The organism is Neorhizobium lilium (assembly GCF_004053875.1).
Taxonomy (GTDB): domain Bacteria; phylum Pseudomonadota; class Alphaproteobacteria; order Rhizobiales; family Rhizobiaceae; genus Neorhizobium; species Neorhizobium lilii.
Genome location: NZ_SBIP01000006.1, coordinates 1 through 57,132 on the forward strand (window position 1 = coordinate 1; position 57,132 = coordinate 57,132).

A 57,132-nucleotide genomic window follows, 5' to 3' on the forward strand; every position below is an offset into this window, starting at 1 on the left:
TCATGGTCTCGACCAGGCTGAAGATCGTCATCCTTGCTCCCAACGTTGGCTTTGACCAGTGCGTCGAGAGGCGAGGCTGTCGCATCTCTAACTGGCCCAACTGTCGCATTACTAAATAGCCGCTACATATGACGTATCGCATAATCCTTTTTATGGAACTCTGTCTGCATTGGAGCGTGGAAAAAATGACAACGTCGTCGACATCCCGCCGCCCGACGCTTCAGTGTTCGCCGGCGCTCCGCAAGTAGCTCAATCGGAAATACTATTTCCGTCTTATCCCGAGCAGCCAGTTTTATCTGATACGAACCATCGGGTTGGCCGATACGAGGGCGTGGCGCCACGGTGGACCGGGAGATACGTCCCCGATATAAACTGCACAATGAAGGGGCTTCTTCCTGCCGCTAAAACGGACGCACTCCGCGGTTATGAAACCATGGGATGGCCACTGTAATATTTTGTGGGACACGGTTTCGCGGTCATAGCCGAAACCATGCCGTTCACACAGTCCCATGAGCCAAAAGCTATGCAAGGGGATCGGAGGGGTGTCGCCAGGGTTTACTGGTTTCAGAGCGTGCAATCGAGGCCGATTGAAGATTGAGAAATTGGCAGCATGCGTGGTGTTAGCAAGTATTACTTCTTTACACATTCACCAAAAATCAAACTCGCCCGCAGGTATGTCCAAGCATGGCGCACCATGTGCTTTAACTGCTCCCTTCGATTGCTTCGAATGCAAGTGCCACCCCCTGGCCACCGCCGATACACAGCGTCACGACGCCACGCCGGGCGCCGTCACGCCTCATCGCGTGGAGAAGACGGGTGGTCAGGATTGCGCCGGTAGCTCCGATGGCATGTCCATGCGCGATTGCTCCGCCATCGACATTGACGATATCTTCAGGCAATCCGAGCTCTTTCATAACAGCCAAGGGAACAGCTGCGAAGGCTTCGTTGATTTCGAACCGATCGACATCCGAGAGCGTCCATCCAGCCCGGATCAATGCAATTTGAATGGCAGGGACTGGTCCGAGGCCGAAGTAGCCTGGCTCGACAGCGGCCACGCCATAGCTCACCAAACGCGCCATCGGCTCAATTCCGCTATCCTCGGCGAATGCCCTGTCTGCAACCAACATGGCGGACGCAGCGCTGTTCAGCCCAGGCGAATTTCCTGCCGTGATCGAGCCATCTTTGCGAAAGGCGGGCCGCAGTTTGGAAAGCGTTGCCATAGACGTTTCCGGTCGTGGCGTTTCGTCCCGAGTGATCGTTTCATCGCCCTTGCGTCCCTTGATCGTGACAGCAACTATCTCACGGTCGAACAGGCCCGCCTCGCTTGCGGCAGCGAACCTTTTCTGCGATCGTTCTGCCCAGCGATCCTGGTCGTCGCGGCTGATTTGGCAACGTGTAACGAGATCCTCTGTGTGCCAGCCTGAATGCTCTCCAGAAAAGGCGTCATTCAGCCCGTCACGAAGCATGCTGTCCAGCATGGTGGCATTTCCCATGCGATAACCCCAGCGCCCGCCGTCCACCAGATAGGGGGCGCGGTCCATGTTCTCCATTCCACCGGCAATCGCCACGTGGTGAAGACCGAGTTGAACTTCCTGGGCCGCAGAGATGATTGCCTGCGCGCCAGAACCACAGACACGATTGACCGTCTGCGCCGGAACAGAAACAGGCAATCCACTGCCGATCGCCGCCTGTCGGGCAGGGTTCATCCCGTTTCCTGCCTGAATGACGTTACCCATCACGACGGAACCAATTGTGTTTGGGTCGATGGCTGATCGAAGAAGGCTATCTCTGATCGCCGCTGCGCCCAGATCCGTCGCGGGCGTCCCTTTAAAGACACCATTGTAGTTTCCAATTGCCGTGCGCACACAACCGGCCAAAATGATTTCACGCATGATAATAACTTCTTTCTACGCTACCGACGGCGTCTCGTGCTGTTGGCCTTTGGGGCCGCTGAACTCAGGCGACGGCCGCTTGCCGTTCCAGATCGATGTCGAAGTTCGTGCCGGTCTTGGCTTTGATCTCATCGACCGTGACACCGGTAGCAAGACCGGTCAGAGTCATGCGCACCGGGCCGCGTTTCTGGATTTCGAACACGCCAAGATCAGTGATGACCAGATCCGCCACGCGCTGCCCTGTCAGCGGCAATGTACACTCGGAAAGCAGCTTCGGCTGCCCCTTGGCTTGGTGTTCCATCACGACCACAACCCTCTTGACACCGGCGACCAGGTCCATAGCGCCGCCCATGCCTTTAACCATATGTCCAGGGATCATCCAGTTCGCGAGGTCACCATTTGAGGCAATTTGCATGGCGCCGAGGATTGACAGGTCGATATGACCACCGCGGATCATGGCGAAGCTGTCGGCGCTCGAGAAGTAGCTCGTCGTCGGCAGTTCGGTGATGGTTTGCTTGCCGGCATTGATCAGGTCGGCATCCTCCTCGCCCTCATAGGGAAAAGGGCCCATTCCGAGCATGCCGTTCTCGCTCTGCAGGCGAACGTCGATCCCCTTGGGAATGAAGTTTGCGACGAGCGTCGGGATCCCTATGCCGAGATTGACGTAGAAGCCGTCCTTGAGTTCCATTGCGGCGCGCGCCGCCATCTGCTCGCGTGTCCAGGCCATCAGATTGCTCCTTCCAGCGCGACATCCCGCTTGCGCGTCGTTCGTTGCTCGATATGCTTGACGGGTACTGGAGCGTGAACGATCCCGGAGACGAAGATGCCTGACGTATGGATACGGTCGGGTTCGATCTCGCCGGCGGTCACGAGGTGCTCGACCTCGGCAACGGTCACCTTTGCAGCCGTCGCCATCACCGGATTGAAATTGCGGGCGGTCTTGCGATAGACGAGGTTGCCTTCATCGTCGCCCATATAGGCGTGGACCAGCGCGATATCGGCGACAAGTCCGCGCTCCATAATGTAATGCTCGCCGTCGAATTCCTGCACGGGCTTGCCTTCGGCAATCAAGGTTCCATAACCGGTCTTCGTGAAGAAGGCCGGGATGCCGGCGCCACCGGCGCGGATACGCTCAGCCAGTGTGCCCTGCGGGTTGAATTCGAGCTCGAGTTCGCCGGACAAGAACTGCTGCGCGAACAGCTTGTTCTCACCGACATAGGACGAGATCATCTTGCGGATCTGGCGGGTTTCGAGCAACGTGCCGAGGCCTATGCCATCGACGCCCGCATTGTTGGAAATAACCGTCAGGTTGCGCACACCGGACAAACGAACGGCCTCGATCAGGGCCTCCGGAATACCGCAGAGGCCGAAGCCACCCGCCATAATCGTCATGTCGTCGTGAAGCAAACCTGCCAGCGCCTCAATGGTGCTCGCGCGAACTTTATCCATCCCATCCTCCCGAAAGGCGGGCGCAGTCTCACGCCCTGTGTCGCAACATTAGAGGGTGGTCGACAAAACGTGGGAGTGGTATAAATACTGCACTTGATCAAGAGAATGTTCCGGGGAGGTTTGATTGGAGACTGGATCCCTTCGCTTCACGATTTCGGACATGCCAGTGCCGATGGCCTACGCGACCCATCGCATCATCCGAGACTGCAATGTTGCGTTTGCCGATCTGTTTGAACGCCAACGCGATGAGATCATCGATCGAAGCTTTGCGCGCCTTTACCCCCGCGTTTCGGATTTCGTTCGCATTGGCGAGATGTGGGTCGTGCATCTGTCAGGATGCCGGAGATATTACGACGAGCGGATCATGAAAACCGCCGGTGGGCGTCGTTTCTGGTGTGCCGTGAACGGCCGGAGCCGTACGCCAGATAATCCATTTGCTGAAGCAGTCTATTGTTTTCAACCTATGGTCCGGCCAGTCGATGACAACCAATCCATTCTGAGTGATCGGCGGCGGCAAATCCTCACCATGGTGTCTCAAGGAAAAACCAATAGCGATATCGCCTTGGAACTGGCGCTTTCCAAGCGGACCATCGAGGCGCATCGCGCGCGAATTATGCAGAAGATCGGAGTACGGAACACCGCGGAACTCATCGCCTGGTTCTTGAGGCAGCCCCAGCATTCTTACGCGGCAAATCTTGAGAGCGGCTCAGCGTCTCCGGGACGAGTGCCGTTCCTCATTTGATAGCCAACGCCGGCTGGACACAGTCGAGGAGGATTTAAAAGAGCAGTTCAACTTCGGCTTGGCGAAAGAATGGTGCAATCAATTCATCAGTGACCTCTTCGATGAGGTCGGGCGACCACCGAGGATTTCGATCTTTGTCGATGACGGCCGCTCGAACTCCCTCGTAAAAATCCGGCTCCTTGATCACCTGCCGGCAGGCATTCAATTCCCGGCCAAGGCATTCGGCAAGGCTTTGGCTCCTGGCCCCTTCCCGAAGCAGCTTGAGTGTAACCTTCAGGCTTTTTGGCGACCGCGAGGACAAAGCGCGAACCGTATCATCCGCGAAGCTACTGTCTTCTTTTGCAAGTGCCCCCAAAATTTCTTCCACTTTGTCGAAGGAGAATGTGCGATCAATCAAAGCGTGGTTTTCTCGAACGGGGCCTAGCAATGGCTCAACGGCATACTCTCTCAACAATACGTCGCACGATCCAGACCCGCTACTGAGTGGAAGTTCTGCCAACCTAGCAAGGATCTCCGGTAGCCGGACAGACTCGACCTTAATATCGGCAAAGCCCGTGTAAAGCGCGTCGTCCGCGTTGATCTCGAGACCGGTCAAGCCAATCCAAGAGCCCGTCTCCCCGGGCATGCACGGTAGGAACCAGCTCGCGCCCACATCGGGAAAATAGCCGATCGCCGTCTCAGGCATAGCAAGGCGTGTCCGCTCCGTTACCAACCTGTGCCGCCCGTGCGCGGAAATTCCGACGCCGCCGCCCATGGTTATACCATCCATGAAGGCGATGTAGGGTTTGGGGTAACGCCCTATCCGGTAGGTCAGCGCGAATTCCTCGCGCCAGAATATTTCCGCGTCTGGTGTTCCCGCCCGTCCGCTCTCATAGAGAGCCCGTATATCGCCGCCCGCGCAAAAACCACGCTCGCCCTCCCCGAGAATAACGACCGTCGCGATTTCCATATCATGTTCGAACGCATCGAGTGCCGAACTGATCGCTCTTACCATCCCTATGGTTAGGCTATTGAGGGCGCGAGGGCGATTGAGCCGGATGATGCCGGCGGAACCGCGTCGTTCGATGTCGATATGGTCGTCGGGAGTGATCAGCATTTCCGCCTCTCCGTGGGTATTGTCTGGTAACGCGACGGAAGGAGCTAGCGCACCAGGATCGCTCTGAAGTCGTTTACATTTGTGCCAGTCGGGCCAGTCTCGAAGAGATCTCCGATCGCCGCAAATCCTAAGTAGCTGTCGTTGCCGTCAAGAAGACGGCGTGGATCCAGTCCCATAGCTCTGATCCGCTTCACTGTCCCACCATCTGCGAAAGCCCCTGCATTGTTTTCCGATCCATCGATGCCGTCCGTATCCGCCGCGAGAACATCGATCTCGTAGCCGTCGATTGCCATCGCCATGGCGAGTGCAAACTCACCGTTTCTGCCGCCCTTGCCGCCCTTGTTTCTGAGGGTGACAGTTGTTTCACCTCCCGAGAGAAGGACGACAGGTTTGCTGAAAGGGCGGTTGCGCGCCTCGATCTCCCGGGCGATGGCCGCAAGCACAAGAGCCACGTCGCGCGCTTCGCCTTCGATGGAATCCGATAAGATGACGGCTTCGACGCCCTGTCGCCGTGCCATTCTGGCTGCCGCCTCAAGGGATACGCCAGCAGACGCCACAATGTGATGGCGATTGTTCACGAACACCGGATCATCCACAAGGGGAGCGTCCGCTGCTTCGGAATGCAGGTGCTCAATGGCCGCCCGCGGCAGTTTCAATGCATATTGTGCGGCGATTTTAATGGCATCATGGCGCGTTGAACGGTCCGGTATCGTTGGGCCGGATGCCACATGAGCGGGGTTATCTCCAGGAATATCCGACACGATCAGGCTTAAGACGCGCGCTTGCGTGGACGCAGCGAGACGTCCTCCCTTAATTGTGGAGAGATGTTTGCGGACGACGTTCATTGCAGATATAGGGGCACCCGAGGCAAGCAAAGCCTCATTGACGGCAATCTCGTGGTCAAGGGTCATACCCGCCGGCGGCGCAGGAAGAAGCGCCGATCCTCCACCGCAGATCAGAGCTATCACGAGATCGTCCTTCGACAAATCACGAACCGTATCCAGAAGGCGACGGGACGCGACGAAGCCCGCGGCGTCGGGGACCGGATGCGACGCCTCGATGATATCGATGTTCCTCGTCTCGCACCCATAGCCGTAGCGCGTGACGACCACGCCTTCCAGCTTGCCATCCCAGACAGTCTCCAAAGCTTTGGCCATCTGGGCTGCGCCCTTTCCGGCGCCAATGACAATCGTCCGACCTTTCGGCTTTTCGGGGAGATTCGATCTGATGCCTGTTACCGGATCGGCCGCGCGCACCGCCTCGTCAAACAGAGAGGCAAGGAAGTCACGGGAGGTGGATATCGTCATGGACTACTCTTGTTTTTATAAGCAACCGTCAGATCGGTCTATATTCAGTCATGGTGTTCGCTGCGTCGGTATACCCGTCGCAGCGCAAACGCTTCGGCTTCCTCGCCGTCCGGAATTTTCCCTCGTGCCGACATTCGCACCGAAAGTGCCAGAATTTTCCATTCAGCTTCCGAACCTGGGCTCCTCGACGCCTCTCACGCCCAGTCCGTGGATTGCAAAGAGGCTGCCGCGAAGTTGGCCATCGTCCGGGAAGCGCGGAAGTGGTGGTTTTGACATCGATGTCACATAGAGAATATCGAGTTCAGGGCCGCCAAACATGACGCTCGTAACCTTCTTCACCGGCATATCGACGATGCGATCGACAGAGCCGTCCGGCGCGTATCGGACAAGTCGGCCGTCATAAACCAGCGCATTCCAGAGGAACCCTTCCGCATCGACAGTCGAGCCGTCGGCCGCCCCGCCCCTACTCGTATCGACCTTGGCGAACGTTCGTCTGTTGGCGATCGATCCCGTCTCGATATCGTAATCATAGGCCCAGATTTGACCCGACCATGTGTCGTTGAAGTAAAGCGTCAGATCGTCAGGGCTGAAACAGGGGCCGTTCGAGCAGATGATGCCGCTGTCGATCTTTGTGACGCTGAAATCCGGATCAAGACGATAGAGCCCGCCATTCGGACCCTCTTCCTTCGTATCCATCGAGCCCGCTATAAAACGGCCACGACGATCCACTTTTCCATCGTTCAGGCGGTTGGCCGGTGCATCCGGCTCAGGGTCATGGATCAGTTCGACGTCGCCGGTCTTGAAATCGAGCGTGTGAAAGCCGCGCTGCAGCGATACTATGGCCCCCTCGCCGTCCTTGCGGATCGCCATCGAACCGATCTTCTGTGTGACGTCCCACGCCCGTAACTCGCGACCGTCCATCGTCGAGCGGAACACCCGTCCGTCAAAGCTGTCGATCCAATAAAGACGTTCCTGGGTTACGTCCCAAAGCGGCCCCTCGCCCAGCGTCGTCTTAACATCGAGCACGACTTCGATTCTCATGTCTTTTCCTCCCAAAGTGTAATTTCAGTCGAAAGGGCGGCGAACCTCCGCGCTGCCCTTCGAGATAAACAGGCCGTAGCGATCAGAAATTGACCTCTGATCCGCCCTTCAAGGACAGGATTTCCCGCGCCTCGTCGGGGGTCGCGACGGACAGTCCCATGCCTTCAATGATTTTGCGAACCAAGGTGACCTGTTCGGCATTCGTTTCCGCAAGCTTGCCCTTGCCGGCCCAGATGCTGTCTTCGATGCCGACGCGAACATTCCCGCCGAGTGCGGCGGCTTGAGCCGCGATGCGGAGCTGACTGGAGCCGGCTCCCAGCACGGACCAACGATAATCGGATCCAAACAGCCTGTCGGCGGTCCGCTTCATGTGCTGGACGTCTTCGGGATGTGTTCCGGTTCCACCGAGCAGCCCGAAAACGGATTGCACGAAGAACGGCGCCTTCACCAATCCGCGATCGGCGAAGTGTGCGAGATTGTACAGGTGGGATGTGTCGTAGCACTCGAATTCGAAACGGGTACCGTTATCGTAGCAGGTCTCGAGGACATACTCGATATCTTTGAACGAATTGCGGAATACCAGATCTCTTGAAGCCTCGAGCTGCGGCTTTTCCCAATCAAACTTGAAGGTTTTGTATTTGTCGGCGAGGTGGAAAAGACCGAAATTCATCGAGCCCATGTTCAGCGAAGCGACCTCCGGCTTGAACTGCGCGGCCGGAAGGACGCGCTCCTCCACCTTCATGAACGGGCTGCCGCCGGTGGTAATGTTGAGTACCGCGTTGGTGTTTTGCTTGATGCGGGACAGGAATTTGGCGAAACCTTCGGGCGACTGATCCGGTTTTCCATTTTCAGGATTGCGGGCATGAAGGTGCAGGATAGATGCGCCGGCCTCAGCTGCGCCGAGCGCCGCCGCCGTGATCTCGTCGGGTGTGATCGGCAGATAGGGCGTCATGGTTGGCGTATGGATAGCGCCGGTGACAGCACAAGTGATGATGACTTTTCCGTTTGTTGCCATAGCAGGGCTTTTCCTTTTAGCGTGACAGCTCTTTGTCGACTTCGGATTTGTGGGCGCGCAGCCGCATCAGGCGGCGGTCGCGCCAGACCTGACGGTCGGCCAGATCGCTTTCGGGAAGTAGGCGGCGGCGGGATTGCAGAACGTCCCGCAAAACCGGGCCGTCCCAAGCGACGCGTTCGCGCATCTGTTCGAACAGTTCGCTGTACATCGGCTGATAACGCTGGATATAGTCGGCGATACCCCCCGGCGCATTCAGATCGATCGTCTCAAACGGGCCGATGAAAGACCATCGCAAGGCAAGGCCATCGGCGATCCCACGATCGACGTCTTCAGCGGACGCGTAGCCGTTGGCGACGAGGCGAAATGCTTCTTCGAGAAGGGCTCCCTGCAGGCGGTTCATGATGAAGCCGTCCACCTCTTTCTTCATTATGATGGGAACTTGACCGACGCTGGTGAGAAAGAGTTCCGCCGCCGTCATGATTTCCGGCGCCGTCCACGAGGCGGGAACAACCTCGACTGCTGGAATGAGATAGGGTGGATTGATGGGATGCGCGACCAGGCATCGGTGCTTGCCTTTCAAATCTTCCGAAATCGCTGACGGAAGAAGCGCCGAGCTCGAGCTTGCCAGAATGGCATCGGGATGACTGAGTTCGTCCAGGCGCGCAAATAGCGCGCGCTTGACATCGATTTTCTCTGGCCCGCATTCCTGCACCCAACCGCTGCCATTCAAAGCTTCCTCCAACGTCGTGCATGCGGTGATCAGCACGAGGACATCGGCTGGGAGCCGGCCATCGAGAAGGTCATTTTCCGCAAGATCATCGAGTATGGTCGCAATGAACTCCTTGGCGCGGCGGCAAGCCCCGGCATCCGGATCCCAAAGGTTCACATGTCGTCCGGTGCGTGCGAATGTGATTGCCCATGCCCGTCCAATCAATCCGACGCCTATGACGGCGATTTTGAGTTCCGCTGATGGTGTCATCACAGGGTCTCGACATTTCCATCGACGCCAATCGACTGACCGGAAATGTTGCGCCCGCCGTTGGATAGTAGAAACGCAACCGTCTCCGCCACATCTTCCGGCGTCACCATCCGACGCATCGAAACGCGCTCGAGATAGCGGGTTTCCATCTCGGCATATTCGATGCCAACCTGCGCCGCGCGATCCTTGATCACCCCTTCCATTCTCGCTCCAGCCACGATGCCGGGCAGGATCGCATTGACGCGGATGTTGTGGGGGCCTAGCTCTTTGGCAAGGCTCTGCGTGAAGCCTATGACGCCGAATTTGGCGGCTGAATACGGTGTGCGGTAAGCATAGCCGTGCCGCCCCGCAGCTGACGACATGTTAACGATCGCGCCGCCGCCAGCCGCCTTGATAGCGGGAACGGCGTAATGCGTGCAGAGAAATTGGCCAGTCAGGCCGATTTCCACGCAACGCCGCCAATCCGACGGAGAAATATCCTCGACGCCGCCCGTTGGCCCAGCAATGCCTGCATTGTTGATCAGTGCGTCCAAACCGCCGAAGTTGTGCCCGGCCGACGTAAAAAATGCTTCTACTTCCGCCTCACTCGAAACGTCAGCCTTGGCGACCAGCGCGTCTGGCATATCGTGCCGGGCAGTATCAAGGGCGCTGTCTGACACGTCGAACAGGGCGACACGGCAACCGTGGGCGTAAAGCAGCTTGGAAATCGCAAGCCCAATGCCTCCAGCACCTGCCGAAATTGCCACACGCTGGCCTTTAAGTCCTGGGAGAAGGTCGGGGAGAAGGGATGTCTGTGGAACGTTCATTTTAATTGGTCCTTTCGCGAAGAGCGACGACGGCGGCCAAAACGACGCAGCCGAAGATGATGGCCCGGAAGGCATAGGGAAGTGATGTTCCGGCCAGTAAGGTCTGTAGGGCCGTCAGGAGAAGCGCGCCGCCGACCATGCCGAGATAATGGCCTCTACCACCGGTGATCAATGCACCGCCGACAACAACGACGGCGATCGACGGAAGAAGATAGTCATCCCCCATGCCAAGGCTTGCCTGGCCTGAAAAGCCCGTCAGCAGGATGCCGACCACACCGGCGCAGACCGCCGACAGCATATAGACGAGGATGGTGACGCGGCCGGTGCGGACGCCTGACAGGCGGGCCGCATCGACGCTGTTACCAAGCGCGTAGACGCGGCGGCCGAAGGTCGTCCTCCCCAGAAGAAGGACGCCGCCAGCAACGAACAAAACCAGCGCGTAGATAACTGGTGTCACACCGAGCAGATGGCCGGTCATGAACCACCGCAAGCCTGAAGACGCAAAGCCCGAAGGCGTTCCGTTCGAATAGAGCAGGGCAATTCCCTGCAGGATACCGTTCATGGCAAGGGTCACAAGAATCGGCGAGAGCCCAAGGACGACGACACCGAACCCGTTCAGAAACCCGAACAGGGCCGCCATCGCGAGCACCATCGGCACGGCATATATGAGCGCTGCGTCTGAGCCCTGCACGACACCGGCCAGCATGACGCCCGACAGCCCGATCATCCAAGGAACCGACAAGTCCAACCCGCCCGTCAGGATCACTGATCCCTGCCCCAACGCCAGGATCGCAAGAAATGTCGAAAGCACCAGCAGGGAATTCCAATAGTTCCAATTCCCGAAGACGCTGCCCAACACAAGCTGGGTGGCTATCAGCACAAGCACGAGACATGCATAGGCCGGCACCGCGTAACGGAGTGTTTCGGCATGCTGCTTGAGGAAGGCAGGCCGCGCGGCAGGCTCCGCCACACTGGGGTTGCTCCGCGTGACGAAAGCCAGCCGCCGGTCGGTCTGTTCCCGCTGCGAGACGAGGTTCCCCGCCCGCCACGCGGAAATCGTTGCCGCAGCACCCTTGATTTGCTCGGTGAACACGGAATGACGCGACACGGAAGACAAGAGAACCGCGCAGATCAGTACGATGCCCTCGGCAATGGTGGAGAAATAGGCTGAGACGTTGAGCGCAAGCAGGATGTTGACGATGATCATCAGCACGAGGGCACCGAAGATCGTGCCGACCGGACCGCCCTTGCCGCCGCCGAGCCGGGTACCCCCGATGACGACCGCAGCAAAGATCGACAGCAGTAGAGGATTGCCGACTGTCGGATCGCCCGAACCGGTCTGCGCGCTGACGAAGACGCCCGCCATTCCGTAGAACCCACCGGCCAGAACATAGGTCGCGAACCGAACCAAAGGGACGCGCACGCCAACGGCGGCGGCCGATGCCCGGTCGCTGCCGACCGCGTAGAGCGCCACGCCGTAAGGCGTTCTCTTCAGCCAGCCCCAGCCGAGTGCCAAAGCGGCGAGCAGCAGAAGCGCCGACGGAAGGAATTCGGGAATGGCATCGCCCATATAGAAGGTGCCGAGCGACGGAGACACGAACCCGCCCGGCTGGTTCAACACCAGAAGCGTGATGCCCTGGATGATGAACATCGTGGAGAGGGTCACCACGATGGGCTGAAGGCGGAAGATCGCGATGAACAGTCCGTTGAAAGCGCCGACGCCCATTCCGGTGGCGATGCCAACGAGGGTCCACACAAGGACAGAAGCCTCCATGTCAGCGGGGTCCATGTTGGCTGCGAGCACAGCGTTGACCAGCGAGATGACCGCGCCAGCCGACAGATCGAAGCCGCCCGAGAGAATGACCAGCGTTTGGCCGAAGGCCGCCAGGGCCAGAGGCGTGGCGCCGCTGATCAGGAACGACATGTCGAAATAGCTGATCGGACCGGGACTGATGAAGGCCTGCAGCAGCATGAGGCCGAAGAACACGATAATGGCGACGACCATGCCGCGCGCCCGGCGAATGGAGCGACCGAATACGGCTGGCATGCGACTGTTGACACCGTTAGCCACCGTATCTGTTGATAGCGAAACGTTCATGCCCGCATCCTCCCGTGTGAACTGTCCTGGGTATCGGGGCCGTCTTGGACTGCATGTCTGCCACCCAGCGCCGCCTCCATGATGGCGGTCTCCGAAATGTCGTCGCCCTGCAGTTGAAGAGCAACACGGCCCTCGTAGAGAACCGAGACGCGGTCGCAGAGATGGACCAGTTCGGGGACTTCCGTCGAATGGAAGAGAATGGCACCGCCGGCGTCGGTGAATTTCCGCATCAGCACATAGAGCTGGTGCTTGGTGCCGACATCGATGCCGCGTGTCGGATCGAACAGCAGAAGAATGCGGCTCTGCGCCAGAAACCACTTGGAGATCGCGATCTTCTGCTGGTTGCCGCCGGAAAACGATCCGGCCGCCATGTAGAGCGCCCGATCGGCAACCTCGACCGCGTTGAACACCGCGCGGGTGGCCGCCCGTTCCGCCTTGAGGTTGAGCAGCCCGTAGTGCGAGAACTGGTCGACGACCGGTAGGCTTGCATTGGCGGTCCCGTTCAACTTCAGGAACAGGCCTTCCGTTTTGCGATCCTCAGGCACGAAGCCGATGCCGATCGACGGTGAGAGCGCGTCAGCCGGCGATCCGAGGTAGACGTCCTGGCCATCGATGAGAATAGCGCCTGCCTTGGCGGGAAGCGCGCCGAAACAGGCGGAAAACAGATCGAGCTGTCCCATGCCCTGCAGGGCGGCGACGCCGTGGATCTCTCCTGGCCGCAGGGTGAGATCGACACCGGCCAGTTTCTCGCCCGCCGCCAGTTGCCGGACTTCGAGCACCGGATCGCGTCCGTTCGAGCCGGCAACGGGTCGGGGAGGAAAGGCGTTTTCGATCGAGCGCCCGATGATCTTCTCGACGACTTCGTCGTCGGTGACGTCGGCGACATTGGCGGTGACGATGTGCTTGCCGTTGCGAAGGATCGTTAGCCGGTCGCAGAACTGCCGGACTTCGGGCAGCCGGTGGGAAATGAAGACGATGGTGATGCCGGCGCGCTTTGCATTGGCGATGATCTCGCCGAGCCACAGTACGTCCTTGCCCGAAAGCGCCGAGGTCGGCTCGTCGAGTAACAACACGTCTGGCTTTCGATAGAGTGCGCGTGCGATTTCGATCTTCTGCTTTACCGACAGGTCCAGTTCGCCAGCAATCGCATTCAGATCGACATCGAGGTCTATTGCCTTGAAATGTGCCGTCACGTCGCGCCTTGCTCCGGACCGGCGCAGCATGCCGAGCGGACCGACCGGGGCAGTTGGCAGGAGCATGTTCTCCAGAACCGTGAGGTCGTCGACCAGCGTCAATTCCTGAAACGCCGTCTGAATGCCGCAGCGATGCGCATCGCGCGGCGATTTTAGGGAAACCGGCTTGCCGTTGATATACAGTGAACCGTTATCCGGCGACAAAAGCCCGGAGAGTAGTTTCATCGTGGTTGATTTACCCGCGCCGTTCTCGCCGAGCAGCGCGTGCACCGTGCCGCGTTCGATGGAGAATGTGGCATTGTCGATCGCTTTGGTCGCGCCGAACGATTTCGACACGCCCTCGATCGCCACCACGGGTGACGTCACATGGTTTGTCATGAATGCAAAACTCCGTTCCGGGAAACAGCCGGCGGCGAAAGCCGCCGGCCTCTCGTTCCTTACTCGTCAGGCTGGCCAACAAGAGCAGCCTGGAGACCGAGACCAGGAAGTTCCGACGAGTAGATCGAAGCAAACCAGCCCGGATTGGAGACAAGAGCTGGCTGGAAAACGTTGCAGCCGTTCTTGAGTTCTTCCCACTCGCCTGTCTGGCAGAGCTTGATCGTTTCATTGGTCACAAGCGGCAGAGGCAAAGTCGTGTGCTGCGGAACATCCTTTCCCTCGATCAAATCGACGGCGAGTTTCAGAGCCAAGGCACCGGAATAGGGTGGCGACGCATAGGAAATTCTTGGTGCGCCCATCGGGACATAAGGGCTGGATGCACCGTCGATCTTCGTGTCGGCGGGCAGCATCTGGATCCGGCCACCGTTCGACCCTTCGCCTGCGCATGGCAAGAGCTGCTCAGGTGTCTTTCCTGCTTCGATCTGCATCGAGTTCGCCGTGAAGCAGCCAACCTGCATCCACATACCATTGATATCGTCCCACTTCCGGGTCGACAAAAGCTTGGATAACTCGGTGCGAGCGACGGCCTGGCTCCACATGCCGACGGCCTCCCCGACGATTTTGATGTCTGGATGCTTGGCAAAAACCTCCTTGGCGGCGGCAGTGCGTGCGGTATCGACGGATGTCCCCGGCACTCCTGTCACCATGACGACGTTACCTTTGCCGCCGAGCTTGTCCACCAACCACTCCGCCGTCTTTCGACCGGCTTCAGCCTGGTCGATCGTCACGTTGTAGGCGCAGGGTTCGGTAATTTCCGCATCATAGGCGATGATCTTTACGCCCTTGGCGCAGGCCGCCTTGACCACCTGGTTGAGCGCGGTTGGGGAGATCGGATAGACGACGATTGCCTTGGCGCCTGCCTGTACCATCGCATTGATCTGCTGAATCTGGCGTTGGGCGTTCGGCCCTGCGACCTGTACCTTCAGGTCGATTTTGTCAGCGTAGCCTTTGGACGCCGCGAGGGCTTTCACCATGTTGGCCGCTTCGGCCTGCCAGTCGTTGCCGATGTAACTCATCGACAGGTAAACCTGTTGCTTCTCTGCCGCGCGCGCACCGGTCGTAAGGGCGCAGGCGACGGATAGCGCGAGCAAAGATGCTTTCATAAACGGCTTCATTTTGATCCTCCTCTTGCTGTCGGTGGGACCTCCTCGCCCCAGTCAATCCGATCAGATTTCCAAAAGATCTTAGATAATTGATCAAAAGTCAATTGGACTTTATCAAATCGGGAATATTTGTTATGAGGTATTCGCCAGAGATCAGGGAGACGAAATGCACGGAATATCGGAGCAGGTTTTGCCGCTAAGACGCGAAACGCTCGAAGACGGCGTTTACAGGCAGCTTTGCGATTTGATCCTGAGAGGGGGGATCGTTCCGGGAGAGTCTATCACGGTCGCCAGTCTGGCGGAGGCATTCAATGTCAGTCCCATGCCTGTTCGCAACGCATTGACTCGCTTGTCAAGCGCGGGTGCTCTGACGGTTTTATCCGGGAGGACGATCGGCATTCCAAAACTGACACGCGAGCGTCTGGACGAACTTTTGCGTGTAAGACTTACGGTAGAGCCGACAACGGCAGCATGGGCCGCGCAACGCACTGGTCCCTTGCATCTCGAGGGTTTGAGCAAAAGTTTTCAAGCATTGTCCGAGGGCCAACAGGCTGGCGATACGAAGCTGTACCTGCAATCGAACTATGATTTTCATTTCGAGGTCTATCGCCTCGCGCAGTCATCAATCATGCTGTCGATCATTGAGAGTCTCTGGCTGCAAATCTCACCTTATTTCCACCTTCTCCGATCGTCAGGAAACTTCCGCATATCGAACCGTCATCACGAAGATATTTTTCGGGCCATTGAAAACAACCAACCTGACCGCGCCCGTCAGGCTATGCATGGCGATATCTCCGATGCCTATGGGGCGCTCATCGAATGCCTTTGAGGTTCGGACAGCATCCTGCCGCGGCCGAATTTCGCCGCCTGCATTCCTCATCTCGCCTCGACACGGTCAAACAGCCGGGTCCCGTCTGAATCCGACAAGCAATCGACAACGTGCCTGGTCCTGTGTCGAGCGATAGAGGGCCACATGTGGCGGTAATGTCAATGTTCCTGCCGTTTTTACTGTTGGCGTACAATGACTGCGCCATTTTACTTCGCTTGAAAGGCCAGCCGGCCGCAAATTCAGCCCTAGAACTTCCCGCCGTACTGGATCGTTTAACGGCTCTACGAATGGCTCTCTATAGTCTTTGGCCCGGGATCTACCGCCCATATCGTCATTGACGCGGGATAGTGGCAAGCTTCACCGATATGGTCAGTTAGAGCGCGAAACTGCACAATGGACTGGGTTTGGCATTGACGCTGGCCGACCGTCTGAGGGACGCAGGGTGCGTATCAATGAAGTGACGCAAACACCAATGATTGGCATCACGGCTCATAGCCTCATGCTTGGGCATTTGATCGACCAATTCGGCCACCAAGAGATTGAACACAAGGCAATACAATTTTGATGAATGATATTTGATAAATTAAGGTTTGATCAGTTTTTCTCATTTATTGTTAAGTGGTGTCAAGACCAAGGTCCGTTCGAACTGTCGGCAATATCTCCAGCCGTGCCAATCATCGCCAAAGTCCGCGTCATTATTTCGAAGGGTGCATCATGAAATTCTCTATCAAGTCGGTGAATGTAAAGCTGACGTTAATTGTCTGCCTGGGTGTTTTCACCGCTACTGTACCGGCAGCTACGTACATCTGGTCCACGTCACGATCCGCGACGCTCGAGATGACCAAACAGATCATGCTGGACGAGGCAAAGCAGTCTGCATCCTTCGTCAGTTCGATCATCGCACAATATGATGGCGCCAACCGCGTGACGGCCGCACTCCTCGCTGCCCGGTACGAAGACGGGACCCTGAGTCGCGCGGCTATCGTCGGCGCGTTGCGGGCAAAGCAGGAGGCCATGCCCGAGAGCTTGAGCACATGGTTTATGGAAGAGCCAAAGGCGTTGGACGGTTCGCAGGTTCCCAACGACTCCAACTTGGTCACGAACAATGAAGGTCTGTTTTCGCCATCGTACAGTCGCAGCGACGACGGCAAACTGGTGCTATCGACTTTCGAACGTCTCGTCGATGCCGAATGGTATCGCTTGCCAACTGAAAGCGGCAAGGGGGCGCTGACTAACCCCTTTGTTTATGGCGTCGCCGTCGCCAACCCACCGTTGATTGCCGCCATCGTCTACCCCGTCAAAGCCAAAGGAAAGCTCATCGGTCTAACGGGTACGGCGGTCAATCTTTCCGGTCTTTCGGACGTGCTGCAAAAAGTGGCGCCTATGGGAACAGGGCAAGTCATGATCTTGTCCAAAAAGGGCGAGTGGGTCGTAAACCCGGACAAGTCTCTGCTTGCAAAAGGATATGGCACTGGGGAAGGCAGTACACAATTGAAGGAGGCGGTCTCCGCCAATGAAGCCCGTGTGCTGCCGGCCATGTCATGGAGCGATGGGACGCGTGTTCAGCGGGTGTTTCTGCCATTCCGCGTAGCGACATTCGATACGACCTGGGTCGCTGTCGTGGACGTTCCGCTTGAGACGATAAATGCACCGCTTCAACAACAGTTGATTGCAATGCTGGCTGGACTTGCGGCAATGATCCTCGTCATTGCCGGGATTGCCTGGGCAATTCTCTATATGGTGGGCCGTCCTATCCAGCGTTTGGCCTCGAATATGGGCGTCCTGGCAAATGGGGACCTTTCTGCGGATGTCGCGGGTGTTGACCGCCAGGATGAAATAGGGGCGATGGCCAGAGCGGTGCAAGTGTTCAAGGTGAACGGATTGCGCGCAGTTGACGTTGAACGGGAGGCGGTGGCGATCCGTAGTCTTGCCGAAAAAGATAGGGCCGATGCGGCAACCTTGGAGAGAAACCGTAGCGAGGATATGGCAAAGGCGACGACAGGTCTGGCACAGGGTCTTCAGCGTCTTGCCAATGGCGATTTGACGTATCAGCTTCGCGAGCCATTTGCGCCTGATTTTGAAAGTCTGCGCACAGACTTCAATGCCTCGATCGTCCAGCTTCGGCAAACTATTCAAGCTGTCGCAAACGCAACCGGTTCGATCGACAGCGGTTCGCGAGAACTCAGCCAAGGCGCTTTAGACTTGTCGCGCCGCACCGAACAACAGGCGGCTTCTTTGGAGGAAACGGCTGCTGCATTGGAAGAGATCACAGCAAATCTCTCCAACTCGTCCAAACGCGCGGATGATGCCCGGACAGTCGCTCGACAGTCCAACGAGTCCGCACAGCGCTCGGGCATGGTCGTGGGGGACGCCATTGCGGCTATGCATCGAATTCAGCAGTCATCCAACCAGATCTCGAACATCATTAGCGTCATCGACGAGATAGCGTTCCAGACTAATCTTCTTGCACTGAACGCCGGTGTCGAAGCTGCGCGCGCTGGTGAAGCCGGGAAAGGCTTTGCGGTCGTGGCACAAGAAGTGCGCGAGTTGGCCCAGCGGTCGGCAAAAGCCGCCAAGGAGATCAAAGGTCTTATTCAAACGTCAGCTGGAGAGGTTGAAGGCGGAGTAAGATTGGTTGCGGCCACGGGCGAGACCCTGAAGGTCATCGAGCAACATGTCGTCACCATCAACACACAATTGGACGCGATAGCGACAGCAGCAAAGGAACAGTCCATCGGACTGTCGGAAGTCAACACGGCGGTCAACCACATGGACCAGGCGACACAGCAGAATGCCGCGATGGTCGAGCAGTCTACAGCTGCCAGTGAAACGCTTGCCGCAGAGGCTGAAAAATTGCGCCTGTTGGTCGACAGATTTGTCCTGGAACCGACTTCGCGTAACTTTGCCGTCATAAATGGCAGGTTGACAGCCTAAATGACCTCGATCTCAAGGGGCCCCTAAAATGGGGTCCCTCCTCGGAGGCAACGTCTCGTGAAGTTAGCGTGGCAGCGTCGACAACATTACAAGCGGCGACGGCAGTCGTCCGACTTTTTTTTGAAAACGGCCGGCTTGCTCAGATTCCTCTGTCCCGACGCGTTCTGGCGGTGTTGCGTCTAGCGAATCTCGCTACTTTTGCCGCGCACCGTACATTCATCATCGTCGCAGATAGACGTCGAAGAATGCCGCTGCGCGCTTGATCGCGGTTTTTGACTCGGGGGCATCGGGCAAGAGGCTCTGAAAGACGTGCGGCATGCCTTCGTAGAGGTCGAGCACTGCTTCATGCCCTCCTGTCCGGATTGCCTGATAGTGACGGACGAAGTTGCTGAGGAATATCTCGCGCGTCCCGCCCTGGATGAGAGTGGGCGGGAAAGGCTTTTCATAATCGCCATAGACTGCGCTCACATAAGGATGCTCATGATCGGCAGGATCGGCATAGGCCTCGGCACACCAGGCCAGCGATTCTGGCGTCAGGGTGGGGTCGGCCTGCTTCAAGGTGTCGTAAGTGTCACCCGCCCCGCTGATGTCCGACCAAGGTGATATCAGCCAGAGCGCGCCCGGCAGGGGGATCTGCTGGTCTCGCATCTTCAACACGCTGCCGGCCGCCAGCCCGCCGCCTGCGGAATCGCCGAGAAGACCGAGCGTGCCCGGATCGCGCCCCTCCGCCAGCAACGCTTTCCAGACCGCCAGAACCTGATCGGTAACCGTCTGCCAACGGGCTCGGGGAGCCAGCGTGTAGTCGATCGATATCACCTCATTGCCAGTGGCGGCAGCGATCAACGAGGGCAGGCCGACCAGTGTTCCGGCCGAGAAATAGACGTAGGCGCCGCCATGGACATAGACGAGGAGACGTTTACCCGGCGTGTGGTCTTGCCGCGCGATTCGCACCACCGGCACGCCAGCAATGTCCTCGCGCCGGATCGTGACGCTCAACCTCTCGGCTAACTGCGCATTCGAGGGTGCGAAAGCGGCTTCCATTTGCTGATTGGCATCGTCAAAATCCGCTTGTGAGAGGGGTTTGCCCAAGGCTGGCGCCTGCTGGCTGGCGGCGTACAGATTGACCAGCGCCTCTGCCGCTTCGGGCGAGACAGTTTTAGGCACTTGAAAGCGGAGGGGCACGGAAGAAATTCCGAGTGGCTTAAGCGGCATTGCGCAATCCCTACATTTATTCCGTGACGGTCAGGCTAAATCTTCGCCCCACCACTTCGCGGCGGGGCTCGTTGGGCCGGTCAGTTGCTCAGCGCCGGATAGTCCGTATAGCCGTGTTCCTCACCCTGATAAAAAGTCGCGGGGTCCGGCTGATTGAGCGGCGCACCACTGCGGAAGCGCTCGATAAGATCTGGATTGGCCAGGAATTTGGTGCCAAAGGCGATGAGGTCGGCCGCACCATTCGTGATCGCAATCTCGGCGCTGTCAGCGTCGAAGCCGCCATTGGCAATATACGTCCCGCCGAACCTGCGCTTGAGCGCGACGTAATCGAAGTCCGGATCACCGATCTGCACGACGTGGAGATAGGCAAGCCCGTAGCTGCCCAGGGTCTCGGCCGCATGGCCGAACGTCGCGGCCGGGTCGCTGTCGCTCATCGAGAACACCGGAATCGTCGGCGACAGACGAACGCCAATGCGCTCGCCGCCGAAGACTGGGATGATCGCTTCTACGATCTCCTTGAGGAGGCGGACTCGATTTTCGACCGAACCGCCGTATGCGTCAGTCCGCTTGTTGGTGCCGTCACGCAAGAACTGATCAATAAGGTAGCCGTTCGCGCCGTGCAATTCGACGCCGTCGAAACCCGCGCGCTTGGCGCTTTCCGCGGCATGGCGGAAATCATCCACGACGCCCGGAATGTCCTCCAGGCTTAGCGCCCGTGGCGTCTCATAAGGCTGGAGCCCCATGGCCGTGTATATTTCGCCCTCGGCGGCGATCGGTGAAGGCGCAACTGGCAGGCCGCCGTCCGCCTGGATCGTCGAATGCGACAGGCGGCCGACATGCCAGAGTTGCAGGAAAATGCGCCCGCCTTCTGCATGAACCGCCTGCGTCACCTGGCTCCAGCCGGCGACTTGCGCATCGCTGAAGATGCCGGGGGTGCGCGGATAGCCCTTTCCCTCAGCCGAGATCTGCGAGCCCTCGGTGACGATCAGGCCGGCCGTCGCGCGCTGACGATAATAATCCACCGCAAGCGATGTCGGTGCGTCGCCCTCGCCGGCACGGCTGCGGGTGAGCGGCGCCATGACAGCGCGGTTGCGCAGCGTGTAGGGGCCCAATTCGATCGGCGAAAGCAGTGTCTCAGGTAGGGGCATCGGTCAGTGTCCTTTTACAGGGTGTTTCAGCATTCGGAGCCGGTCTTGCTCTCGGCTTATAAAGCGACGAAGATCAACCGGCTCACAAGAGCCGTTGGCTTTGGGCGTCAAAGAGCGTTTCACGTCACGCCGGTATTGGCAGCATTGGCTTGCAGTCAGGCCGTCATGGGATCGAGAAAGACGTAAAGCTTGGCGATCTTGCCATCCACGATTTCGACGACGTCGAGACCACTGACAACAGGCGGAGCGCCCTCGGGGCCGAAGTGCCAGCGCATGCGGCCGATACCGTGATGGCCGACGGCCGGTCCGAACGTTCCGAAGACAAAGCTCGGCGGCGCCTTCGACAGGATCGCTTCGACCGTGTGGTCGAGACCGTCATGGCCCGTCGCCTCGGCGTCCGGTTCAAAGACCGTGACCGTTTCGGCATAGAGTTCGCGGATCGCCGCGCGGCGCTTGTCTGCATCGCGCTCGGCAAAGACGCGATAAAGATGCGCTTGCATGAGACCATCGTAATCGACGATCGAACCTGTCTGTAGATTGCTCATGTTTCACCTTTTGAGATTGAATATAGATGGAAGCGGCGTTCAAGCCGCTCCCGAACAGTTTACAGGGTTTGTATTAGATGTTGATCACTGGTCGAGCTGGACCAGATTGATGATCGACAGCGGGCCGCCGGGGAACTGAACGAGGCGGCTCTGTTCCAAGCCTCCCAAGTCGATGGCGGCATATCCCACTTTGACAGCCAGTTCGCCGATCGCCTTTCTGGCATCCGCATCCTCACCGGCAACGAAGAGCACACGACGACCGCCATCGACTTTCGGATCGGCCTCGAGAACGGGCGCAACCAGATGATTGAATGCTTTCACAACGCGCGCACCGGGAGCCCACTCGGCCACGGCCTGGCTCGACGCCCGGCCACCAAGATCGACCGGCTGATAGGACGGCACTTCGACGGCATTGTTGGCATCGACCAGGATGCGGCCGTTCCACGGACCAAGATCCTTCAATGCGCCCTCGAGCCGATCCCAGTTCACCGCGAAAAAGACGATATCGGCTTGCGCCGCCTCCTTCAGGGTGACAGCCTTTGCCTTCGGGCCAAGTTCGCCGACCAGCGCCTGAAGCGTTTCCGGGCCACGGCTGTTGGCGATCGACACCTCGATCCCGTTGAGGGCAAATTTACGGGCGATGGCTGAACCGATGGCGCCGGCGCCGATGATGGATATGCTCATGATGTTTTCCTTTCAATATGAAATACCGATGTCGATGACAGGGATTTACGCCCATCCGAATGATAGTGGTAGTTGATATTGGATTGTATCTGTTTCAACCATCCGTTAGGACTGGCATCCATGGAAACACTCGCCAATCTCGAATCCTTTGTCCGAAGCGCCGAAAGCGGCAGCTTCTCACTGGCGGCGCGGCGGCTGACGCTTACGCCCGCCGCGGTCAGCCGCAACGTCGCGCAGCTCGAGCGTAATCTTGGGGTCAGGCTATTCCAGCGTAGCACGCGTGGGCTGACGCTGACCGAGGCGGGCGACCGTTTCCTGCAGTCGGTGCGCACCGGTCTCGACAGCATTCAAGGCGCGATCGCGGATGTTTCACTCAATGCGGGGCAGCCGGCGGGCATCCTCAAACTAACCGCTCCGGCCGGTTTCGGGATACAATACCTGCTGCCTCTGATGCCCGCATTTCTCGAACGCTATCCGGCGGTGATACCGGACTGGTATCTCGACAATCGGCCGCTCGATTTGATTTCCGGCGGGTTTGATGTGGCGATCGGTGGGGGCTTTGACCTGCCTGACGGCATGGTTGCTAAGGAACTGGGGCGGATTCATCTGATCGCCGTGGCATCGCCCGCATTCCTGCGAGATAGGAGCCGGCCCGAAGATCCCGCCGGGCTCGCGCACCTTCCCTGCGTGGCCATGCGCTCGCCGCTCAACCTTCGCCTGCGCACATGGGTAATGCGAAACGCCGCTGGCACGGAGATGACGGCCGTCGAGAAGCCCGTGATGATGGTCAACGATCCCGACGCGCTGTGTTCGGCGACCTTGATGGGCATCGGCGTGGGTCTGGTCGCACTCCCGCTTGCCGCCCTGCATCTGGAGAGCGGGGCATTAGAACGGTTGTTGCCAGACTGGCACGTCGATGTCGGGTCGATGTCGGTGTATTTCACAGGCCAGAAGCTGCTTCCCGCCAAGACACGCGCCTTCGTCGATTTCATCATCGATGCGTTTCGCACCCAGAAGCTGCAGCAGGTCATGCCTGCGCCACGCACCATGAACAAGGGCGCCTCGTGATCAAGGCGTAGCTCGTCGGCTTTCGAACCATAGTTCGAAAGCCGGTATTTGAGGAGCGGACCAACGGAGGTTTATGACTGCTCGTTCAATCACGATGGCCCTGAAATCCTTCACGTTGGTTCCGGTCGATCCAGGAGAAAACAGATCGTCGCTGGCGTCGAAGGCCGCAAGCTGTCGTTACGGGCGAGGAACTGAGGCACATTAAAATCCAGACCGCGCAGCCGCCTGACGGTGGTGACCTCGACAAAGCTCCGGCATATTAGCCTGATCCGGCGACGGCAAGTTCGAGAGCGAGTGCGAACTCACTGTTTCCCCTTTTACCACCTGCCCGTCGCGACATAGCCGTCGTCTTGCCGCCAAACAAAAATATGGCGGGCGCCTCTATGGGCGATTGCTGGGTGAACATTTGCCGCACCCCGGCCCTCGCCCTCAATGGATCCCGACAAGATATAAAGCGTGTCGCCATGCTCCTTTGCCACGGTGCCGCAGCGCCCGGCCAAACGACAGCCGAGGCAATCACGTGATGATCATGGCGAGCAAAGACGAGTTCTGTCTGAAGGCGCGCATCGCCCCGATGCCAATTCAGATGCGCAATAACGGAGGGCCTAAATATGCGTTGTGAATAGATCGAACACCTGTCGCCACACACCCTATAGCCTAGAGCTTAACCCATGATGGTGGGAGCGTCATTGGCTGAGGCCTTGGCCGCTCCGGGGCCAGCCTGAGCCCGCAAGCGTTCGATTAACCACACGGCCGCCGGACCGGGGGGCGTGTCCGTGCGGTGGATCGCGTGCAGCGAATAATCGCCGGGTGGCGCGTCCGGCATGTTGAGGGCGATCAACCGGCCATCGTCGATATCGTCACGGATGAAGGGCTCGGGCATATAGCCCCATCCGATCCCCGCTTTCATCAGCATGTGTTTCGAGGCGAGGTCAGCGAGCCGCCAGGTCTTGCTGCTCAGCACGGCGACCTCGCGTCCGGCGGTCAGTTGCGAGCGGTCGGTCAGAACCAGCTGGATATGGCCACGTCCAGCGCCCGGCATGTTGGCGTCTGCAAGGGCCAGCGGATGGACGGGCGCGGCTGCGGGAATTAGCCGGACGCTTCCGATTGAGACGATTTCGATTCCGTCCATCATGCAGTACGGGCCGGAGACGCCGATCATGGCGCGGCGGTCCAGGACAAGCTGCGTGACCATGCCGAGTGTCTCGACCGCAAGGTGCAGAGCCACAGTGGGGAAGGCCTCGAAAAATCCGGTAAGCGCATCAATCACCCGGTGTTCGGGAAGGAAGGTGTCCAGCACTATATGTAGTTCCGATTCGATGCCTTGCAGCAGTCCCCTGGTCTTTGCCCGCAGCGAATCCACACCGTTTGCGACCAGCCGGGCCTCGGCCAGGACCATCCGTCCGGCATCCGTCAATTGCGGTTTTCGGGTCGTCTCCCGGTCGAACAGCCGGACACCGAGCTGCGCCTCCAGATTGGCAATGGTGTAGCTGATCACAGACGTCGCGCGGTTGAGCTTTCGCGCGGCGCCGGCGAAGCTGCCAGCTTCCACCACCGTCACCAGGACGCGAAGCTGGTCAAAAGTCGGCGTTCCGGGTTCCGGGATCATGGACGCGCTCCGAGCAGGATTGATCGGCAATCTGGCACGCCGTCCTGCGTAGAACAAGACAGACTTATCGATTTTCTCGAACGTTCCGCTCGACATTATGTCGGTTTTACAGAAATGCAAGTGGCGATAGAACGACTTGCATGCATTCACCGAGAGAGATCTGGCTGTGACACTTCAATCTAGCGACGGTTCCGTCGAACAGACCATCCTTCCCGCCACACGCGACATCGGGGATTTCACCGTGCGCCGCGCATTGCCATCCGCCAAGCGGCGGATGGTCGGTCCGTTCGTGTTTCTCGACAGTTTTGGGCCGGTCGTACTGCGCCCTGGACAGGGTTCGGATACACGGCCGCATCCGCATATCGGGCTGAGTACCGTCACGTATCTGATCGATGGCGAGATCGAGCACCGGGATAGCGAACGCTACGTCCAGACAATCCGACCAGGCGAGGTCAATCTGATGACCGCCGGACGCGGCATCGTCCATTCAGAACGAAGCGGGGAGGTCAGCCGCGCCCGCACAGAAACGATGTTCGGCTTCCAGGCATGGCTCGGCCTGCCGCTTGACAAGGAAGAGACCGATCCGGGCTTCCAGCACGTCGCGGCCGCGGATATTCCAGTGATCGCCGATCACGGCGTCGAGGTTCGCCTATTGGCGGGCAGCCTCGGTGGTCGCCGTTCGCCGACAGGCATTTTCTCCGATACGCTTTACGCTGACGTTGCACTTGGCGCCGGTATGCGCTTCCCGATCGAAAGCCTGCATATCGAACGTGCCGTCTATGTCGTCAGCGGTGCCATCGAGGTGGACGGCCAGACGGGGCGGTTTGGGCAGGACGAACTCGTCGTGTTCAAGCCCGATACGGAGGTCATCCTGCGCGCCGCCGGCCCGACGCGGCTGATGCTGCTTGGTGGCGAACCGCTGGAAGGGCCGCGCCATATCTTCTGGAATTTCGTGTCGAGCCGAAAGGATCGCATCGAGCAGGCGGCGGAAGACTGGCGCGCGCGTCGCTTTCCGGGCGTGCCCGGCGACGAGGCAGAATTCATCCCGCTGCCGGACATGCCACCGCGCCCTGCCGGCTGAAATCGTCAACTCGCGATATTTCGAAACATCGCTTCACCAACGGAGAACATTGCAATGCATTCGACCGCCTTCAACCCCGGAAACTCCGCTTTGCTGCTGATCGACCATCAGGTCGGCACCATCGGCTTTACCCATTCGCACGACATCAATCTTCTGATCTCGAACACCACAAAGCTTGCGAAAATCGCGGCGGCCGTGGATCTTCCGAGTGTACTGACGTCCAGTCAGGAGGATCAGTTCCAGGGTCCTTTGCTCCCTGTGCTGGAAGAAATCCTGCCGACCCAGTTTGCGGCGCGCATCAAGCGTCGAGGCATCGTCAACGCCATGCACGATGACAACTTCGCCGCCGCTGTCAGGGCGACGGGGCGCAAGAAGCTGTTCGTCTCGGGCATCGCAACGGAAGTCTGCATTCTCTACCCTGTCCTTCAGCTACTGGAGGAAGGGTACGAGGTTCAGGTCTCGGCGGACACATCGGCCTCGCACACACTTTACGGTGACACCATCGCTCTTCGGCGCATGGAGCAGGCAGGTGCAATTATCACCACCGTCGATCAGATCATCGCCGAGCTGGCCATCGACTGGAGCAGCCTCAATGGGAAAAAGTTGCTGGGCATCCTGAACTACTGAAAATTCAAGCATCCGGCGCCGGACTTGCGAGACCCGGCGCCCGCGATTACCCTATGTTTCTGTTCCGTTGCTACTCAAACCCCATCGGTCGCGACTATGCGCCACCATCCACAAAATCAGGGGTCAACGGTCGGTCGCGCTTTCGTGTCAGCCTCCACCACCATGGATCAGCATCTTACCTATGTCGCCATGAACCGGCATCGCGACGGCGCGCAGCAGATTGAGGTTGATCACGCTGCACTGCAGCGTCAGGAGCAGCGCTCCCCTGCGACCCATCTGGCACGGGAGCATGAGGACTGGCTTGTGGTCAACACAGGCGTTCATGATGAGCGACTTCGACTGCAGGCGGGGCCTGAGCGCCGTCGCGAGGATCCCGGCAGAGAATTTAGCGGCGATCGTCAGCACCAATTTCAGGTTAGGAATCCCGAACCGCTTGTGCCGGCGGTCACGCGCCACGGCCGGGGCATCGAGGGCGTGGCTCGCGAAAAGGCCATGTCGGCCATTAATCATGGATTTGAAGCCGTGGAGTCGGTGGCGCGGCACGTCTTCCGCTATCCGGCCAGGTGGAGGGCCGATTGCACATCGCGATTATCGAGAAGGAAGGCAACGACAAAGTGATGGCGAAGACCATGGTCGAGCAGCCCGAACGGTTCTGGGAGTTGCGCGGCAAATTCGGCTTGTTCGGTGACAACAAGGAATGGAAGGCGGCGCTTCCCGCCGAGGCGATCGGGGCGGCTTTGCAGTTTGCCGGCGTCTGCTCCGCCATTGTGGTTTTCAGTAAACCACGTAAGCCGCCCAATTTGTCGCAAAACTCAGGCAGACCGTCCAAAAACTACCATGATCTCGCTGGTTATCTTTCTGTCGTCCATGGATTTTTAAGTTTTTACTCTTTCGTTCGCGTTTATTGGTTTCGGACGCGCTTTGCGCTCGACGCACGGTTCGCTGAGAACCTCAACGTCATGGCCTCGAACGTCGATATTCAAACTGCGCTCGCCAAAGCCCAATGGGCGAACGCCATGAGACTAGCTTTCGGCGGAATTTGCGGGGGCGGTCCACCTTGGGTTCAGCGTTTTTGATATTTACTACGCTGCAAGCCGCCTGATGACTGTGTTGTTTTTCTTTACTCTTGTCGCCATTACTGAAGAGCCACGCTCGTTGAACCGCAAGGCGCTCAGGCCTGCGTTGATAAAGGAAGCCGATCTCCTTGCCCTGAAACATCCTACCCTGTCGATGCTTCTGAGCTAGAAGTTGAAATGTCACCGCTGAGCACGAGCGCGGTCTCTACGCGGTTACGTCCGTTGTTCTTGGCTTTGTAAAGCGCTGTGTCTGCGGCCCGGAGCAAACCTGCCGGCATCTGAATCGAAGCGCCAACTGCTGACAGCGCGGTTGCGACGCCGACGCTGATGGTGACCTTTTCAGCCCCGGCGCCGGTCACGACATGCGGAATGCAAAGCGCTTCAACGGCAGAACGAACCGATACCGCGACCGCGACCGCGCCGGCCAGGTCGGTGTTGGGAAGGATCACCGCGATCTCCTCACCGCCGTAACGCGCAGCGAGATCAGCCGGTCGCTGGAGGGCCTCCTGGATGGCCGAGGCAACCGCGCGCAGGCAGTCGTCCCCCACCTGATGGCCATAGTGATCGTTGAACCCCTTGAAGTGGTCGAGATCGATCAGCAGCAGGGAGAGCCGGCCCTTGGTACGCCGGACGCGCAGCCACTCGCTTTCCAGTGCCTCGTCAAACGCGCGACGATTTGCCAGCCCTGTCAGACCATCGGTCATCGCGAGCCTGCATAGCCGTTCCTCAAGCTGCTTGCGCTCTTCAACGTCACGCAGAACGACCACCACATCGCCTGAGCCGCAGACAGCATCGGCCACGGTGCGGGCACTTGCTTCGAGCCAAACAGGCGTTCCGTCTTTGCGTCTCAGGCGAAAGGAAATGCGAGTACTTTCTACGCCTGCTTTATGTTTCTCCAAAACCGCGAGAACGGCCGGTAAGTCTTCGGGCAGAATAAACATCGCCGGCCCCTGGCCAAGCACCTCTTCCGGCACCCAACCGAACAGCCTTATCGACGGCGACACATAGTTTACGATGCCGTCCTTTCCACACCGGAAGATGACGTCGTTGTTCCCTTCGGCGAGGGTCTGGAAGTCCACAGCCGCGTCAGGGCGCCGAGAACTGGTGCGACGAGAAAACAGCTTTGATAGAAACTTCAGCATCAAGCGCACTCCTGCCGGGGAGCCACTATGGCTTCGGAAATGTAAGCATACGTCGTTTTGATTAACGGGACGGCCACGAAATTGCTGGGCGTTTGCCACTTCGCGCAAACGTCGGGCAATTCCGGGCTTGGATCACCCTTGGGCGATCGACCGCAGCACCTACTGTATGACCCGCGCGATCACTGCCACGCGTAGCCAGCGATGACCAGAATTGGCCTTCATACGGAGTGCCACACGGCTAATGCACGACTTTGGGTGTGCGAACGGACAGTCGAACGCAGCAAGTTTCTAGGCGAACCGAGCGGCCTTGCCGAGGCAGGCCACGGCACCAGCGCTCTGCGGCCCGCACATGCAATGCGTCTGGCGCCAGCATGTCGCATACGTTTAGCTTGCGCCGAAACCTAAACGGGCACCTGCTTACCGCTTCGGTCTCGAATCGGTCAAAGGAGCGGTACATCTCGTAGGCCTGTTTCCATCGAGAAGGATTGCATGATCTCGGCGTCGGTTTTCGTGTAGCGCTGAGAGATGACGGCCATCGAGAAGTCCGTAATGATGGCCAACGATCCCGACGCACTGCGTTCGGCGACCTTAAGAGGCATCGGTGTCGGTCTGATCGCACTTCCGCTTGCCGCCCTGCATCTGGAAGTCGTCGTATTGGAACGGTTGTTGCCGGACTGGCACGTCGATGTTGGTGTATCTCACAGGCCAGAAGCGTCTTCCCGCCAAGACACGCGCCTTCGTCAATTTCATCATCGATGGATTTCGCACCCGAAAGCTGCAGCGGGTCATACTTGCGCCCCGCACCACCACCGGCAAGGGCGCTCCCTGAGCTGGAGCTGCGGACATGGATACTTGGAAACGAGTCCGGCACCCACGCAATCTCGCAGATGTGAAGCGGCGTAATACTTCTGAGCGTCGAGCGCCTTCGGCACTCCGATATAATCACTACGTAGCGGAAGAGGAAGCCACTTGCGCGACTTCCTCCAGGTTAAACCGCAGTCTGTCAGATCTTGATGAAGCTATGGGCGGAAAGCGGACCGAAAGGCAAGGATGCAAGCACACCGCCGACATCCAGAGCACCAAGATCAACCGGAAAGAACCCTGTGGCTTCGATAATCTTGCGAACCTCGGCCTTCGCCGCAGCATCATCACCAGAATAGAAGAGCACGCGCTTTCCACCGGAAACCTCGGGCTCCGGCAGAACGTTGACGTCGAGATGATTGAACGCCTTCACAAGGCGTGCGCCCGGCACATACTGCCTGAAGACTTCGCTCGAATACTTTTCACCGAGATCCACGGCCTTGATGCCATACGCGGCCAGCGGATTGGTCGGGTCTTTGGCGTCCGGCGAATTGGGATCAATGAACTCGACCGGGTTGGTGCCATCGACGACAATGCGGCCATTCCAGGCGGGCAAAATGCCCATAACCTTTCCGACATCGACCCAACGCACAGCGGCAAAGACTAGATCAGCGCTTGCGGCCTCTTCTACGGTGCCGGCGGTGATGGACGGACCAAGCTCTTCAACGAGCGACGCCAGAGAAGCCGGCCCCCGGCTGTTGGAGATCGTAGCTGCAATGCCGTTTTTGGCAAAGATGCGTGCGAGTTTGGAGCCAAGGGCGCCCGAACCAATAATACCAATGCTCATAATTCACTCCTGTTAACATATACATATGGGGCTAGAAGAGTGAGAACCGCCAGCGCCCCGAATGCCGGGCAGTCTCGGTGTCGATCTGTGGATCCAAGTACCCGAAATTGACACTGTGTTTATGTCACTATGACATTTATTCGCAGTCAATCACCAGACCAGCGGGAGGGAGAATTTTCCGAGGCGCGCAACATCCGTTGCGATGTCCGCCACGGTGGTCTTCGCCAATTCGATTTCAAGCGCTGTGCGAGCCCTCGTCAGGGCCGGCTGCAGTGCTTCAAGAATATTGCCTCCGACTGCGCAACTCTCGCAGGGTGGGGTCCGATGCATAGAAAACAACTCCGTGTCTTCCACTGCGTCATAGACATCCAGCAGCCTGATCTTTGCTGCGGGTTTCGCCAGAAGAGCGCCTCCCCCAGCTCCCAGCTGGGAACGTGTCAGTCCTGCATCGCTCAATCGAGACAAAAGCCCGCGAATGACGACCGCACCCGTGTTCGCCGAATAGGCGATATCTTCCGACCGCAACGGCTTGCCATCGGTTACTGCAAGAGCGGTCAGAATATGCACGGCGACGGCGAAACGAGTGCTTGTTGGCATGGCAGTATCCGTTTATGTGTCGTCACCGCTATTACACACTCTGCGGGCTGTCAATAATCTATTTTTGGAGAGTTTAGCCTGAGCAATCTTTGAGACGATCAATCATCCAACGCCCTGCGGGACCAGGAGGATCGTCCACTCTATAAATTGCCGACATCGGCAGTTTCAGCCCGCCTGGCGGTATGTCCTCGATGGACAGTTCGATTAGCCGGCCCTCGGCAATATCCTTCGCAACCGTATGGAGAGGCATCCCCCCCCAACCCAGGCCGCTGACAAGAAAGGCATGTTTGGCAAAAAGGTCGGCGAGCCGCCAAGTTGAAGGAGACATAACGCCGAACTCCCGCCCGGTTGAAAGATCAGATCGATCGGTCAGCACCAACTGAACGTGACGTGCCAGCTCTTCACGTGGAATGAGGCCACTATGTTGGGCAAGCGGGTGTGTTGAAGCCGCGACCATGACAAATTCAACACTTGTCAGACGCTCGGCCACGAGCCCGGTAGGCAATGTCGGCAACGACCCAACCAGGCCGAAACTCGCGCGACCGTCGATGACCGGTTGCACCGCCGCCCCCAACGCTTCGACGTAGACCCGCAACGGGGTGGCCGGGAATTCTGCCCGAAACTGATGCGCCACATCGGCAATCGTGGCAATTGGAAAGAACACGTCGATTACAGCGGCAAGCTCAGACTCCAAGCCACCAGAAATCCCCTTTGCGCGGGCCTTCATACTATCGACAGCGCCGACAACCGACCGTGCATCGGCAAGGAGCACACCCCCCTGCGTCGTCAGCCGCGGATAGCGAGCTGAGCGATCGAACAGCGTCACAGCAAGCTGGGCTTCGAGGTTGGCTATGGTTTCGCTGACCGCGGACTGGGTCCGTTTCAGGCGCCGGGCTGCGGCAGAGAAACTTCCTTCGTCCGCCGCAGCGACAAAGGTGCGCAATTGATCGAGAGAGACACCATCGAGCATGTTTTCCTCTTATCGGTTCAACCGATGTATTGCATCGCATAATACAGGCTACTCCTGTTTGCGCAAGCGTGGCATTGACACATCGTTTTCATGCAAGGGAGGATGGAGGATCAACCGTGCAAGCGACGTAAACACCGTAGTTCCATGATCCGGTTTTCCATGATCCGATCGTTGGATCGCCTCTGCCATCGCTGTTGACGAGACGCGCTTCAATGCGGATGCCAATCGCAGCAGATTACACAAAACCCTGCATGCAGACCGCGCTGCGACAAGCAGCAAGACGGTCTACTATTACGCACGAGGATAAAGAGATATGACCGACGCCGCCAAACCTGGTCCCCAGGGACCCAATCGCCGCGAATTTATCGCTGACGCAGCAGCCATCGCTACCGTTTTGACAGCCTCCGGCGCGGCAACCGCGCAAACGCAGGGCGGCACCCCCTTCGACGTCATCATCGTTGGCGGCGGCTCTGCGGGAGCGGTTCTTGCCAATCGACTGAGCGCGGATGCCACGCGCCGTGTACTGTTGATCGAAGCGGGCAAGGCATACGCAACCAATGCCTATCCCGACGCGGTACGGCGTCAGGATCTGGTCGGCGGCGATGCGCAGCACGACTGGGGCTTTCAGAGCGAGCCAGGCGTGCTCGGCCGGAAACTGCCGCTCAATCGCGGAAAGGTGCTCGGCGGCACCTCGGCCATCAATGGCGCCGTCGCCATGCGTTTGCCCAAGTCCGACCATGAGCGGTGGGCTAAAAAACATGATCTTGCAGAACTGAGTTGGAAGGCCGCACAGCCCTTTTACAAGTCCCTGGAACGCACATCCGGTACAGGCGGCGTGGGCAAGGACGGACCCTTTCCGATCCACCAGCTTGGCGACGAGGAAGTTTCGGATCAGCATCGCGCCTTCATTGCTTCCTCCCTGGCCGCTGGGCATGCCCGGACAGCAGGATTCAATACCGAGCATCCGCTAGGGGTCGGCCCCTATGTCATGAACACACGCATGGGCATCCGGCTCAATACCGGCTTGACGCTGCTCGGCGACGAGGTTCGGGCGCGTCCCAACCTGACGATCCGCGACGAAGCGCTGGTCGACCGCGTCATCGTGGAGGCAGGCCGGGCTACGAAGGTCCGGCTGGCAGGTGGAGAGGAAATCGCGGCCGGCGAGATCATACTGTCCGGTGGCACCTATGCCAGCCCGGCGATCCTGATGCGCTCGGGGATCGGACCATCCGAGACATTGCGCGGCCTCGATATTCCACTGGTCGCCGATCTTCCCGTCGGTCGTCGGCTGCAGGATCATCCGCTTTTCCCGACGGTCTGGTCGATCCGCAAGGAAGCTGTTGGACTGGCTTATCCGCCCATCGGCGCGATGCTCTGGGGACGGTCGCGGCATGCGGCTGGCGACGAGGCCGATCTCAACATCAGCACCGCCACGCTTCCAGACGGCGGTCAGTCTCCCACAGGCGCGATGTTTCTGCTCTTTGCCGCTCTCGTTCGCCCCCGCTCGGTGGGGTCGCTGATGATCGCGAGCCGCGATCCCCACACGGCGCCGGTTATCGATCTCGGCTTCCTGAAGGATGCCGGGGACAGGGAACGGTTGGTCGATGGCGTCGAAATGATCCGCGAGATCGCGCGCCATAAGCCGTTTGCCGACATGATCGGCGCGGAAATAATGCCTGGCGCCACGACCAGCGACCGAGCGTCCGTCGATGCTGCGCTACCGTCGGCCGTGGTCACCTATCAGCATCCGACGTCCACGGTGCCGATGGGCGGGGTCCGGCAACCGGATGCGGTCGTCGATGTGCAAGGGCGTGTTCGGGGCGTAAGCGGCCTGCGCGTGATAGATGCATCGATCTGGCCGGATGTGCCTTCGGTCGCAACCGCTTTTCCCACCATGATGCTGGCCGAAAGCATTGCGGCTAAAATGGTCTAGATAGTGCCGGCGACGAACGAAGGAGAAGAACATGGCTTCCAATACAAGCAAACTGGCTCTGGTCACCGGCGGAAGCCGGGGCCTCGGCCGCAATACCGCACTCGCGCTCGCCAAAGCCGGCGTTGATGTGGTTATCACTTACCGCACGCGGGAGATCGATGCGCAGGATGTCGCGCGCGAAATCGAACGTCTGGGCAGAAAAGCGTCGGTCATACGGCTGGATACCGCCGATGTTGCCACCTTTCCAGAGTTTATCACCACGTTGAGCGAGATCGTAAAGACGACCTGGTCGCGAGACAGGTTCGATTTCCTCGTCAACAATGCCGGCATTGGTCTGGCCTCTCCGATCGCCGAGAGCAGCGAAGCCATGTTCGACGAACTGATGGCGGTGCATCTCAAAGGTGTGTTCTTCCTGACGCAGTCGCTGCTGCCCGTGATCGCGGATGGCGGTCGTATCGTGAACTTTTCGAGCGGGCTGACACGCTTCTCTCTTCCCGGATACGCAGCCTACGCGATGATGAAAGGCGGGATCGAGGTTTTTACCCGGTACCTCGCCAAGGAACTCGGCCCCCGCGGGCTTGCCGTCAATACCGTTGCCCCCGGGGCCATTGAGTCAGATTTCGGAGGTGGCGTCGTTCGCGACAATGTCGGGCTGAACAAGATGATTGCCGGACAGACCGCTCTCGGTCGCGTAGGCCTGCCTGACGATATCGGACCAGTGATCGCCTCATTGCTCTCCGACGGGACCGGATGGATTAACGCGCAACGTATCGAGGCTTCAGGTGGTATGTTCGTGTGATTTGCGCCTTGTCGTAACGTCCGTTCAGCGTGCGCGTTAACCAGTCATGAATTGAAGCTGTGACACGAACGGTATGACGACTCGGGGCTGCTATTCCGGCGTTGAGTGAAGGACCGCTTTCGGCGAAACGACGCGCCCTTCCCTCATGCGACATCAATTTCGATCCGTATGCGCCATGCAGCTTCACGATGATCGCGATAAACACTGCCCACCAGCTTTCCGGTTAAATTGTAACTTGCGAAGGGCCACCGCATCTCCTTGGCAGATGCAGTGACCGATGTACGGCGCCGGAATTACAGCTTTGTTGCTCAGCAGCGCGTGTGCGGAACAGGGGCATCGAAATCCCATCGGTTACGCCGATGGTAAACATCAGAAAATACCGGCTTCCGACCCCTCGCCCGCCATGCCATCTATGCCGCCATCATAAAAGTCTGCGGCATCAATCTGACCAGCGCAGTAACGCCACATGGCAAAGCAAACGGAGCCTGTTCCATGACGACAATCCTCCATATCGATTCCAGCATCCTCGGCGGTTACTCGGTAAGCCGCACATTGACGACCGAAATCGTCGCAAAGCAGCATGCGCTGCATCCTGGCGCCCGTGTCATCAGGCGCGATCTCGTCGTCGATGCGGCCATGCATCTTTCAGACGCCCACATGGCAGTTTTCCAAGGCGGCGAAGTGGGCAACTCTGCGCTTGGCCAGGATCTGGCCACCGGCGGCGCCTATATCGACGATCTGTTTGCCGCCGACATCATCGTCATCGGCGCGCCGATGTACAATCTAACGATCCCCACCCAGCTAAAGGGCTGGGTCGATCGGGTCTGTGTCGCCGGCCGGACGTTCCAGTACGGCGCCAATGGAGCCGAAGGACTCGTGAAAGGCAAAAAGGCCTTCGTCGCCTCAGCGCGTGGCGGTGTTTATACGGGTGATAGCCCGGCAGCGGGTCTTGATCATCAGGAAACATATCTGCTGGCCGTGCTCGCCTTTATCGGCATCACCGACGTCACGGTCATCCGTGCGGAAGGACTGGCACTTGGCGAAGCCGCCAAAGAGGCAGCCGTCGCTGGCGCCAAGGCGCAGATCGAAGCACTCGCCGCCTAATACTATTTTCACAGATGATCAGAGATCAGGATCCCCACATGCCCCAAGCCAACTATTTTGCAGCCGTAGGCCGTCTGCTGCTCGCCATTATGTTCATCCTCAGTGGCTTCGGCAAGATCGCAGCGCCAGAAGCAACTCAGGGCTTCATCGCTTCGGTCGGCCTGCCCTTGCCGATGCTGTCCTATCTGCTTGCAATCGTCGTTGAAATCGGTGGCGGTATCCTGCTGGTCGTGGGTTACCAAACAAGGACCGTGAGCCTTGTGATCGCAGCCTTTACATTCGCCACAGCAATATTCTTCCACAACAACTTCTCCGATCAGAACCAGATGATCCACTTTCTGAAAAACATCGCGATTATCGGTGGACTCTTTCAGGTTGCGGCTTTCGGAGCTGGCTCCCTTAGCATCGACGCTCGCCGTCTGCGCACGGCATAAGTCGAGACGGTTCCGTCATCGCCCCAATGACGGAACCACCTTATCTCTCAACAAACCACACTGGAATGAACATGGAAATCGGCATCGACAGTTTTGCGGCGACCATTCCCAACCCCGCTACCGGTCATACGGTACCGCCTGCAGATCGGATGGAAGCATTGTTGGCAGAGGTGGAAACTGCGGATCGCGCCGGCCTCGATGTCTTCGGGATCGGCGAGCATCACCGCAAGGAATTCCTCGATTCCGCGCCGGCCATCATTCTGTCGGCAGCCGCGGCTCGCACCAAACAAATTCGGCTCACCAGTGCGGTCACTGTGCTCAGCGCAGCAGACCCGGTGCGTGTCTTTCAGGATTTTGCGACGATCGACCTGATTTCGAAAGGACGTGTCGAGATCGTTGTTGGACGCGGTTCCTTCGGCGAAGCCTATCCGTTGTACGGCTTTGCGATGGAAGACTATGACGCTCTTTTTGTCGAGAAACTCGACCTGCTCCTGAAATTACGTGACGAGACACATGTGAAGTGGCAGGGTCGCTTCCGGCCCGCCCTCACCGGTCAAGGGGTCTATCCGCGTCCGCATCAGGCGAAGATGCCTGTCTGGCTCGGCGTCGGCGGCACACCACAATCCTTTGCGCGCGCGGGGTCGCTCGGCCTCCCATTGATGGTTGCCATCATCGGCGGCAGCTTTGACCGGTTTCGTCCGCTGGTGGACCTGTATCGGGAGGCGGGCAGACATGCAGGCCATGCGCCGGAGAGCCTGAAGGTCGGCATTCACGCGATGGGCTTCGTCGGAGAAACGGACGCAGCCGCCGCGGATGCCTTCTTTCCAGGATGGGCCTACATGGCCACCGAGATCGGCCGCGAACGGGGCTGGTCCAGGGCTACCCGCGCTCAGTTCGATGCGATGCGCGGACCACACGGCGCTTTTCTGATCGGCAGCCCGCAGACCGTGCGCGATAAGATCCTTGCTGCCAACGAGGCGCTCGGTGGCATCTCCCGCCTGACCTTCCAGATGAGTTCCGCCATGCTGGAGACAAAGGCAATGCAACGCTCGATCGAACTTCTTGGCACGGACGTCGCTCCTGCGGTCAAGGAAGCGCTCGGTAAGGCACCTCATCATGGGTGAGCTGATCGCCGGCACCTGGCAACGCAGCGGCATGGAAACCGTGCTCGCCGACGGCGAACTACGTCGTCCACCCTCCGTTTTCCGCGATTGGGTTACCGAAGACGATGGCGTCTTCAAGTCTCAGCCGGGTCGCTACCATCTCTATGTATCACTCGCCTGTCCCTGGGCGCATCGGACGCTGATCATGCGCAATCTCAAGGGCCTTGAGGATCTGATCGGCGTTTCGGTCGTGCACTGGTTGATGGGCGAAGACGGCTGGACCTTCGCTTCCGGTCCGGGCGTCATTCCGGACACAGTAAATGGCGCGGAATTCCTGCACGAGATCTATACGATGTCCGATCCCGCATGCACGACACGCGTTACCGTACCGGTCCTGTGGGATAAAGTCAGTGGCCGGATCGTCTCGAACGAATCCTCCGAGATCCTGCGCATGTTCAACACCGCCTTTGATGGCTGCGGTGCTCGGGCTGGCGACTATTATCCCGCAGATCATCGCGACGAGATCGACGCCGTCAACGCGCGCGTCTATGCCACACTCAACAACGGCGTCTATCGATCGGGGTTCGCCACGACGCAAGCTGCGTACGAAGCCGCTGTAAGCGAGGTTTTTGAGACGCTCGACTGGTTGGAGCAGCGCCTCGCGCGGCAACGCTATCTCGTCGGGGGCATGTTGACGGAGGCCGACATTCGCCTGTTTACAACGCTCGTGCGCTTCGATCCGGTCTATCACGGGCACTTCAAATGCAATCTGAAGGCCCTGGTCGATTATGCGGCGCTCTGGGCCTACACGCGTGATCTGTTCCGACATCCGTCCATCCGCCTAACCGTCGATTTCGATCATATCAAAGGCCATTATTATGGCAGCCATCCGGGGCTCAACCCGACCGGTATCGTCCCCGTTGGTCCCGATTGTGACTTCGATTTTCCGTCAGGACGCGAAGCGCTCACATAAACCTTACGTGCCTTGGCCCGAAGAGCCTCGTCTTCATGCACTTCATGCTGTCAGCCCTCAGTGGATGTCTGTTGCTAAGGCATTCGGCGGATTGGAATACCATGTCTTTGAGCCATTCTCGCCGGAACCAATTTGTTCGATTGAGTTCGGAGCTCCTCGATGCAATGGCCAATGCTCAGCGTTTGGCGATTCTTTCGATACTGATTGGAGAAGAAATATCGGTGGGTTCGCTCAGCAAGAGAATCGGATTGAGCCAATCCGCTCTGTCTCAACATCTATCCAGGTTGCGCAGCGCAGGATTGGTTGTCACTCGACGGGATGCACAGACCATTTACTATCGTTGTGAAGACAGCGGCGTGAAGCAGCTAGTCGCGACATTAAGCGAACTATTTCCATCAAAAACTCCTCCGGCCTCTTTTGGCGTATAAGCCTGCTGGTTGAGGGTCGAAGAACGTGATCGAGGCCGACTTTCACAGCCCCTTTGAATTGAAACGTCACCGTGCATTCAGGATTGTTTTGTGCCTATGGACTGGAATTCAAGGTAGAATTAGCACAAATCGTCCTCAACAAACGGCATCAGACCAGAAGGAATGATTTATGAAAACCTTGCTCGTCCCGCTCAAATGCCTCGCCATCGTCCAGCCGGCTCATGACGCAGAAAAAGCCGTTTCGCCCCAAACTCTGGCAGAACAGGGGCTGAAAGCCGGAGCACGTTTTCCCGGCCTTGCCGATACCAACCATTCGCCCGACCGTGAATTTCAATCATATCAAGGACAATATTACGGCAGCCATCCGGGGCTCAAGCCCACCGGTTTTGTTCCCGTCGGCCCCGATTGTGACTTCGATTTTCCCTCCAGACGCGAGACCATGGCATGAGCAGGATCGCTATCATTGGATCGGGCAAAATTGGATCTGCACTGGCAACGCGGTTCCATGCAGCTGGCATTGCTGCGGTAATTGCCAATAGCCGCGGCCCTGCATCGCTGGTCGATTTTACCCTCCGCTTTGGAGGGACCATCAAGGCGGTCGAAACGGAAGAGGCCCTCGGCTCCGATATCGTTATCCTCGCGATGCATTTCGATGCGGTGCCAGCGGCGGTCGGTGAAAGGGGAGACTGGAACGGCCGTATTGTTGTCGACGCGACGAACGCCATCAATTTTCCCGACTTCACACCTCGTGACCTCAATGGCAGACTTTCGACTGAAGTTATCTCCGAACTGGTCCCAGGTGCTCGGATTGTGAAGGCATTCAATACGCTTCAGGCACCAATACTTGCCGCTGATCCTAAAACGGGCGCCGGTAGACGTGTGCTCTTTCTTTCAGGCGACGATGCGGGAGCGAACGGTGTGATTGCGGATTTGATCCACGAACTCGGTTTCTTCCCGATTGACCTCGGCCCGCTTTCAGTAGGCGCACCGATGCAGCAATTCGCTGGCCCGCTTGCGAAGCTAACCCTGCTGAAGGACTGAAAAAGTGTGGGCACTCTACTAACGTCCACGAGTGTTTCGGTGAGGCGTTTGGATTTGGCAAAATTCCAGGTGTCAACTATTGTTTTGCGACACTTCGAATCCTCACTTCCTGTCAAAGGATCGGGTGGTACCGAATAATATCAGTTCGCTTTGGTTACAGAGTCCCTGAAGTCAGAAAGGTCCCGATTGAAGCGGGCAGCCTCTTCAAGAAATGGCGCGTGGCCTGAATCCGCATAGATTTTGGTCTTTATGGCCGGGTTCAGTTCCTGGGCACGAGCGATACTAGGCTTGGTTTTGACAAGATTGTCCTTCGCACCGTAAAGCAACAGCACCGGAACCGTTGCTTCGGGTAGCCCCTCGGTTGCCGAAACCGACATCAAGGGCGTGGATCGCGTCATAATCCACGACGCCATCGCTGCGTTCGACAGCAGACGTTCGAACGTTGCAGTGTCCGGTTGTGTCTCGAAGCATAGGGCGAGGAAGGTGCGCACCGTGTCGAGGTGCGTCCGCAGATCATCAGAAGCCAAACCCTCATAGACTTGCGGATGCGAGGTAATCAATGCCTCAGTCAACTCAATGACGCCATCGACATACACCAACCCACCAATACCGGCGTCGCCATAGGCAGCGAGATAGTTCGAAAGAACGACCCCCCCGAGAGACCATCCGACAAGCACGGGGTTCTTGGCCGCGGAGGATTTCAGCACCGCAGCAAGGTCATCAGCCCAACGTCGCCCATCCTTATAGGCATCCATGTCATCTGGCTTTCCCGATTGGCCGTGTCCGCGCATGTCGTAAGTGATCATCCGGTATTTCTGCAGTTCCGGACTGCCGGTCTGCTTGTCCCAGTTGATGTGGCTACCGAGCAAACCATGAACGAAAACCACAGGCTGCCCATCCGGACTGCCTGTTTCCTGCACGGCGATCATCACGCCATCGGATGATTGCACTGTGTAGTTTTTTTCGGCAGCCGAGGCGGCCGAACTTAACACGGCTATCACAAAGGAAATAAATATCCCGAGCAACACTTCTAGGACTGGTTGTTTGTTCATGAGAGGTTCCTGATGGTAAAAATCCTGGCGTGATTGCCGGAGTGGAATTCACTTTTTGCCAACGTCAACGAAAGCGATCCATTCGCGCCCATTGCTTGTCTGTAGTGATCGCTAAAGCATACTGTCTTGACTTCCCGTGTCAAGCAGTCTTTAGTGATCACTATGGATAAGGTGGTAAAAAAGCGGCGTGGAGGTCCCCGAACATTCGACCGGGATCAGGCGGTCGATGTGGCGATGCGGCTCTTCTGGCGGCATGGATACGAAGGTGTGTCGCTGAACGATCTCACCTCGGCGATCGGCATTGCCCCTCCGAGTATATATGCGGCATTCGGCAGCAAAGCCGGGTTGTATCGGGAGTCTCTCGATCGCTATTTCGGTTCGCGAGGCGTGGAGATCGGATCGAGTGCGACCGCGTCTCTGCCGGAAGCTGTAGATAGCATGCTGCGCAACGCCGTCGATGCCGTCACCGATCCGGCTGGAGAGCTCGGCTGCATGGTTTCGAGTGGCATGGTTCAATGCGCTCGCGACCATGCGGCGCTTGCCTCGGAGCTGGTCGAGCGGCGGCGCGACATGCGCGATACAATTTCAACGGGTCTGCTGCGGTGGATCGACCAGGATCGCGCAGTATCGCTTGCCCGCTATCTCACGACCATACTCCAAGGACTCTCGGTTCAAGCGAGGGATGGGGCAACGCGTGAAGAACTTTATCAGGTTGTGAGCGTGACTGTCGCTGGCGTGCGAGCAACAATAGCTCCGTCAGTCACTGTCGAAGGATGCGATGGCTGAACGATCAAATTCCGCACGACGCCCGAGCTTGCGTGATCATTTATACGACTGGGTATGTTTAGCCGACCGCGAGCATTGCTCTGTCAAGCGCTCCTATTGTATTTCGAGCCTTGAAAGGCCTTGCGCTTTTCCCTGCTTCCGCCACTTACCAAGCTGTTGAAAACAGTCGTTCCAGGTCTGAGTAGCGGCGCTTCCAAAATGCCATTGGTTCGATAAATGCCTCCACACGTACATTCTAACTCGTAAGTCCGTGTTTTGGCTTTATAATAGGGCTCCGGCACTGATTGGCCGCTGGTAAAACAAGGAGAATTGCGTTTCTGCTTCAATCGGATTCAGGTTGCGGGCCACATTTGAAGTCGACATTCAAAGATCATCTTTCGTGCTGCCCTAATCATCTTAACGCTTCAGGTAACCGCACTCTTCACAAATGAGCTGAAGAAGGCGGACGGTGCGGCATCAGACCAGAAGGAACCACTTATGAAAACCTTGCTCATCCCATTCATCTGCCTAGCCATTGTCCAGCCGGCCTATGCCGCCGATAGTGCGGTTTCGCCCCAAACCTTGGCAGAACAGGGACTGAAAGCCGGAGCCCGTTTTCCAGGCCTTGCCGATATCTGCAATTTATCTCAAGCCTTGACATTGCCAGGTGGCGCACCTGCATCAGCCGGCGGGAACGAGCAAAAACCGCCTGCGTGGCGCGAAGCATCAACGGTCATGGAACCGCAAAAGGTCTTCGACAACCTCTATTTTCTGGGCACGCGCGGCGTGACAAGCTGGGCGATCACAACGTCCAAGGGGATCATCCTCATCGATGCTTTGGACAACGACGAAGAGGCGAGGCAATATATCGAGGGTGGCCTGAAAAAATTGGGTCTAGATCCGAACGACATTCGCTATCTGATCATCACCCATGCCCACGGCGACCACTATGGCGGCCAGCAATTTCTGGTGGACACCTACAAGCCCAAGGTGGTGATGAGCGAAGAGGACTGGAAGGAACTCGAAAAGCCGGAACTGGAATTCTCCAACCCCGATTGGGGTCTTCCGCCCAAGCGTGACGTCTCGATCAAGGATGGAGATACGATCAAGCTCGGCGATACAGTTGTGCAGTTGTATGTCACTCCAGGCCATACACCCGGTACCGTCTCGCTTATCTTTCCCGTTATGGACGGCATAGACAGGCACGTCGTCGGTTTATGGGGCGGTACGGGCATGAGATTCGGACCGGACGAGCAGCGCATCCGCAATTATTCCGTATCCGCCGGCCGCTTCCACGATATCGCAGAGCAACAATCCGTCGATGTGTTCCTGTCCAATCATCCCGCGCGGGACGGCGCTCTCGAGGCTATCGCCAAGCTGAAAGACCGGTCTCCCGGAGAACCGCATCCGTTCGTGACCGGAACTGCGGCACTAGGCGCGTTCGAATTGCTGCGCGATTGCAGTCTGGCGCAGGCAGAGAGGATCAAGCTGGGGAATTAATGTCGAACATCCGCGTGTTCCTGCCGGACACGAGCATCGCACTGATGCCCGTGTCTTCCGGTTACGCGATGCCGCGCCGTCAAGATCCTTATTTGCCGGTCGTTTGAGGGGTCGGAGGTATTGACTCCAGCAGTCCGCGATCGCGCAGCCATAATTCCAGAAGCTCCGGCCAGTGCGAAAGTACCTGATCCGTTCCGCCCATGCCTGTGCCGTGATGTCCCTTGGCGAAGATATGCATTTCGACCGGCACCTTGTGTTCCAGAAGCGCGCTGTAGAGTGCGACACTTCCATCCGCATGGACCAGATCATCGGTGGTCGTGTGATAGATGAAGGTTGGCGGCACGGACGCGGTGACGGCGGCGAGCGGTTGGTATTGCGCATAATCGGCGGGCGAGCAGTTTTCCTTCATATAGTCTTTGAGAAAGAAGCAATATTGTGATGTTCCATCGGGCCGGATGGCCATGCCGTTCAGCCAAGGGTAGCCGAGGACAAGGAAGTTGAGCGTGTCGCTTGCACGCTCGATAGGGTCGGCAGCGCCGGACTTACCCTTGTCGCTTCCGACAGCGGTTGTCAGCGCCAGATGCCCTCCGGCGGAGAAACCGATCATGCCGATCCGATCCGGTGAAATGCCGAAGCGCTCCGCATTCGCCCTGACATAACGAACAGCGCGCTGCCCGTCGATCAGAGGAACCGGAAGACGAAACTTGGGCGCCACGCGGTAACGCAAAACGAAAGCCGTAACGCCGCGCGACGTGAACCAGTCCGCAACCTCGCGTCCTTCCAGAATACCGGCAACGCCGATGTATCCACCGCCGGGTGCAACAATCACAGCTGTTCCGGTTTCTGTTCCGGGATGAGGCCGGAACAGAGTCAGCGAAGGCGTTTCGTCTTCGCTTTCACTCGTCGATGTCGGTGCAACACCCGGCCAGAGGCGAAGGGTTTCAATTCCAAGAAAATTATCTTCTTCTAAAGGCTTGTCTGCCGCATGGACAATCCCGTCAGGCAGGAATGCCGCTCCCGCCAAAGCCGCCAAACCAAGAGCGTATTTTAAGAATTGCCTCATGCACGTAGTCCTCCCGTTGAAAATAGGCAGACTGCCGATCGTCCGTTAGTCAACCATGGCCGTCATCGTCTCTCCTGCGATGACGGCCATTGGCACCTTTGAAGTTTCAGCTTCGTCGGGCCACGAAATCGCGCAACCAATAGGCGCTCTTCTTCGGGGTGCGAACCTGCGTGTCGTAATCGACATGGCAGATACCGAAGCGTTTCTCGTAACCGTAGCTCCATTCGAAATTATCCATCAGCGACCAGGCGAAATATCCCGAAACCTCGACACCGGCATCGATTGCGTCGCTGACGGCAGCGAGGTGCCGCTCGAAAAAGCGGATGCGGCTGTCATCTTCGACTTCGCCGTCGATGACCGCGTCGTCGGACGCCATGCCGTTCTCGGTGATGTAGACGGGCGGCAGGTTCGGATAGTCCTGTTTGATGGTGACGAGCTGATAGGTAAGCCCTTCCGGATAGACCTCCCATCCCATCTGCGTCCGCTCGACACCATCGAGCGGCATATCCTTGTAATCATGCGCGCCAGCGGCGCTGACATAGGCGCGGAAGTAGTAGTTGACGCCGAGATAGTCCAAGGGCTGCTGGATGGTGTCGAGGTCGCCCGGCACGATGGCGGGAACCGCCCCGCGCAGCTCGAAGAATCGCGCATCATATTCACCTTTAAGCAGTGCCCCGAGGAACCAGTCGTTCTGCCCGACTTCGGCGAGCTTTGCGGCATGACGGTCCTCGCGGGTGTCGGTCGCTGCCGTCGCCGGTTGGAGGTTCAGCACGATGCCGACCTTGGCGCCCGGATCGTTCCGGCGGATGAGCGGAACGGCCAGGCCATGACCGAGCATCAGATGATGGCCTGCCGCGATCGCGAGCACCGGATCCGTATGGCCCGGCGCCTGCCGGCCCGCGGCATAACCGATCCAGGCCGTGCACCAAGGTTCGTTGAAGGTCGCCCAGGCCTCGACACGTCCGGCAAGTTCGCGCGTGGCAATATCGACATATTCTGCATAACGATAGGCCGTCTCGCGGCTGACCCAGCCGCCGCGATCCTCGATCCATTGCGGCAGGTCCCAATGGTAAAGCGTAACGAAGCGCTTGATGCCCTTCTCGCCAAGCGCATCAAGCAGCCGCTTGTAGAAGTCGAAGCCCTTCGGATTGGCCTTGCCATCGCGGGTGATCAGCCGTGGCCATGCGAGCGAGAGCCGGTAAGCGTCGAGGCCGAGACTTTCGATCAGATCGACGTCTTCCGCCCAGCGATTGTAGTGATCGCAGGCAACCTTGCCGGTATCGCCGTTGGTCACCTTGCCGGGCGTATCGCAATAGGTGTCCCAGATCGACGGCAGGCGACCATCCACCTCCGTCGAGCCCTCGATCTGGAACGACGCCGTGGCGACGCCGAAGAGGAAGTCGCGCGACCGCAAACGGGAGGACGCCGGAAGCCAGCTTTCGGAACTCATGAATGTCTCCTGTTGAAAGTTTTTCTGAAAGAAATTGTCAGGCAGCGAAGCGGTGCGCCGCGCTGTCCTGGGGGCTGGCCCACACCGTGTCGCCGGGCCTTAGCTGCGTATCACCGGCAAGCCGCACCATCATGCTGCTCGCCTCCTCGACATCGAGATAAAGGATTGCATCGGCGCCGAGGCGCTCGACATGGCGGACCTGTCCCCGCCAGTCACCAGAATCCTCTGAAACACGGATATGTTCGGGACGAATACCATAAGTCTTGCAACCCAAGCGTTCAGCAAAGGGGCCGGTATAGAGGTTCATCTTCGGGCTGCCGATGAAACCGGCGACGAAGGGCGTGGCGGGATGGTTGTAAAGTTCCATCGGTGTGCCGACCTGTTCGACCCTGCCGCCGTTGAGAACCACGATCCTGTCGGCCATGGTCATGGCCTCTACCTGATCGTGTGTCACATAGACCATCGTGGTCTTCAGGCGGGCATGAAGCTCCGACAGTTCCAGCCGCATCTGGGCGCGCAGCGAGGCGTCGAGATTGGACAGCGGCTCGTCGAACAGGAAGACCTTGGGATCACGCACGATCGCCCGGCCGATCGCCACGCGCTGGCGCTGGCCGCCGGAAAGCGCCTTCGGCTTTCGCTCCAGAAGGTGGGTCAGTTGCAACGTGTCCGCCGCCGCCTGAACCTTGGCAGCGATCTCGGCTTTGGGGCGCTTGGCCAGCGACAGACCGAAACCGATGTTTTCGGCCACCGTCATGTGCGGATAGAGTGCGTAGCTCTGGAACACCATGGCGATGCCGCGCTCCGAAGGCTCGGCATGGGTGACGTCCTTGCCATCGATTGTCAGCGTGCCGGAGGAGACGTCTTCCAGCCCGGCGATCATACGCAGCAGCGTGGACTTGCCGCAGCCGGAGGGGCCGACGAAAACGACGAACTCTCCTGACTGAATGTCAAGGTCGATGCCTTTGATGATTTCCAGCGCGCCGAAACTCTTGTGGATCTGGTTGAGGTTCAGATCAGCCATGGCTCTAGCCTTTCACTGCGCCGGCCGTCATGCCGGTCACGATCTGCCGATTGAAGAAGATGAACACGATGAGCGGCGGGATCGTCACCAGCAGGATGTTCATGAACAGGAGATTGTACTGGCTCGTATACGTGCTCTGGAAATTATAGAGCGTCAGCTGCACCGTGATGTTCTCACGACCCGGCAGGTAATAGAGCGGATTGGTGAAGTCGTTGAAGACGAAGATTGACTGAACGACGACGTTCGTCACGGTGACCGGCTTCAGCAGCGGCAGGATCACCCGGAAGAAGATCTGCCACGGTTTCGCCCCATCGATCCGTGCCGCCTCGTCGAGATCACGCGGGATCGTGGCGATAAACGAGCGATAGAGCAGCGTCGAGAACGAGATATTGTAGGCGACCTGGATCAGGATCATGCCGGTCATGGTCTTGAAGAGGCCGATCGACTGCAAAAGCCCGATGGTGGGTACGACCGCCGGCGGCATCATCAGGCCCATCAGCAATGCGACCTGCGCCACGCCGTTCCAGCGTGACTGACGCCGCTGCATCACATATCCGACCATGGCCGACAGAATGACGAGAATCGACACCGAGAAGACCGTAATCACCGTTGAATTGAAATAGGCGAGCAAGAGCTGATAATTGCGCGCCTCCACCACGGCGACGAGATTCTCCCAGAACAGCCATTCCTTCGGCAGGGCGAAGTTCAGGCGGGATGCCTCCGATTTCGACTTTACCGCCTGAAGCGCGATGAAGAGGAACGGCAGGATGAAGATCACGGTGGCAACGATCAGGGCGACGATGCCGCTGGCGAGCGAGCGGGACTGTTTCATTGATCGACCTCGCGACGGTTGAACCAGAACGTGAGCGGCAGGATGATGATGCCGACGAGGAGGAACAGGATGACGTTTCCGGCAGTGGACAGCCCGTAGAATCCAGCCTGGTACTGTTTGTAGACGACGGAGGCGATGACGTCGGAGGAGAAACCCGGTCCCCCTTGGGTCATTGCCCAGATCAGGTCGAACGAGCGCAGTCCGCCGATCAGCGACAGCGTGATCACGGTGACGGTCGCCGGGCGCACGAGCGGCAGCGTGATGCGCCAGAACTGCTGCCGCCGGGTCGCGCCGTCGATCCGCGACGCCTCGTAATAATCCGGGCTGATGGTGGCGAGACCGGCAATGAAGATCAGCGTGGCAAGACCGACGCCCTTCCACAGATCGACCAGCGCCACCGACAGGAGCGCAAGCGACGGGTTCGTCAGCCAGCCGGGTCCGGGAATGCCGATAAGACCGAGCGCCTCGTTGATGATGCCGCGGGTCGGGTGCATCATGACGGTGAAGGTGATGCCGATGCCGATCGACGAGACGAGCACCGGAAAGAACACCACCGTGCGCAGGAAGCCGCGGGCGAAGATCTGCCCGGACAAAAGTACGGCCAAGAGCAGGCCGAAGACTGTTTTCAGGCCCGATGTGACGAGCGCATAGACCAGCGTGTTGAACAGGCCGCGCACGAGAAAGGGCTCGGAGAAAAACTGGCGAAAGTTCTCAAGGCCGATGAACTGCGCCGTCATCAGATCCCATCGCGTCAGGCTGTACCAGAGCGAGGTCACCGTCGGCACGAGAAACAGCACGCCATAGATGACCGCCGCCGGCAGGAAAAACCAGAAGGGATAGGGCGACTTGCGCGAATGTGGATGCGACTGGATCATGGTTCTCCTCCCTGTCCAAAAGTGCCTCCGCCCGCTTGCCGGGCGGAGGCGTTCTACCGGTTGGATTCTTACCAGTTGGGAATACCGAGTTGCTGCGCCTGTTTGCGCACGTCGTCGTCGTACATGGCGGCCGCGTCTGCCGGCAGCCGCATGCCCGAGCCGACCTCGACCGTGATCTGCTGCAGGTTCGGGCCCTTGATCGGCGACAGATATTCGAGCGCTGGCGCCGTCCTGCCATCCTTGAAATAGGGAAGCATGTCTGTCACTGCCGGCGGGACGTCGGCGGGAAGATCGCAGCCCTTGATCAGCGACGGCCCCTGCACGGTGTTGACACCCATCAGCACCTTGCAACCCTCGACGCTGCCGACGAAATCGAGAAAGCCCTTGGCGTCATCGACATGCTGGCTGCTGGCCGGGATATAGAGCGCCGGCGGCATCCAGACCGTGAGACCGTTGACCGATGCATCGTCGCTCGGTTGGGCGAAGAAGCCGATGTCGGCAAGGCTTTCCGGATGGTTCTGCTGCAGGGCGCCGATCGCCAGGGACAGCATAGGGTAATGCGCGGCATCGCCGTTGGCGAGCACGTAGAGCCCGTCATCATAGCTGGCCGCGCCGAAATCCTCGTTGAGAATGCCGGCATCGTGCACGTCCTTCAGCCGTTCGAAGCTCTTGAGAGCCGCCGGCGTCGTCGCATATTTCGCCTTGTTGGCCGTGTATTGCGTGGCGAAGTCCGGAACGCTGGCCTGGAGATTGTAATAATCGGAAAGAACGAGGATCTGCGAGGTCCAGCTGTCGCGATAGGTCTGCACCAGCGCGACCTTGCCGGCAGCCTTGATCTTCTCGTTGTTGGCCATGAACTCGGCCCAGGTCTTCGGAACGGAAAGCCCCAGATCCCGATAGATCTTCTTGTTGTAGAAGATGCCGCCGACCATGGATGTACCGAAAGGCACGCCATAGGCCTTGCCCCCGGCCGATGAAACCGACTTGAATGTCTCGGCAATATTGGCGAGGGCCGGCAGGCCGGCAATATCGTGCAGCGTCTGCTCCGGCTTCAGCACCTGGAACAGGGAGCCGGCATTATAAAGGAAGATGTCGGCCATTTCGCCCGTCGCCAGACGGGTCTTGATGGTGTTGTCGCCCTCGCCGCCGCCCGGCCGCTGGTCGATCTCGATGGTAATGTCGGGATGCTTTGCCGCATAGGCCTCCACCAGTGCCTCGGCGGCCACGAGCGTATCCGGCCCGTTGTCGATGAGGAATGACAATGTGGTTTCGGCCCGCAAAGGCCCGGCGGCAAGGAGCGCGATCAGGGCGCAGGCGGATGCAAGGCGGTATTTCAGGTGTCGAGTCATGGTGTTCCTCCCGAACAATGAGACTATGGATGTGGCGTCAGCCTCCCGACGCCGGTGGAAGATTGAATGTCAGAACATGCGCGCCCGATGCCAACGGCACCTCGCCCGTCACCGCGGCGCCGTTCAGGACAGGATCGATGTGGCGATGCGTGGGCCGGAACAGGCCAGTGCATCCGTCAGGCAACGACAGGCGATAGGTCACGCGCCCATTGTCGACCACCCATGCCGCCTCGATCTGGCCATGGCCGGTATCGTGAAAGGCAGAGACCGGGCTCAGCGACGCGATAGGCGCGGGTGCGACGAGGACACGCGCAAATCCCGGCTGCTCCGGATCGGGCGCTATTCCCGCCACGCTTTCGAACAGCCACTGACAAACGGCGCCATAGGAGTAATGATTGTAACTGTTCATGTCGGGCTGGTAGATCGAACCGTCGGGCGCCATCGCGTCCCATCGTTCCCAGATCGTCGTCGCGCCTTGTTTGACCTGATACAGCCAGCCCGGCACATCTTCCTGCAGGAAGACTTTCTCCGCGACATCGTCCATTCCGAGCTTCGTCAGCGCCGGCAGAAGCGCCGGCGTCCCGATGAAGCCCGTGCCGATCTTGTAGTCGGCATCCACCACGATCTTGCGAAAATGGAACCTTGCGGTTTCCACATGCTGCGGCGGGATCAGGTCGTGCAGGAACGCCAGCGCGTAGGAGGTCTGGTCGTTATGGGCAAGACGGCCCGACGGTGCGATGAATTCGAAGGCGAAGGCCTTGCGAATCTCATCGGCCCGGCCTTCCATCCGCGCCTTCAGCCCGTCCTCTCCGACAACGCCGGCGATCCGGGCCAGAAGATCGGTAGAGATGAAGTGGTAGAGTGTGGCTGCGCAATCGTCTGAAATCGTCGGGCGCGGCTTGACGCTGTCGCCAGTCGGCTGCAGCCAGTCTCCGAACGTGAACCCGCGCTCGCCCCACTTTGCCGGGGGACGAACGATGGGGCCATCCGAGATCGACCACACGAAATCGACCCAGCGCACCATGGCCTCCAGGCACTCGCGCAGAGCGTCCTTGTCGGCATAATGCGTGTAGAGAACCCAAGGAATGATGACGATCGCATCGCCCCAGCCCGTCGATCCGGCAAAACCCGGAAAATGCTCAGGATGAAGGCGTGTCGGATCGGGCGAGACATGCGATATCGCGCCGTCGGCACGCTGATCTGCCATCACGTCCCTGAGATACTTGCGCAGGAACGTCCGGCAATCGGCCAGCCAGCAGGCCGTCGATGCAAAGACCTGGGCATCGCCCGTCCAGCCGAGACGCTCGTCGCGCTGCGGGCAGTCGGTCGGGATTTCGACGAAATTGCCGCGCTGCGACCAGATCGTGTTTTGCACAAGCCGGTTGACCTGCGGGTTGGCGCACTCGAAACCGCCCTTGATGTCCGGGACCGAAGAAATCGGTACCGACACGACCGAAAGAATCTTCGCCTCGCCGGTCGTGGTCAAACGCGCGTAGCGAAAACCATGGAAGGTGAAATGCGGCGCATAGGTTTCCTCTCCATCTCCGTTGAGCGTGTAGATGTTGTGCGAGACGGCCGAGCGGTAATTGCGATTGTCGAAGAAGCGGCCCGGCCCGAGAACCTCGGAATATTCAGTACGCACAACGGCGCCCGTCTCTCCACGAACCGTATAGCGGACATAGCCGGCAACATTCTGCCCGAAATCGAAGACGTTGCGGCCTTCGTCATCGATCCAACGATCGATCGGCTGGAGCGGCGCCATTTCCTTCACGGGCGTCGTTTCCTGCGCCAGCAACAATTCCTTGTCGAAGGCAAGCACTTCCGATCCCGAGGTTGGAACAAGTGCAGGTTCGCGCGCATCGTAGATCTCGCCGAAATAGATCCCGGACTTCTGAACAGGCAGCTTGCCGCTGCTCCAGTTTGCATCGGTCGCGATCAAAGTCCCAGAGAGCCCGACGATTTCGGCGATGGTGGCGATACGGTCGCCCCAGCAGTTGAAGATCGGGTTCTTCCCCCACATCAACTGGGACCGATACCAGCCATCGGCCAGCCAGATCTCGATCCGGTTTTTACCCGGATGCAGAATCGGCGCGACGTTATACGTCTGGTAGGCAAGGCGCTTGTCGTAATTGGTGAAGCCCGGCGTGAGCAGGTCATTGCCGACACGCTGCCCATTGATGAAGCAGCGGTATAGACCCAGCGCCGAGATGAAGAGATCGGCGTCGGCGGGAACGTCCTGCAGCACAAAATCCGTTGCGAGGAAGCTTGCGGCCTGCCCCTGCCCTTCGTCCGCAAGCGGCGCGATCATCTGCGCGCTCCAGTCGCGCGATGCCGGCGTCAACGCCCTGATGCTCGCCTGCAAATTCATGGCTATTCTCCCCAGATACAATGGGCAACGTTATTTGTGTAACGTTGCCCATATAACGTTTTACATTTTGCGTGGAATTGCAATAGGAAAATTTGAAATGATCTGGCATGGTGAGGATGACGATTTCATTCAATGGGATAAGGGCGCAAGCTTGACAGTTAGGAAGCCTCCGGAAGGCAAGCACGAGCGTGTGACGATCCGCACGGTGGCCGCCCATGCGGGCGTTTCCGTCACGGCCGTCTCCAAGGTCACCCGCAATGCCTATGGCGTGAGCGATGCCTTGCGTCGCAAGGTCGAGGAGTCCATTGCCTGCCTGGGATACCGTCCCTCAAGGGCGGCGCAGGGTTTGCGTGGCAAGACACATACGATCGGCGTGCTGCTGATCGATATTCGCAACCCCTTTCTTCCTGATGTTATCGGCGGCATCAACGCCATCATGGCACCTGCAGATTATCGTGCGATGATCGGCGTCGGCGAGTCCCGCTCACAACTTGAGACATCCCTGATCGAATCGATGATCGACTACAAGATGGACGGGCTCGTTATGGTCGCCCCCAGTCTTCCCGCTGACATTATCTCGGAATATGCGCGCCAGATCCCCATTGTCGCCATTGGCTATCATGATAGCAGTGTAAAGACATTCGACACGGTCAACTGCAACGACCAGAAGGGCGCGGCACTGGCTGTGGAGGCGTTTGAAGCGCATGGCTATCGCGACATCGGCATGCTGAGCCTGGCTGCGGGACATGCCCACAAGGTGTCGGTCATCAGGCAGCGCGAAATGGGCTTTAAAAAGGCGATCAGGCTTGCCGGGCTCGATGAGCGGGCGATTTTCAAGATCGCTCTTGAAGCGCCGGATCGTGAAAAGATCATGCGCGATTATATCAACGACCCGTCCAGACCACGCGCCGTGCTGTGCTGGAGCGATCTGGATGCGATCAAGCTCTACGACATTGCAACCGACATGGGCGTCAAAGTGCCGGACGAGCTTGCTATCATCGGCTACGATAATTCTCCGACGACGTCTCTGCGCCGCATCGATCTTGCAAGTATCGACCAGGGCGGCGCGCGTCTGGGCGAACTCGCCGCGCAAACATTGTTAACGCGCATTTCCGGCCGAAAGGAGACAGTCAAGTTGCTGAACGATCCCACTCTTGTTTCACGCTCAAGCCTGGGCGTATGAGCACTGCATAGCCGGTCAAGCCTCTCGGTATTAAGCAGCCCGAGCTAGTTGCGTCCGCGCTTACAAAATGGACGCGCCGTCGATAGGAATGATGCCCCCGGAGACAACGGTGCTCGATGGAGGTGTGATGAGTTCACTGAAGTCGTTCATATTCGCGCGGGATCATCAGGCAGCGAGCTACGGATGAGCGCCCCCTTTGTCCAGCCATTCGGGAGCGGCACCCAGCCCGCCGGCGACGAGGTTTGCAATGCGTGCTCGTCCGAATTCGTCACAGGCCGCGTATTTTGGGGTGCCGCCCAGGGAAGACTTCATCTTCTGCATTGTCGGGAGCGATAACCCCGCCTTGTAGGGGTTTTTTCCGGTGACGAGGAACTTGCTGAAGTCGTCGCCATAAACGCTCGCAAGATCGTAAGCATCCCCTGCGGCGGACACCCGCGGTTTGCCGGTCAGAATATCGGTCCCGCGTGCCCAAAGCATGGCCGCTTTCTGCTGGCCTTCTACGTTCAATGCTTCGGCTTCGATGGAGAGAGTTCCCATCCCGGCTGGGATGCGCGGCACTGGCACGGGTGCCCCCAGGCTCAGAAACATAGGTACGGCGGACACCACCTTTGATGCCGCGGCTATTTTGACATCTGTAACCGTTACATGTGTGATTTTGGTGTGGATCGTCAGGTCAGCGGACTGCCCCGGCGCGACGACCTGAAAACGGTCACTCAGGCCTATGCAAACCGATCGGTCGACGGCGTTGGCAACTATACTCCGTTGTTTTTCCGTCAGCGTGTCACCTGACGCAGCAGCAGAGAAGGACGTCGGGACGATAGTAACCGTTTTAGCCGCCATGACGTCGGCTGTCTCGATACGCTGCCTGGACTTGGCGATCGTGCCGTTCGCCTCCACCATGCCTTTGTAATCCGATAATGAACCGGCCGTTTCCAATTTCGCCGATGCGCAGCCCGAGAGGCCTATTGCAATGACAATGCATGGCAGGAGAGGGTTGCCATTTGGCAGAATGAACGTCGATGGCATAGGCATCCTTTGGTTGACCTCAATGCTGAGAACCTGACGGTCCGAAGATCTCGGAAGCTGGATAATGAACTGTCACCCTTGCCATCGCCGTTGTGGCTAAGTAAACTATACAGGATAGTTTTATTAAACGACGCACGGGTTGTCAACTGGTTCGCGCCGGAGGAAGATCGCGGAATGGATAAAAATGAAAAGCAGGCGATCTCAGGTCAGGGTGGACGCCCGACACGGGAGGTTTCAGAGCAGATTGGGCAGCGCATCCTTGATGCAGCAAGTCTCTTGTTGCTCCGGGATGGTTACGAGGCAACGAGCATGGATGCGGTGGCCTTGCAGGCCGGCGTATCGAAGCGAACGCTCTACACACGATTTCCCGCCAAATCGCAGCTCTTTGAAGCGGTTGTAAGCGATGTTCTCGACCACAAGCTTCGGCTGCTCGAAGAAGATCGGGAGGGGGAAGATCAGAAGGCACAAGGCGGCCTCAATGATCAGTTGCTCAGCTTCGCCGGCCGACTTCATCGGATAATTCTGGTTCCGGAAATTATTGGCTTGGAGCGGGTTATTATTTCGGAAGCGAAGCAGTTCCCTGAACTTGCGGACCGGGTGCTCCGTCGGCTCGGAGAGCTTGCTGTTCGACGGCTCTACGACCTTATCTTGCCGTTTTTGCCCAGTGACGGTCGTAGCGAGCAACTTATGTACAAGGACGCCGAAATTTTCCTGGTGATGGTCGTTCTGCCTCCCCTTAGAAACGCCCTCCTCGGACGATCGGAGGTCGGCTTGGCCGGCGTGGACAAGGACTTCATCGAGCGCGCGGTTGATCTTTTTGTTAAAGGAGTTCAATCGGACTGCCGCTTATCGGCTTCAACCCATTCGATGGTAATTGCTGAAAGAGCATGACCTCACCGGCATGGAATCTTAGCCGGTGCGACGCGGGGGAGACCCATGTACAGCCATGCAACTCCATCAGGCCCCGAGGAATGGCCGGAAACCAAGGTTGAATTGGCCTGATGCTTTTCGAACGCGATCGTTTCGACATCGTCAAGCAAGAACCCTCGTTTAAACGCCCAACAGTATCCAGTCGCTTAGATTATTGCGCTCGGTCCATCGGTGAGCAAGGTGTGTGAATCAATTTTTACCGATGTTTTTTAACGGTTTTAAGGTCCTCGGGCTTATGATGATGGTCATTGGTTACGGTGGCACTGATGCATACGATTGTTAAGAAGTCGATTTTGACCGGGCTGCTATCGGTGCTGGCCTCGCTGACGCTCTCCTTTACATTTGTTCCGTTGTTGGGCGGACATGTCGTCGGGGCCGGTCTCTTCATGACGGTTTTTTGCCCCCTAGCGATATCGATTCCGGCCTCAGCGCTTCATTTTACCCAGTCGGAGAAAATTCGACGAGCCGAAGCCGCGACGGCGGAGGCGTTGCGTCGGCTCGAGGTTGCGTACGGTGCCCTTCACCTTCAATCCAGGACGGATGGCTTGACGGGCGTTCTGACCCGAAGCGCATTTATGGAAGACCTGGAAATGACCAGCAGACGGGGGTTATCCGGTGGCCTGCTGTTTTTAGACCTTGATTATTTCAAGACGATCAACGACCGGTATGGTCATGCAACCGGCGACGACGCTCTTCGCTCCACCGGAAGTGTCCTTGCCCGCTACCAGAAACAATCAGATTTTGCAGGACGTCTTGGGGGTGAGGAGTTTGCTCTTTTTCAAGCTGATTTGACGTTCGATGAGATGCTCGCTCGGTGCCAAGAAATTCGCAACGAAATCGCCGAAATTGTTTTGTATTCGCCTTCCGGCTCACAAGTGCGCATTTCTGCGAGCGTAGGGGCATGTCACTGCCAACCGGGCTTTGATCCATCTGTTTCTCTAAAGGTGGCGGACGGCAATCTCTATCAGGCAAAAGCGCTCGGCAGAAATAGGGTCGTCGCATAATCAGACCAGGCGTCGACAACGTTGTCCCGGCTTGGCCCCGATTGGTTGAATCTGGCCCTGAATGCGCGCATCTAGGATCTGCTCCGACAGGCGTGGTATTTCACTGCCTGGGCTTAAAAGCGGATATGCCGCAGCGATACTCGATGTCTCAAAGGCACGACGCGAGTTGATGCCCATAGTGGTTACTCTCTTTTGCCACACCAGATCGCATTGGCGGCGCTCCGTTGAGGTTGACCATCTGCCAGACGCATGGTCGCAAAAAACTGATCGAGGCAGGAAGAAGAAGGGCTTGCCCAACGTTCACAAGACACTTTTGCGCATCGTTGCTCTTTAAAATATTGAGAACGGCACAGTCGAGGGCCGTGTCGATTGGTCATGGCCCTTCTCTTGGAAATTGGGTGGTAAAGACGCTGGTCGTTGGCCCGACTGACGAGGCTGATGAGACCCAAGGAGCCGTCATTGCAGCGCGAAGAGTTGTCTATATCGCACGACCTTGGCTTCGATTTCTCGGATAGGGGTGTGAACCAAGTAGCGGATTTGAGACCTTGGCGACCAAATCTAGTTCGGGCA

Annotated in this window: 53 protein-coding genes; 22 read left to right on the forward strand and 31 right to left on the reverse strand. The window is 58.4% G+C overall.

Annotated elements, in window-relative coordinates; genetic code table 11:
* Positions 1–701: 701 nt before the first annotated feature.
* From EPK99_RS22300 to EPK99_RS22310, 3 genes are all read right to left on the reverse strand, one after another.
* Positions 702–1,892, reverse strand: a complete 1,191-nt coding sequence (locus EPK99_RS22300; protein WP_425374233.1) for a thiolase family protein — start codon at positions 1,890–1,892, stop codon at positions 702–704.
* 64 nt (positions 1,893–1,956) lie between these two features.
* The gene (locus EPK99_RS22305; protein WP_128445314.1) at positions 1,957–2,619 is read right to left on the reverse strand and encodes a 3-oxoacid CoA-transferase subunit B; all 663 of its coding nucleotides are present in this window, start codon (positions 2,617–2,619) and stop codon (positions 1,957–1,959) included.
* Complete coding sequence (locus EPK99_RS22310) at positions 2,619–3,341, reverse strand: CoA transferase subunit A (RefSeq protein WP_128445315.1); 723 nt, start codon at positions 3,339–3,341, stop codon at positions 2,619–2,621. The genes EPK99_RS22305 and EPK99_RS22310 overlap by 1 nt, the downstream gene beginning before the upstream one ends.
* A gap of 172 nt (positions 3,342–3,513) precedes the next feature.
* Here EPK99_RS22310 and EPK99_RS22315 point away from each other — a divergent pair, with 172 nt between their 5' ends.
* The gene (locus tag EPK99_RS22315) at positions 3,514–4,083 is read left to right on the forward strand and encodes a PAS and helix-turn-helix domain-containing protein (RefSeq protein WP_128445316.1); all 570 of its coding nucleotides are present in this window, start codon (positions 3,514–3,516) and stop codon (positions 4,081–4,083) included.
* A 34-nt stretch (positions 4,084–4,117) separates the two neighbouring features.
* Here EPK99_RS22315 and EPK99_RS22320 read toward each other — a convergent pair whose 3' ends face one another.
* The 9 genes from EPK99_RS22320 to EPK99_RS22360 form a co-directional block, all read right to left on the reverse strand.
* Entirely contained in the window at positions 4,118–5,179 is a 1,062-nt protein-coding gene (locus EPK99_RS22320; RefSeq protein ID WP_128445317.1) for an enoyl-CoA hydratase/isomerase family protein, read from the reverse strand.
* Between the two features lie 44 nt (positions 5,180–5,223).
* Entirely contained in the window at positions 5,224–6,486 is a 1,263-nt protein-coding gene (locus EPK99_RS22325; protein WP_128445318.1) for a glycerate kinase type-2 family protein, read from the reverse strand.
* 162 nt (positions 6,487–6,648) lie between these two features.
* A complete protein-coding gene (locus tag EPK99_RS22330; RefSeq protein ID WP_128445319.1) occupies positions 6,649–7,527 on the reverse strand; it encodes an SMP-30/gluconolactonase/LRE family protein in 879 nt (292 codons plus the stop codon).
* Between the two features lie 82 nt (positions 7,528–7,609).
* Positions 7,610–8,542 carry a 3,5-dioxohexanoate:acetyl-CoA acetone transferase gene (gene kce / locus EPK99_RS22335; RefSeq protein ID WP_128445320.1) on the reverse strand — a complete coding sequence of 311 codons (933 nt, stop codon included), beginning with the start codon at positions 8,540–8,542 and terminating at the stop codon, positions 7,610–7,612.
* Between the two features lie 16 nt (positions 8,543–8,558).
* Positions 8,559–9,521: a 3-hydroxyacyl-CoA dehydrogenase gene (locus EPK99_RS22340; RefSeq protein ID WP_128445321.1), complete on the reverse strand. Its 963-nt coding sequence runs from the start codon at positions 9,519–9,521 to the stop codon at positions 8,559–8,561.
* Positions 9,521–10,327 (reverse strand): SDR family oxidoreductase, encoded by an 807-nt coding sequence (locus tag EPK99_RS22345; RefSeq protein WP_128445322.1) that lies wholly within the window; start codon positions 10,325–10,327, stop codon positions 9,521–9,523. The genes EPK99_RS22340 and EPK99_RS22345 overlap by 1 nt, the downstream gene beginning before the upstream one ends.
* A 1-nt stretch (position 10,328) precedes the next feature.
* Positions 10,329–12,425: an ABC transporter permease gene (locus EPK99_RS22350; protein WP_128445323.1), complete on the reverse strand. Its 2,097-nt coding sequence runs from the start codon at positions 12,423–12,425 to the stop codon at positions 10,329–10,331.
* On the reverse strand, positions 12,422–13,996 hold the full coding sequence (locus EPK99_RS22355) for a sugar ABC transporter ATP-binding protein (RefSeq protein WP_128445324.1): 1,575 nt from the start codon (positions 13,994–13,996) through the stop codon (positions 12,422–12,424). The genes EPK99_RS22350 and EPK99_RS22355 overlap by 4 nt, the downstream gene beginning before the upstream one ends.
* Positions 13,997–14,055: 59 nt before the next feature.
* Positions 14,056–15,171, reverse strand: coding sequence for a sugar ABC transporter substrate-binding protein (locus EPK99_RS22360; protein WP_128445325.1), 1,116 nt, complete (start codon positions 15,169–15,171; stop codon positions 14,056–14,058).
* Between the two features lie 154 nt (positions 15,172–15,325).
* On the opposite strand from EPK99_RS22360, the gene EPK99_RS22365 reads away from it, so the two are divergent.
* Both EPK99_RS22365 and EPK99_RS22370 read left to right on the forward strand, forming a co-directional pair.
* Positions 15,326–15,988 carry a GntR family transcriptional regulator gene (locus EPK99_RS22365; protein WP_128445326.1) on the forward strand — a complete coding sequence of 221 codons (663 nt, stop codon included), beginning with the start codon at positions 15,326–15,328 and terminating at the stop codon, positions 15,986–15,988.
* Between the two features lie 714 nt (positions 15,989–16,702).
* Positions 16,703–18,922, forward strand: coding sequence for a methyl-accepting chemotaxis protein (locus tag EPK99_RS22370; protein ID WP_245582533.1), 2,220 nt, complete (start codon positions 16,703–16,705; stop codon positions 18,920–18,922).
* Between the two features lie 219 nt (positions 18,923–19,141).
* On the opposite strand, the gene EPK99_RS22375 is transcribed toward EPK99_RS22370, so the two are convergent.
* The 4 genes from EPK99_RS22375 to EPK99_RS22390 form a co-directional block, all read right to left on the reverse strand.
* Entirely contained in the window at positions 19,142–20,104 is a 963-nt protein-coding gene (locus EPK99_RS22375) for an alpha/beta hydrolase (protein WP_164901849.1), read from the reverse strand.
* A 110-nt stretch (positions 20,105–20,214) separates the two neighbouring features.
* The gene (locus EPK99_RS22380) at positions 20,215–21,282 is read right to left on the reverse strand and encodes an alkene reductase (RefSeq protein ID WP_128445328.1); all 1,068 of its coding nucleotides are present in this window, start codon (positions 21,280–21,282) and stop codon (positions 20,215–20,217) included.
* Between the two features lie 155 nt (positions 21,283–21,437).
* Entirely contained in the window at positions 21,438–21,827 is a 390-nt protein-coding gene (locus EPK99_RS22385; RefSeq protein WP_128445329.1) for a nuclear transport factor 2 family protein, read from the reverse strand.
* A gap of 84 nt (positions 21,828–21,911) precedes the next feature.
* On the reverse strand, positions 21,912–22,511 hold the full coding sequence (locus tag EPK99_RS22390; RefSeq protein ID WP_128445330.1) for an NADPH-dependent F420 reductase: 600 nt from the start codon (positions 22,509–22,511) through the stop codon (positions 21,912–21,914).
* A 120-nt stretch (positions 22,512–22,631) separates the two neighbouring features.
* Between EPK99_RS22390 and EPK99_RS22395 the strand changes: the two genes are divergently transcribed.
* Positions 22,632–23,579 carry a LysR family transcriptional regulator gene (locus EPK99_RS22395; protein ID WP_128445331.1) on the forward strand — a complete coding sequence of 316 codons (948 nt, stop codon included), beginning with the start codon at positions 22,632–22,634 and terminating at the stop codon, positions 23,577–23,579.
* 664 nt (positions 23,580–24,243) lie between these two features.
* On the opposite strand, the gene EPK99_RS22400 is transcribed toward EPK99_RS22395, so the two are convergent.
* Positions 24,244–25,185 (reverse strand): LysR family transcriptional regulator, encoded by a 942-nt coding sequence (locus EPK99_RS22400; protein ID WP_205909131.1) that lies wholly within the window; start codon positions 25,183–25,185, stop codon positions 24,244–24,246.
* A 169-nt stretch (positions 25,186–25,354) separates the two neighbouring features.
* On the opposite strand from EPK99_RS22400, the gene EPK99_RS22405 reads away from it, so the two are divergent.
* Entirely contained in the window at positions 25,355–26,269 is a 915-nt protein-coding gene (locus tag EPK99_RS22405) for a pirin family protein (RefSeq protein ID WP_128445333.1), read from the forward strand.
* Positions 26,270–26,323: 54 nt separating this feature from the next.
* A complete protein-coding gene (locus EPK99_RS22410) occupies positions 26,324–26,896 on the forward strand; it encodes an isochorismatase family protein (protein WP_128445334.1) in 573 nt (190 codons plus the stop codon).
* A 147-nt stretch (positions 26,897–27,043) separates the two neighbouring features.
* Here the strand turns inward: EPK99_RS22410 and EPK99_RS25395 are convergent, their stop codons facing one another.
* Positions 27,044–27,439, reverse strand: coding sequence for a hypothetical protein (locus tag EPK99_RS25395; RefSeq protein ID WP_164901850.1), 396 nt, complete (start codon positions 27,437–27,439; stop codon positions 27,044–27,046).
* A gap of 32 nt (positions 27,440–27,471) precedes the next feature.
* Between EPK99_RS25395 and EPK99_RS25510 the strand changes: the two genes are divergently transcribed.
* Positions 27,472–27,972 carry a hypothetical protein gene (locus EPK99_RS25510; protein ID WP_205909124.1) on the forward strand — a complete coding sequence of 167 codons (501 nt, stop codon included), beginning with the start codon at positions 27,472–27,474 and terminating at the stop codon, positions 27,970–27,972.
* Between the two features lie 143 nt (positions 27,973–28,115).
* Here the strand turns inward: EPK99_RS25510 and EPK99_RS22425 are convergent, their stop codons facing one another.
* Positions 28,116–29,114, reverse strand: a complete 999-nt coding sequence (locus EPK99_RS22425; RefSeq protein ID WP_128445336.1) for a sensor domain-containing diguanylate cyclase — start codon at positions 29,112–29,114, stop codon at positions 28,116–28,118.
* 685 nt (positions 29,115–29,799) lie between these two features.
* Between EPK99_RS22425 and EPK99_RS25790 the strand changes: the two genes are divergently transcribed.
* A complete protein-coding gene (locus EPK99_RS25790) occupies positions 29,800–29,943 on the forward strand; it encodes a hypothetical protein (RefSeq protein WP_245582534.1) in 144 nt (47 codons plus the stop codon).
* A gap of 174 nt (positions 29,944–30,117) precedes the next feature.
* On the opposite strand, the gene EPK99_RS22435 is transcribed toward EPK99_RS25790, so the two are convergent.
* From EPK99_RS22435 to EPK99_RS22445, 3 genes are all read right to left on the reverse strand, one after another.
* Positions 30,118–30,762, reverse strand: coding sequence for an NADPH-dependent F420 reductase (locus EPK99_RS22435; RefSeq protein ID WP_128445337.1), 645 nt, complete (start codon positions 30,760–30,762; stop codon positions 30,118–30,120).
* Between the two features lie 150 nt (positions 30,763–30,912).
* Complete coding sequence (locus tag EPK99_RS22440) at positions 30,913–31,359, reverse strand: Rrf2 family transcriptional regulator (RefSeq protein WP_128445338.1); 447 nt, start codon at positions 31,357–31,359, stop codon at positions 30,913–30,915.
* A gap of 73 nt (positions 31,360–31,432) precedes the next feature.
* The gene (locus tag EPK99_RS22445) at positions 31,433–32,329 is read right to left on the reverse strand and encodes a LysR family transcriptional regulator (protein WP_128445339.1); all 897 of its coding nucleotides are present in this window, start codon (positions 32,327–32,329) and stop codon (positions 31,433–31,435) included.
* A 313-nt stretch (positions 32,330–32,642) separates the two neighbouring features.
* On the opposite strand from EPK99_RS22445, the gene EPK99_RS22450 reads away from it, so the two are divergent.
* The 9 genes from EPK99_RS22450 to EPK99_RS22490 all read left to right on the forward strand — a co-directional run bounded on the left by EPK99_RS22450 (position 32,643) and on the right by EPK99_RS22490 (position 40,144).
* Complete coding sequence (locus EPK99_RS22450; RefSeq protein ID WP_128445340.1) at positions 32,643–34,262, forward strand: GMC family oxidoreductase; 1,620 nt, start codon at positions 32,643–32,645, stop codon at positions 34,260–34,262.
* A 31-nt stretch (positions 34,263–34,293) separates the two neighbouring features.
* A complete protein-coding gene (locus tag EPK99_RS22455) occupies positions 34,294–35,061 on the forward strand; it encodes an SDR family NAD(P)-dependent oxidoreductase (RefSeq protein WP_128445341.1) in 768 nt (255 codons plus the stop codon).
* 492 nt (positions 35,062–35,553) lie between these two features.
* Complete coding sequence (locus EPK99_RS22460; protein WP_128445342.1) at positions 35,554–36,165, forward strand: FMN-dependent NADH-azoreductase; 612 nt, start codon at positions 35,554–35,556, stop codon at positions 36,163–36,165.
* Positions 36,166–36,203: 38 nt separating this feature from the next.
* On the forward strand, positions 36,204–36,599 hold the full coding sequence (locus EPK99_RS22465; protein WP_245582535.1) for a DoxX family protein: 396 nt from the start codon (positions 36,204–36,206) through the stop codon (positions 36,597–36,599).
* A 71-nt stretch (positions 36,600–36,670) separates the two neighbouring features.
* Positions 36,671–37,723: an Atu2307/SP_0267 family LLM class monooxygenase gene (locus EPK99_RS22470; protein ID WP_128445344.1), complete on the forward strand. Its 1,053-nt coding sequence runs from the start codon at positions 36,671–36,673 to the stop codon at positions 37,721–37,723.
* Positions 37,716–38,675: a glutathione S-transferase family protein gene (locus EPK99_RS22475; RefSeq protein WP_128445345.1), complete on the forward strand. Its 960-nt coding sequence runs from the start codon at positions 37,716–37,718 to the stop codon at positions 38,673–38,675. Before EPK99_RS22470 ends, EPK99_RS22475 begins: the two co-directional genes overlap by 8 nt.
* 101 nt (positions 38,676–38,776) lie before the next feature.
* Complete coding sequence (locus EPK99_RS22480) at positions 38,777–39,103, forward strand: ArsR/SmtB family transcription factor (RefSeq protein ID WP_128445557.1); 327 nt, start codon at positions 38,777–38,779, stop codon at positions 39,101–39,103.
* Between the two features lie 169 nt (positions 39,104–39,272).
* A complete protein-coding gene (locus EPK99_RS25795) occupies positions 39,273–39,551 on the forward strand; it encodes a hypothetical protein (protein WP_245582536.1) in 279 nt (92 codons plus the stop codon).
* Positions 39,548–40,144 carry an NADPH-dependent F420 reductase gene (locus tag EPK99_RS22490; RefSeq protein ID WP_128445346.1) on the forward strand — a complete coding sequence of 199 codons (597 nt, stop codon included), beginning with the start codon at positions 39,548–39,550 and terminating at the stop codon, positions 40,142–40,144. The genes EPK99_RS25795 and EPK99_RS22490 overlap by 4 nt, the downstream gene beginning before the upstream one ends.
* A gap of 140 nt (positions 40,145–40,284) precedes the next feature.
* Here EPK99_RS22490 and EPK99_RS22495 read toward each other — a convergent pair whose 3' ends face one another.
* Positions 40,285–41,196, reverse strand: a complete 912-nt coding sequence (locus EPK99_RS22495; RefSeq protein WP_128445347.1) for an alpha/beta fold hydrolase — start codon at positions 41,194–41,196, stop codon at positions 40,285–40,287.
* Positions 41,197–41,358: 162 nt separating this feature from the next.
* On the opposite strand from EPK99_RS22495, the gene EPK99_RS22500 reads away from it, so the two are divergent.
* On the forward strand, positions 41,359–41,982 hold the full coding sequence (locus tag EPK99_RS22500; protein ID WP_128445348.1) for a TetR/AcrR family transcriptional regulator: 624 nt from the start codon (positions 41,359–41,361) through the stop codon (positions 41,980–41,982).
* A gap of 477 nt (positions 41,983–42,459) precedes the next feature.
* Positions 42,460–43,461 (forward strand): MBL fold metallo-hydrolase, encoded by a 1,002-nt coding sequence (locus EPK99_RS22505; RefSeq protein WP_128445349.1) that lies wholly within the window; start codon positions 42,460–42,462, stop codon positions 43,459–43,461.
* 88 nt (positions 43,462–43,549) lie between these two features.
* Here EPK99_RS22505 and EPK99_RS22510 read toward each other — a convergent pair whose 3' ends face one another.
* The 7 genes from EPK99_RS22510 to EPK99_RS22540 all read right to left on the reverse strand — a co-directional run bounded on the left by EPK99_RS22510 (position 43,550) and on the right by EPK99_RS22540 (position 52,419).
* A complete protein-coding gene (locus tag EPK99_RS22510) occupies positions 43,550–44,524 on the reverse strand; it encodes an alpha/beta hydrolase (protein WP_128445350.1) in 975 nt (324 codons plus the stop codon).
* Between the two features lie 106 nt (positions 44,525–44,630).
* Entirely contained in the window at positions 44,631–45,974 is a 1,344-nt protein-coding gene (locus EPK99_RS22515; protein ID WP_128445351.1) for a GH1 family beta-glucosidase, read from the reverse strand.
* A 37-nt stretch (positions 45,975–46,011) separates the two neighbouring features.
* Positions 46,012–46,995: an ABC transporter ATP-binding protein gene (locus EPK99_RS22520; RefSeq protein ID WP_128445352.1), complete on the reverse strand. Its 984-nt coding sequence runs from the start codon at positions 46,993–46,995 to the stop codon at positions 46,012–46,014.
* A gap of 4 nt (positions 46,996–46,999) precedes the next feature.
* Positions 47,000–47,827, reverse strand: coding sequence for a carbohydrate ABC transporter permease (locus EPK99_RS22525; RefSeq protein WP_128445353.1), 828 nt, complete (start codon positions 47,825–47,827; stop codon positions 47,000–47,002).
* A complete protein-coding gene (locus EPK99_RS22530; protein ID WP_128445354.1) occupies positions 47,824–48,702 on the reverse strand; it encodes a carbohydrate ABC transporter permease in 879 nt (292 codons plus the stop codon). Before EPK99_RS22530 ends, EPK99_RS22525 begins: the two co-directional genes overlap by 4 nt.
* Before the next feature lie 68 nt (positions 48,703–48,770).
* Positions 48,771–50,051: an ABC transporter substrate-binding protein gene (locus EPK99_RS22535; RefSeq protein ID WP_128445355.1), complete on the reverse strand. Its 1,281-nt coding sequence runs from the start codon at positions 50,049–50,051 to the stop codon at positions 48,771–48,773.
* A gap of 37 nt (positions 50,052–50,088) precedes the next feature.
* On the reverse strand, positions 50,089–52,419 hold the full coding sequence (locus tag EPK99_RS22540) for an alpha-L-rhamnosidase (protein WP_128445356.1): 2,331 nt from the start codon (positions 52,417–52,419) through the stop codon (positions 50,089–50,091).
* On the opposite strand from EPK99_RS22540, the gene EPK99_RS22545 reads away from it, so the two are divergent.
* Positions 52,400–53,602, forward strand: a complete 1,203-nt coding sequence (locus EPK99_RS22545; RefSeq protein ID WP_425374234.1) for a LacI family DNA-binding transcriptional regulator — start codon at positions 52,400–52,402, stop codon at positions 53,600–53,602. The two genes, EPK99_RS22540 and EPK99_RS22545, sit on opposite strands and share 20 nt — an antisense overlap.
* A 177-nt stretch (positions 53,603–53,779) precedes the next feature.
* On the opposite strand, the gene EPK99_RS22550 is transcribed toward EPK99_RS22545, so the two are convergent.
* Positions 53,780–54,628 carry a DUF3313 domain-containing protein gene (locus EPK99_RS22550; protein ID WP_164901852.1) on the reverse strand — a complete coding sequence of 283 codons (849 nt, stop codon included), beginning with the start codon at positions 54,626–54,628 and terminating at the stop codon, positions 53,780–53,782.
* A gap of 174 nt (positions 54,629–54,802) precedes the next feature.
* Here EPK99_RS22550 and EPK99_RS22555 point away from each other — a divergent pair, with 174 nt between their 5' ends.
* Both EPK99_RS22555 and EPK99_RS22560 read left to right on the forward strand, forming a co-directional pair.
* Complete coding sequence (locus tag EPK99_RS22555) at positions 54,803–55,519, forward strand: TetR/AcrR family transcriptional regulator (protein ID WP_128445358.1); 717 nt, start codon at positions 54,803–54,805, stop codon at positions 55,517–55,519.
* A 305-nt stretch (positions 55,520–55,824) separates the two neighbouring features.
* Positions 55,825–56,562, forward strand: a complete 738-nt coding sequence (locus EPK99_RS22560; RefSeq protein ID WP_128445359.1) for a GGDEF domain-containing protein — start codon at positions 55,825–55,827, stop codon at positions 56,560–56,562.
* Positions 56,563–57,132: the final 570 nt, after the last annotated feature.

Excerpts from the sequence above, each read along its gene's own strand:
- EPK99_RS22300 (WP_425374233.1), bottom strand. The coding sequence starts at position 1,892 with ATGCGTGAAATCATTTTGGCCGGTTGTGTGCGCACGGCAATTGGAAAC.
- EPK99_RS22305 (WP_128445314.1), bottom strand. The coding sequence starts at position 2,619 with ATGGCCTGGACACGCGAGCAGATGGCGGCGCGCGCCGCAATGGAACTC.
- EPK99_RS22310 (WP_128445315.1), bottom strand. The coding sequence starts at position 3,341 with ATGGATAAAGTTCGCGCGAGCACCATTGAGGCGCTGGCAGGTTTGCTT.
- EPK99_RS22315 (WP_128445316.1), top strand. The coding sequence starts at position 3,514 with ATGGCCTACGCGACCCATCGCATCATCCGAGACTGCAATGTTGCGTTT.
- EPK99_RS22320 (WP_128445317.1), bottom strand. The coding sequence starts at position 5,179 with ATGCTGATCACTCCCGACGACCATATCGACATCGAACGACGCGGTTCC.
- EPK99_RS22325 (WP_128445318.1), bottom strand. The coding sequence starts at position 6,486 with ATGACGATATCCACCTCCCGTGACTTCCTTGCCTCTCTGTTTGACGAG.
- EPK99_RS22330 (WP_128445319.1), bottom strand. The coding sequence starts at position 7,527 with ATGAGAATCGAAGTCGTGCTCGATGTTAAGACGACGCTGGGCGAGGGG.
- kce (WP_128445320.1), bottom strand. The coding sequence starts at position 8,542 with ATGGCAACAAACGGAAAAGTCATCATCACTTGTGCTGTCACCGGCGCT.
- EPK99_RS22340 (WP_128445321.1), bottom strand. The coding sequence starts at position 9,521 with ATGACACCATCAGCGGAACTCAAAATCGCCGTCATAGGCGTCGGATTG.
- EPK99_RS22345 (WP_128445322.1), bottom strand. The coding sequence starts at position 10,327 with ATGAACGTTCCACAGACATCCCTTCTCCCCGACCTTCTCCCAGGACTT.
- EPK99_RS22350 (WP_128445323.1), bottom strand. The coding sequence starts at position 12,425 with ATGAACGTTTCGCTATCAACAGATACGGTGGCTAACGGTGTCAACAGT.
- EPK99_RS22355 (WP_128445324.1), bottom strand. The coding sequence starts at position 13,996 with ATGACAAACCATGTGACGTCACCCGTGGTGGCGATCGAGGGCGTGTCG.
- EPK99_RS22360 (WP_128445325.1), bottom strand. The coding sequence starts at position 15,171 with ATGAAGCCGTTTATGAAAGCATCTTTGCTCGCGCTATCCGTCGCCTGC.
- EPK99_RS22365 (WP_128445326.1), top strand. The coding sequence starts at position 15,326 with ATGCACGGAATATCGGAGCAGGTTTTGCCGCTAAGACGCGAAACGCTC.
- EPK99_RS22370 (WP_245582533.1), top strand. The coding sequence starts at position 16,703 with ATGAAATTCTCTATCAAGTCGGTGAATGTAAAGCTGACGTTAATTGTC.
- EPK99_RS22380 (WP_128445328.1), bottom strand. The coding sequence starts at position 21,282 with ATGCCCCTACCTGAGACACTGCTTTCGCCGATCGAATTGGGCCCCTAC.
- EPK99_RS22385 (WP_128445329.1), bottom strand. The coding sequence starts at position 21,827 with ATGAGCAATCTACAGACAGGTTCGATCGTCGATTACGATGGTCTCATG.
- EPK99_RS22390 (WP_128445330.1), bottom strand. The coding sequence starts at position 22,511 with ATGAGCATATCCATCATCGGCGCCGGCGCCATCGGTTCAGCCATCGCC.
- EPK99_RS22395 (WP_128445331.1), top strand. The coding sequence starts at position 22,632 with ATGGAAACACTCGCCAATCTCGAATCCTTTGTCCGAAGCGCCGAAAGC.
- EPK99_RS22410 (WP_128445334.1), top strand. The coding sequence starts at position 26,324 with ATGCATTCGACCGCCTTCAACCCCGGAAACTCCGCTTTGCTGCTGATC.
- EPK99_RS22425 (WP_128445336.1), bottom strand. The coding sequence starts at position 29,114 with ATGCTGAAGTTTCTATCAAAGCTGTTTTCTCGTCGCACCAGTTCTCGG.
- EPK99_RS25790 (WP_245582534.1), top strand. The coding sequence starts at position 29,800 with ATGTTGGTGTATCTCACAGGCCAGAAGCGTCTTCCCGCCAAGACACGC.
- EPK99_RS22435 (WP_128445337.1), bottom strand. The coding sequence starts at position 30,762 with ATGAGCATTGGTATTATTGGTTCGGGCGCCCTTGGCTCCAAACTCGCA.
- EPK99_RS22440 (WP_128445338.1), bottom strand. The coding sequence starts at position 31,359 with ATGCCAACAAGCACTCGTTTCGCCGTCGCCGTGCATATTCTGACCGCT.
- EPK99_RS22445 (WP_128445339.1), bottom strand. The coding sequence starts at position 32,329 with ATGCTCGATGGTGTCTCTCTCGATCAATTGCGCACCTTTGTCGCTGCG.
- EPK99_RS22450 (WP_128445340.1), top strand. The coding sequence starts at position 32,643 with ATGACCGACGCCGCCAAACCTGGTCCCCAGGGACCCAATCGCCGCGAA.
- EPK99_RS22455 (WP_128445341.1), top strand. The coding sequence starts at position 34,294 with ATGGCTTCCAATACAAGCAAACTGGCTCTGGTCACCGGCGGAAGCCGG.
- EPK99_RS22460 (WP_128445342.1), top strand. The coding sequence starts at position 35,554 with ATGACGACAATCCTCCATATCGATTCCAGCATCCTCGGCGGTTACTCG.
- EPK99_RS22465 (WP_245582535.1), top strand. The coding sequence starts at position 36,204 with ATGCCCCAAGCCAACTATTTTGCAGCCGTAGGCCGTCTGCTGCTCGCC.
- EPK99_RS22470 (WP_128445344.1), top strand. The coding sequence starts at position 36,671 with ATGGAAATCGGCATCGACAGTTTTGCGGCGACCATTCCCAACCCCGCT.
- EPK99_RS22475 (WP_128445345.1), top strand. The coding sequence starts at position 37,716 with ATGGGTGAGCTGATCGCCGGCACCTGGCAACGCAGCGGCATGGAAACC.
- EPK99_RS22480 (WP_128445557.1), top strand. The coding sequence starts at position 38,777 with ATGTCTTTGAGCCATTCTCGCCGGAACCAATTTGTTCGATTGAGTTCG.
- EPK99_RS25795 (WP_245582536.1), top strand. The coding sequence starts at position 39,273 with ATGAAAACCTTGCTCGTCCCGCTCAAATGCCTCGCCATCGTCCAGCCG.
- EPK99_RS22490 (WP_128445346.1), top strand. The coding sequence starts at position 39,548 with ATGAGCAGGATCGCTATCATTGGATCGGGCAAAATTGGATCTGCACTG.
- EPK99_RS22495 (WP_128445347.1), bottom strand. The coding sequence starts at position 41,196 with ATGAACAAACAACCAGTCCTAGAAGTGTTGCTCGGGATATTTATTTCC.
- EPK99_RS22500 (WP_128445348.1), top strand. The coding sequence starts at position 41,359 with ATGGATAAGGTGGTAAAAAAGCGGCGTGGAGGTCCCCGAACATTCGAC.
- EPK99_RS22505 (WP_128445349.1), top strand. The coding sequence starts at position 42,460 with ATGAAAACCTTGCTCATCCCATTCATCTGCCTAGCCATTGTCCAGCCG.
- EPK99_RS22510 (WP_128445350.1), bottom strand. The coding sequence starts at position 44,524 with ATGAGGCAATTCTTAAAATACGCTCTTGGTTTGGCGGCTTTGGCGGGA.
- EPK99_RS22515 (WP_128445351.1), bottom strand. The coding sequence starts at position 45,974 with ATGAGTTCCGAAAGCTGGCTTCCGGCGTCCTCCCGTTTGCGGTCGCGC.
- EPK99_RS22520 (WP_128445352.1), bottom strand. The coding sequence starts at position 46,995 with ATGGCTGATCTGAACCTCAACCAGATCCACAAGAGTTTCGGCGCGCTG.
- EPK99_RS22525 (WP_128445353.1), bottom strand. The coding sequence starts at position 47,827 with ATGAAACAGTCCCGCTCGCTCGCCAGCGGCATCGTCGCCCTGATCGTT.
- EPK99_RS22530 (WP_128445354.1), bottom strand. The coding sequence starts at position 48,702 with ATGATCCAGTCGCATCCACATTCGCGCAAGTCGCCCTATCCCTTCTGG.
- EPK99_RS22535 (WP_128445355.1), bottom strand. The coding sequence starts at position 50,051 with ATGACTCGACACCTGAAATACCGCCTTGCATCCGCCTGCGCCCTGATC.
- EPK99_RS22545 (WP_425374234.1), top strand. The coding sequence starts at position 52,400 with ATGCTCGCCTGCAAATTCATGGCTATTCTCCCCAGATACAATGGGCAA.
- EPK99_RS22540 (WP_128445356.1), bottom strand. The coding sequence starts at position 52,419 with ATGAATTTGCAGGCGAGCATCAGGGCGTTGACGCCGGCATCGCGCGAC.
- EPK99_RS22550 (WP_164901852.1), bottom strand. The coding sequence starts at position 54,628 with ATGCCATCGACGTTCATTCTGCCAAATGGCAACCCTCTCCTGCCATGC.
- EPK99_RS22555 (WP_128445358.1), top strand. The coding sequence starts at position 54,803 with ATGGATAAAAATGAAAAGCAGGCGATCTCAGGTCAGGGTGGACGCCCG.
- EPK99_RS22560 (WP_128445359.1), top strand. The coding sequence starts at position 55,825 with ATGCATACGATTGTTAAGAAGTCGATTTTGACCGGGCTGCTATCGGTG.